Source organism: Xenorhabdus bharatensis (assembly GCF_037996705.1).
In the GTDB taxonomy this organism is placed as follows: Bacteria; Pseudomonadota; Gammaproteobacteria; order Enterobacterales; family Enterobacteriaceae; genus Xenorhabdus; species Xenorhabdus bharatensis.
The window spans coordinates 1-57,671 of sequence record NZ_JBBMXG010000020.1 but is presented as its reverse complement, the minus strand read 5'-3'; the positions used below and the strand labels follow the sequence as shown (position 1 = coordinate 57,671).

Sequence of the window (57,671 nt, the reverse complement as noted above, 5' to 3'; positions counted from 1 at the left end):
GTGGATAAAATTCAGATGCTTCTCATAATGGTCGAGAATATCACTGATAATCTGCTCTTTTGTATACCCCATCAAATCATTGCCCTGAGTTCCTTCTATCAGGAAAGTTTCCAACCGGAAATAATAAGATTTGCCTAATCTTGCACGGTAAGTAAACCCGGGAACAGAATAACGCTGAGGCCAAATCTGATAGATAAAATTCTGTTCATCTCCCAGATCGACAATCAACTCAATTGGAGTAAGCCGTTTATCTTCTTCTGACGGCAACATAGTAAACTGCACTTTTGCACCACGTAACTCCAGCTCTTTTGCAACTTCCTGCATCGCAGGGCGACACACCATATCCAGCATACGCTGAGTACTTTTCGTGCCCGGAAAATGCATCATACGGCTCAGGCGCTGTTTCCAGTTCAGCGAACCATTATCATGCACCAATGTCGGAGATGTATTCTGTAATGCGCTGGCTTTACGAAAATCCTCAACCCGCAACGATTTATACAATCCTGCCATGATAAAAAAGATCACAAAACTAAAAGGTAACCCCATAATTACCGTCATATTCTGTAACGCTGAGATGCCGTCAGTCATCAAAATACCCAGCGTCAGTACACCAATCGCCACAGACCAGAATATCCGCAGCCAATTCGGCGCATCGTTATTAATATCACTGAGATTAGACGTAAAATTACCTAAAACCAATGAGCCAGAATCTGCCGATGTCACATAAAACAGCAGCCCTGTAATTGTGGCAACAGAAGCACTCAATGTGAAAGCCGGATAAAGTGCCAGCAAGTTATAAAACCCCCGCTCAGGATGAACTAACACCGTTTCCGCTAATTCGTGGTTACCGTGAAGAATTTCGTATAACGCACTATTACCAAAAACAGACAGCCAAATCAGGGTAAACACAAATGGAATAATCAGTGTGCCCATCACAAACTGTCGGATTGTTCGGCCTCGGGAAATACGGGCAAGAAATAATCCGACAAATGGTGACCAAGCAACCCACCACGCCCAAAAGAACAACGTCCAACTATTCATCCATTCCGTCGGGCGTTCAAATGCAAAACTATTGAGAGTCATGCCCATAAAACGGCTGATATAATCACCCACATTCTGTACCAGCCCATTAAGCAGAAACTCTGTATCTCCCACAAACAGAATAAACAGCACTAATCCTAACGCTAACAATACATTCAACTCAGACAGAAACCGAATACCTTTGTTCACACCAGAGGTGACAGACACTGTTGCCACGATAACCGACAGCAATATCAGCCCCCCCTGAACCCCCAACCCCTGCGGCAACCCAAACAGTACTTTTAGCCCGTAGTTTAACTGTACGACCCCGATCCCAAGTGTTGTCGCGATGCCGAAAATCGTCCCTATCACTGCGGCAATATCCACGGTATGACCAATCGGCCCTTTGATACGATTCCCGAAAATAGGGTAAAGCGCCGAGCGAATCGTTAATGGCAGATTGTAACGATAACTGAAATAGCCCAGCGCAATCCCCATCAAAGCATACATAGACCAGCCCGTCAGGCCATAGTGAAACAGTGTCCACACCATCGCCTGACGAGCTGCTTCAATTGTTTCCCCTTCGCCCGTTGGCGGGCGCATATACTGAGTAATCGGCTCAGCCACGGAGAAAAACATCAAATCAATGCCTATGCCAGCCGCAAACAACATTGCCGCCCAACTGAGCAGACTGAATTCAGGTTTGGATTGTTCCGGCCCCAGCTTGATAGCGCCAAAGCGAGAAGCAGCCACAAAAATGACAAAGACGATGTAAAGCGTGGCTGCCAGCAGATAATACCAACCAAATGTTTTCGACACCCAGTTCAGGGTATTTTTTATCCAGATGCTTGTTGCATCCGTAAAGAAGAGCGTGAAAAGCGAAAAGAGAATAATTAATGCGGCTGAGGTAAAAAAAACGACAGAGTTTAGTGAATCCTTCTGAGTATTTTTTGGACTGTCTCCGGTATTCATAGGCAGTTCCTGAAGTAAGTTAAAAGGAAAAAATAAAAAAGAGCAATATTCATAATATTTTGAATAACAGGGAAAAAATTAAAACATCTTCTATAACCCCAACTAATTTTTGTAAAAATATTGTAATAAAACATATTTAATTTTGATTGAACATTCAATCAAAAAAAAGTTTAATAGCCATCGAATCATTGATTGCTGAGCGTAAAGTCATGCCCAAAGTTGGAATACAGTCAATAAGAAAACAGCAACTTATTGATGCTACATTAGCTGTCATCAATGAAGTTGGAATGCAGGAAGCAAGTATTGCGCAAATAGCCAAAAAAGCGGGTGTTTCTAACGGTATCATCAGCCATTACTTCAAAGATAAGAACAAGTTACTTGAAGCTGCCATGCGGCACTTATTGCATCAACTCCAGATGGCGGTGGCGCGACGGTTAAGGCTGCTCGACAATGCAACCCCTCTTCAGAGGCTGAAAGCCATCATTGAAGGAAATTTTGACACCAGTCAGATCAATAGTGCAGCTATGAAAACCTGGCTGGCTTTTTGGGCAAGCAGTATGCATCAACCCAGTTTATACCGCTTACAGCAAGTCAACAAACGTCGGCTATATTCCAATATCTGTGTCGAATTCAGCAGGGCTTTGCCCAGAAGAGAAGCACAGCTTGCAGCGCAGGGGCTGGCAGCGCTGATTGACGGCATCTGGCTGAGAAGTGCCTTAAGCAGCAAACCTTTTGACGTAGAAAGCGCATTCATTATTACTTTCGATTACATCGAACAGAAACTCAGATGACCCCCTTCCTGAATTCTGGCCTAAGGAGAACCCATGACCCGTTTTGGTTTACAAAAACTTTATATCCACGGTGCATATGTTGACAGTACCCATCCTGATAAAAATATTTTTGATGCTGTCAATCCGGCTAATGGTGAAATCATTGCACAATTACAGTCTGCGACTGAACAGGATGTTCAACGGGCAGTGGAGAGCGCGCAAAAAGGGCAGAAAATCTGGGCGGCAATGACGGCGACAGAACGCTCCCGGATCTTGCTGAAAGCCGTTGATATTCTGCGTGAACGCAATAATGAACTGGCTGAACTGGAAACGCTGGATACCGGTAAACCCCTCTCTGAAACCCAACAGGTTGATATCGTTACCGGTGCCGATGTTCTGGAATATTATGCGGGCCTGATCCCGGCACTCGAAGGCCAGCAAATTCCATTGCGTGAATCCTCTTTTGTTTATACACGGCGAGAACCGCTGGGTATCGTGGCAGGTATCGGGGCATGGAACTACCCAATCCAGATTGCACTGTGGAAATCAGCGCCCGCTCTGGCAGCCGGTAATGCCATGATTTTCAAACCCAGTGAAGTGACATCCCTCACCGCCCTGAAACTTGCTGAAATTTATACCGAAGCGGGTCTGCCGGATGGTGTATTTAACGTACTGACAGGTATGGGACATGAAGCGGGCCATTATCTGGCTGTCCATCCGAAAATTGCCAAAATGTCTTTTACCGGCGGAATTACTACCGGTAAAAAAGTGATGGCCAATGCATCCGGTTCAACACTGAAAGAAGTGACAATGGAACTGGGTGGAAAATCTCCGCTGATTATTTTTGATGATGCCAATCTGGATCGGGCTGCCGATATTGCCATGATGGCTAACTATTTCAGCTCTGGTCAGGTCTGTACTAACGGCACACGTGTTTTTATCCCGAAAGCACTGCTTCCTGATTTTGAAAATAAAATAATGGAGCGCGTTAAACGGATCCGCGTGGGTTCCCCTCTCGATCTGAATACCAATTTCGGCCCTCTGGTGAGTTTCCCCCATATGGAATCAGTTCTGCGCTATATAGAGAGCGGAAAAAATGCGGGCGCTCGGTTGCTGTATGGTGGTCAACGCCTGATGGACGGTGAACTGTCGAAAGGGGCATTTGTTGCACCAACCGTCTTCACAAACTGCACAGATGACATGCTTATTGCACGGGAAGAAATTTTCGGCCCGGTGATGTCTATTCTGGCCTATGAAACAGAAGATGAAGTCATTGCCCGTGCTAACAACACGGATTACGGCCTCGCCGCCGGAGTGGTGACAAACGATCTCTCCCGTGCCCATCGAGTAATCCACCAGCTGGAAGCAGGGATTTGCTGGATCAACACTTGGGGGGAATCTCCGGCTGTGATGCCTGTCGGCGGCTATAAACATTCCGGTGTCGGTCGTGAAAACGGATTAGTCACACTGCAACATTACACACAGACTAAATCTGTGCAGGTTGAACTGGGTGATTTTGAATCACTATTTTAAATAATGACTGAAACAGAGGAGATAACAATGGTATTTGACTACATTATTATCGGTGCTGGTTCAGCGGGTAATGTGCTTGCAACTCGTTTAACGGAAGATCCGAATATCACTGTCCTGCTGCTGGAAGCCGGCGGACCTGATTATCGATTTGACTTTCGCACTCAAATGCCGGCGGCGCTGGCATATCCCTTGCAGGGAACCCGTTATAACTGGGCGTATGAAACCGATCCTGAACCCTATATGAATAACCGCCGTATGGAATGCGGGCGAGGCAAAGGGTTAGGAGGCTCATCACTGATCAACGGCATGTGTTATATCCGTGGCAACGCGCTGGATTTTGACCACTGGGCAAAACAGCCGGGTCTGGAAGACTGGTCGTACCTTGATTGCCTGCCTTATTTCCGCAAAGCGGAATCACGGGATATCGGTCAGAACGATTATCATGGCGCAGATGGCCCCGTCAGCGTGACAACGCCAAAAGCCGGCAATAATGAGCTTTTCCATGCAATGGTGAAAGCGGGTATTCAGGCGGGTTATCCGGCTACTGATGATCTGAACGGTTACCAGCAGGAAGGCTTTGGCCCAATGGATCGCACTGTTACTCCCAAAGGCCGTCGTGCCAGCACTGCCCGCGGTTATCTGGATCAGGCCAGACAGAGGGCTAACCTGACCATTATCACCCACGCCTTAACGGATACGATCACATTTAAAGATAAAACCGCAGTTGGAGTGACTTTCTATCAGGGTAATAATTCCGCATTAACGCAGGCCACCGCCCAAAAAGAAGTGTTACTTTGTGCCGGCGCAATAGCTTCTCCACAGATTTTACAACGTTCAGGGATTGGCCCTGAGGACGTTCTGCAAGAACTATCAATTCCTGCGGTACATATTCTGCCGGGAGTCGGGCAAAATCTTCAGGATCATCTTGAGATGTATCTGCAATATGAGTGCCTCAAACCTGTTTCTCTTTACCCTTCTCTCAAATGGTACAACCAGCCCATGATTGGCGCAGAATGGTTATTTAAGGGGACAGGAGTGGGTGCCAGCAATCAGTTTGAAGCCGGTGGCTTTATCCGTACCAGTGAAAAATTTGACTGGCCCAATATTCAGTTTCATTTTCTTCCGGTAGCCATTAACTACAACGGCAGCAACGCAGTCAACGAGCATGGTTTTCAGGCTCATGTTGGCTCGATGCGTTCCCCAAGTCGCGGTCACGTAAAAATCAAATCCCGTGATCCACGCCAGCATCCCAGTATTCTGTTTAACTACATGTCTACCGAACAGGACTGGCAAGAGTTCCGCGATGCTATCCGCATCACGCGGGAAATTATGGCACAACCTGCTCTCGCCCCCTATTGTGGTCGGGAAATAAGCCCCGGTGTTGATATTCAGACAGATGATCAACTGGATGCTTTTATTCGTGAACGTGCTGAAACCGCTTTTCATCCATCCTGTAGCTGCAAAATGGGGCTTGATGAGATGGCGGTGGTTGATGGTCAGGGGCGTGTACATGGCGTTGAGAATTTACGGGTCATTGACGCTTCTATTATGCCGGAAATCATTACCGGTAATCTGAACGCCACAACGATTATGATGGCAGAGAAAATTGCGGATAACATTCGGGGAAATACGCCTCTGCCCCGCAGTCAGGCAAAATACTATGTCGCTAATGGTGCTCCCGCCCGAAAGTCAGAACTAAGCCGTTCATCGACAAATTAATGCTTATTGAAAGATCGATTATTAATACAGGAAAGTAGTTATTTATTCGCTACTTCCCTGTATTACATATGCTGGTTACAACAAATCTAATTCCATAAAAATATGCTCTGCTCCGTCTTCCATGTAAATTTCACCTTTGGTTTGATAACCAAGGCTTTCATAAAATGGCTGAGCATGACATTGTGAGGATAAACTCATCGTTGCCACCCCATTTTTGCGGGCATAACTCTCAATATATTCCATTACCAGACGGCCAATTCCCTGACCCCGATAGTCTTTCAAAACAGCAACACGCCCCACTTTGAGTATATTGTTGTGCTGTGGAACGGCTCTTAAAACGGCTATAGGATTTTCAGCATCAAATACCACAACATGCAGGGCAACATCATCATATTCATCAATATCAATTTCATCAGCAAACCCTTGCTCATCCGTGAAAACGTACTTGCGGACATTGAAAGCATGCTGAATTAATTCAGGGTCTTGTCTTCCTAAACTGTGTTTTATTTTCATTGTTATATCCTAAAAAATAATGACGAACAGAAGAATGGAATAGTAAAAATAGTGGCGAAAATGTTAAAAAACAAGAGCACTCTTTGCCGGAGTGCCCTTTCTGATCTCAACTAACAAACTATATTCAATGGATTCCAAGAAGCAATCCGAAAGAAGAAAGGCATTAACCTTCTTCTTTCTTACCCTCATCACCCTTAAGTTTATTAATTAAATCATCCGTTTTTTTATCTGTCTCGGACTTTATTTCTTTCGATTTCGATTTTGCATCATCTGTAAGCTGATTAATTTTATCCGTCGCCTGCTGCTGTATTTCCCCTGTTTTATTTTTCAGCTGATCAGCTGCGTCATTAACAGATTTCGTGATGTCATTCTTTAAATCTTCCGTTTTGGATGGCAGTTGACTTATGATTTTCTCAGTCGAACTCCCCGTGCTACTCTGGACGTCCTTCGAATTATCTACCGCTTTCTGGTCTTCATGATTAGCATCGTCTTGCGTTCCCTGTGGCTTTTCCTTTGTATCCAAGTTGTGTTGCTCTGAATCCGTCTTCATTTGTGTTGCACTATCTTCAACCGGTTTAGTTGAATCTTCCGCTTTTTTAGCTGCATCATCACAGCCCGCAATGAATGCCACAATTCCAACCAGAAACAGAGCACTAAGAATCTTTTTCATTGACTAACCCCTTGCACTTACGGAAATAACCTTGCAAATGAGTGTACTGGCTTTCTATGCCATAACATCCATAAGCTCTTTGTCGTAAACCTTGCCGATAAAAATAATTCTCATTTTTATCTGCCCGATTTGCTCTCTTAGGTGACTTATAGCAATGCAATATTTCATACAGACATATTTCGGGAAATTTATGGCAAATAATAGTCAAAATTTAGGAAAACGCCCAATCGCAACTTTTATCCGAAAAATTTTAAACGGAACATTTTCTGGCACTCTGGTGCTGGGAACCGCATTTTCCGGCTCAGTTTCGGCGACTGAAAATCCTTCTGACCAAAAGCCAGAAAAGAAAAATGAGGTGATGCAGTTATCAACACTTTCTGTTGTGGGAAGCACTCGTAACAGTACCAGTGCGGGTAGTTCAGCGCTCAAAAAGGAAGATATTGACCGTACTCAGGCGGATAATATTGCTGAGCTGCTCGGGCAGCTCCCCGGCGTTTCGATGTCCGGTTCAGTACGCCCCGGAGGACAGACATTAAATATCTGGGGAATGGGGGAGCAAGAAGATGTCAAAGTGACACTGGATGATGCCCCAAAAGGATTTGAGAAATATCGTCAGGGATCTATCTTCATTGAGCCGGAGTTAATCAAACGCATTGATGTGGATAAAGGGCCACACAATATATTGAACGGCAATGGTGGATTTGGTGGCTCGATTAAAGTTGTAACCAAAGATGCCAGCGATTTATTGCGCCCTGATGAGGATTGGGGTGGTTTTATTAAGCAAAGCTTCCATACCAATGACAGACAATGGATCAATAGTGCTGCTTTATATGGCAGAGATCCGTATGGCTACGCGGATGGCTTGCTGTATTTCAGTAAACGTGATGGCCATAATATCAAGCGCCCCGATGGGACACGTTTTGAGTTTTCACAAAACAACCAAACTTCCTATTTATTGAAAACCAATTTCTATCCTAATGATTCAAATACTATTAGTTTATCGGCTATGCGTACCGAGTCGGATGGTTGGAAACCATGGGCGGCGAAGCGGGATAAAATGAATGTTCCGTCAGAATGGGAAGTAGAAAAATATGGCTGGGATGGTGCATGGCAAAGAAAACTGGTCTTTCGTGATCAGACAGATCAAAATTATAGCGTCAAATGGAATATTGCACCGGAAGAAAACCTTTGGCTGAATCTGACGCTAACTAACACCTATTCGAAGACTAAACAAAATGATCGCCGTCCGGCAGATGTCTCCGGTAATTATGCCTCTTCTATGGGACAGAAAAGCTGGGTTGATTACACAGATATTCTCTCTGATATCAATAATAAAAGCATATTCTCAACCGGAAATATTGAACATGAGCTAATGATTGGAGCCAAATGGCATAAAAATCAACGCAACGTGTTAATGTTCAATAAAAGCAAAAGTAAAAATATACAAGAAAATGCTGAATATAATTACGGCTATTATCAGCCGTACTATATGCCAGCAGGTACTCAGCATACCTACAGCCTGTATATGCAAGACTCTCTGAAACTGGGGGACATCACAGTGACACCGGGGGTGCGCTACGATCATGTGAAAAATACAGGCGAAGAGAATAAGGCTCCACGTTTTAACAATAAATCCCCTGAAGCCAACCATGACTACAGCAGTGTCACTTATGCTGGCTGGACACCTCATCTGGGCTTAATGTGGAAAACCAATCAGAATCTCTCACTGTTTGCAGATATCAGCCACACATGGAGAGCACCACTAGTAGATGAGCAGTATGAAGTTCAATCAAATGACTCCAGCGTCCCTGGTTCCAGCCGCAACCTAGATACTGAAAAAATGACCGGGATACGACTTGGGGCCATACTTGATTACGATAATCTGATGCTTGAGAATGACAGCTTACAAATCCGTACTACGCTATTCCGTAATCGGGGAAAAGATGAAATTTTCAAAAGACGTGGAATTTATTGTGAAGAACACGGCAAAAATGGTTTACGTGATACATGTGGAAAGCCATTAGCGAATCATCGCAATCTACCCGGCTATACCATAGAAGGACTAGAAATAGAAACTTTCTACGATAGCCAGACCCTGTTTGGTAAATTATCTTACTCCACTATGCGTGGACAGCGCGATACTTCACCGCGCGACCCATGGATAGGACATAAAACATGGTGGGATCAAATACCTCCAACTTCATTGCGCTCTACGCTCGGGTTTAAAATACCACTCTTACAAATGAAGATGGGCTGGAAAGGCGACTTCATCCGCAAACAAGACCGTTCACCTGCAGATGGCGATCCAAAAGCGAAAGAGTGGTCACTGGCAAAAACCGCAGGTTATGCCCTACACGGCTTGTTTGCCAGCTGGCAGCCACATTTCATACAAGGTTTTGAAGCGCGCATTACTGTCGATAATCTGTTCAACCGTGATTACCGCTCGTACTTAGGAGAAGCTGGTGCAGGTATTGGCCGCAACTATAAACTCAGTATTTCACAGCAGTTCTGACTAGTATTAAACCCTCATGCAATATACCCTCTTAATTTTTAAGAGGGTTATTAATACAATCTGCTATTGACTTCCATCAATAAATAAAAATAATAATCATTATCAAATTTATTCATTCAGGCAATATCACATGGCTGTGCAAAAAAGCACATTCGGACACAATGAACTAGCCCGTCAGCTTTATAACGAATATCACGAATGGCTGTTGAGCTGGATCAAACAGAACTGTGCCAGTCTCAACCATGCAGAAGATCTCACCCATGATGTTTTTATCAAATTGATGCAATATCCGGATATGGCTGAGATCCGTTATCCCAAAGCGTTTTTAATTACCATCGCCCGCAGAACTATCGCTAATTATTACCGCCGGAAAAAGCTCGAAGAGAATTATTTGGACTATATCAGTACCGTGCCGAAAAACACCTCCTATCCAACAGAACACCAGCTTGTACTGCTGGAGCAATTAGAAAGGATAGACAGCACGCTTGATAAGCTACCAATAAAAGTCAGGCAGGCATTTCTGCTGACTCAGTTGCAAGGGATGCACTATAAAGAAGTAGCAAAAGATCTTGGGATCTCCATGAGTTCGGTAAAAAGTTACTTACAGCAGGCTCATAAACGGTGTCACCCTCTTAATACACTATAAAAAAATAAAACCCGCTGCTTTTTCTGGCAGCGGGCTATTTCAAATTACTTCAAATTCCATTTCTCAATTAATTTGAAAAACGAAAGTACATCAAAGAATGCGGTTTTTCTCTAACTGAGCAAGGCGAGCAGCTTCTCTTGCTTCGCGCTTTTTACGGGCATCACAGGGTTCAGGGCAATCACAAACTTTCTCAACACCAATGCTTCCCAAACCGCCGCAACTCCCCTGAATGCTTTTGCGTTTAAAAATATAACCTAACGCCATTCCCGCAAAGGCCAGCAGGAAAAAGATAAAGGCTGCGATAAAGACTTCCATAACCTTCCCTCTTATTTCTTCTGTTGTAAATCGTCTTTCTGTTGTAAATAGCGCTTAAAAGCCGGGCTATAACGCTCTTCAAAACCATCTTTAGTTTTGACAATCATAAAGACCGGAATGTTCAGCTTCTCAGCCATTTCCATTCCCTTTTCCGGTCCCAGTACATCTATTCCGGTAGAAAAACCATCGGCACTCATACAGCTCGGAGCAATAACCGTGATTGAAACCAGATTGTGTGCAATAGGTCGGCCTGTTTTAGGGTTAATCGTGTGAGAATAACGTACGCCATTCTGTTCAAAATAGTTACGATAATCACCTGATGTTGCTACAGCCATATTCCCCGGCGCAATAATTTCCTGAGCACTTTGCGTCATGCCGCTATCGGAGGGTTTTTCAATTGCAATCCGCCAAGGTGTCCCTTTTCCATTATTACCGGATGTGCGGACTTCACCACCAATATCAACCATGTAATTACCGATATTCTGAGAAGCCAGATATTCTGCCACGACATCAACGCCATAGCCTTTGGCAATGGAAGAAAGATCAACATACAACTCAGGAATGGATTTAATCAGATTATTACCTTCAACAGATAGCTTATCGATACCTATCCATGCACGACGTGTTGCCAGCTCATCCTCTGTTGGTGCCTTCGTTACGCGCCCTTCCGGCCCGAAACCCCACAGATTCACTAATGGCCCGACAGTGACATCCAGCGCACCATCCGTCAGCTTATTAATGCGGATAGCTTCTTTAACAACCTTGGCAGTGGCTGCCGATACCGGAAAAGGCGTATTTACCTCACGGCTTTGATTAAAACGACTCAATTCAGAATTTGGCCGGTAAGTGGACATCTGGTCGTTTACTTCTTCCAGTAAACGATCAATCTCTTTTTGCATGTTTTCCGGAGAGGGAACTGATGAATCAGCAACATATTTGACGGAGTAATAAGTCCCCATCGTTTGCCCACTCAGATTCTGCTGTTCAGGGCCACCACATGCTGACAACAACACAGCCATCAGCAGCATTACACCCCAGTTGATAATTTTTTTATTCAACATAACTTACTCTTTCTGAATCGTCAGCGCCCACAAAATGTGGGCGCTTATCGTTAAATCAAAGTGTTATATACCCGCACAATTTACTGCCATTGTGGGGATATATATCATGGCCTGATTCAAATCATCAGCCACCGAAATCATCCAGCAGGATGTTTTCATCTTCTACACCAAGATCTTTCAGCATCTTAATGACTGCTGCGTTCATCACCGGAGGCCCACACATATAGAATTCACAATCTTCCGGTGCTGGATGGTCTTTCAGATAGTTTTCATACAGGACATTGTGGATAAAGCCTGTGTAACCATCCCAGTTATCTTCCGGCAGCGCATCAGACAATGCCACGTGCCATGTGAAGTTCTCATTCTCTGCCGCTAACTGGTCAAAATCTTCGGTATAGAACATTTCGCGCTTAGAACGAGCACCATACCAGAAAGTGATCTTACGCTTGGAGCTCAGTCTTCTCAGCTGATCAAAGATATGCGAACGCATAGGTGCCATACCTGCACCACCACCGATAAAGACCATCTCTGCATCAGTATCTTTCGCGAAGAATTCACCGAATGGGCCGGAAATCGTGACTTTATCACCCGCTTTCAGTGACCAGATATAGGAAGACATGATACCCGGTACTACATCAGGGTTTCTTGGTGGTGGCGTTGCGATACGCACGTTCAGCATAATGACGCCGTGTTCTTCCGGATAGTTCGCCATAGAATAGGCACGAACAGTTGGTTCAGTCACTTCAGAAACATAGCGGAACAGGTTAAATTTATCCCAGTCTTCGCGGTACTCATCCGGTACATCAAAATCAGAATAGCGGGCAACATGTGGAGGACATTCTATCTGAATGTAACCACCCGCACGGAATGGTACAACTTCCCCATCAGGAATTTTCAGTTTCAATTCCTTAATGAAAGTCGCTTTATTATCGTTAGAGATAACTTCACATTCCCATTTTTTAACGCCGAATATTTCTTCCGGCAATTCAATTTTCAGGTCTTGCTTAACATTAACCTGACATGCCAGACGGCAGCCTTCTTTCGCTTCGCGCTTGTTAATGTGAGACAGTTCGGTAGGCAGGATGTCACCGCCACCGTCCTTGATTTTTACACGGCACTGACCACAAGAGCCGCCGCCACCACAAGCGGAGGAAACGAAAATCCCCTGATTAGCCAGCATACCCAATAACTTGTCACCGGCAGGAGCAGTAAAGCTTTTATCCTCATCGCCGTTGACTTCAACTTTAATATCCCCGGTGTTCACCAGCTTCGATTTTGCAAACAAAATCATTGCTGTCAGTGCCAACACAATCAGGGTAAACATTACTACGCCTAGAATGATTATATCCATGAATTCTTCCCGCCTTTAGAGCTGCACGCCGGAGAAGGACATAAAGCCCAATGCCATCAGCCCGGTGGTAATAAAGGTGATCCCCAGTCCTTTCAAACCTGCCGGAACATCCGCATATTTCATTTTTTCACGGATTGCGGCCATCAGGACAATCGCCAGCATCCAGCCCATACCTGAACCGAAACCATATACGATGGATTCGCTGAAGTTATAGTCGCGCTGGGCCATGAAAGAAACACCACCAAAAATCGCACAGTTTACCGTAATCAACGGCAGGAAAATCCCTAATGCGTTGTAAAGGGCAGGAACGTAGCGGTCGAGGATCATTTCCAGTATCTGTACCAGTGCGGCAATCACACCGATAAAGGTAATGAAATTCAGGAAACTCAGGTCAACGCCATCAATCAGCGCACCATCACGAAGTACCAGATTGTAAACAAGGTTGTTGGCAGGAACCGAAATCCCCAGAACAACCGTGACGGCAACGCCCAAACCAAACGCGGTTTTTACGTTTTTGGATACCGCCAGAAAAGTACACATACCGAGAAAGAAGGATAACGCCATATTCTCGATAAAGACGGCACGGACAAACAAACTAATATAATGTTCCATGTTGCCTGTTACTCCTTATCAACCTGCTCAGGCTTCAGAGTCCGCAGACCCCAAATCAGCATACCAATGATGAAGAATGCACTTGGTGCCAGCAGGAACAAGCCATTAGGCTGATACCAACCGCCATTCTTGATGGATTCCATCACTGTAATGCCCAACAGCTTTCCTGAGCCAAACAGCTCGCGCAAAAAACCCACCAGCAACAGAATGACACCGTAGCCCAAACCGTTACCGATACCATCCATAAAACTTTCCACCGGTGGTGCTTTCATGGCATAGGCTTCTGCGCGGCCCATTACGATACAGTTAGTGATGATAAGGCCAACAAACACAGATAACTGTTTTGAGATTTCATAGGCATACGCCTGTAAAATCTGGTCTACCACAATAACCAGCGAGGCGATGATCGCCATCTGTACGATGATTCGCACACTGCCCGGAATGTAGTTACGAATCAATGAAATAAAGAAGTTAGAGAATGCTGTTACCAGTGTTACAGCAATCGTCATTACCAGCGCAGTTTCCAGCTTGGTTGTTACAGCCAATGCTGAACATACCCCCAAAACCTGCAATGCTATCGGGTTATTATCAAACAACGGCCCAAGCAGGACGCGTTTTATCTCTTTGCTATCAGCCATCTTTCAGGGCTCCCTCGCGTACTTTTTTCAGGAACGGACCAAAACCGTTATCACCCAACCAGAAATCAAACATATGCTGAACACCGTTGGAAGTCAGAGTCGCTCCGGACAAACCATCTACACCGTAAGGATTATTACCGGCTCCACCACGAACGATTTTAATCGCCGGAGCACCTTCCGGGTTATACAGTTTTTTACCAACCCATTGCTTACGCCATTGTGGATTATCAACTTCACCACCCAGACCCGGCGTTTCGCCGTGAGAATAGTAAGTAATACCGCGAGATGTTACGCCATCCACATCAATAGAAATAAACGCATACATCATTGACCACAAACCTGAACCGTAGATTGGCAATACCAGCTCAGTGGTTTTACCCTGCTCATCTTTGACCAGATAGATTTCGGCCATATCAGCGCGACGGCGGATTTTTGCCAAATCCTGTTTCGATGATAAAGCGATACTGGTTTCATCACTGCGCAAAGCATTATTCAGGTCAAACTTACCATCACTTTTTTCAAGTGTTGCCGTTTTCAGATTAAGCAATTCAGGTTGAATACGGCTGTCATACACTTCTTTAATTGCTGCTGTTGTCATGTCTGGCTTCAGCAAACCGGCAACATCCAGAATATTGCGCTGCTTATCCAGCAGTTTCTGCTCCTGCTGCTGCGCTTTCAAACCTACGGCTGAACCAGCAACGACAATCGAACATACAAGGCACAGCACAAAAACAACGAGAAACGTTCTGCCGATGCTGTCATTATTTTTTGGTTTATCATTAGCCACGGGCTTTTCTCCGCTTAATATTGGCCTGCACGACCAGATAATCGAACAGTGGCGCGAACAGGTTAGCGAACAGAATCGCCAACATCATCCCTTCTGGGTAAGCTGGGTTCACAACTCGGATCAGAATACACATGACCCCGATCAGAATGCCGTATGCCCATTTACCTTTATCCGTAAATGCAGCGGATACCGGGTCTGTAGCCATAAAGATCATGCCAAATGCGAAACCACCCAGAACCATGTGCCAGTACCATGGCATAGCAAACATCGGGTTAGTATCTGAACCAATCGCATTGAACAGATAAGACATGGCAATCATACCTAGCATAACACCGGCAACAATGCGCCATGAAGCGATGCGGGCAAACAGAATGATGGCACCACCGATGAAAATCATCAGAGTGGAAACTTCACCCACTGAGCCCGGGATGTTACCAAGGAAAGCATCCATCCATGTTACAGGCTGGCCTGAAATGGTGTTCATCAGAGCGTGCTGGCCTGCATTCGCCCACTGAGACAGCGGAGTTGCACCGGAAAAACCATCAGCCGCAGTCCAGACCAGATCACCCGAAATTTGCGCAGGATACGCAAAGAACAGGAAAGCACGGCCTGCCAGTGCCGGGTTAAGGAAGTTACGCCCGGTTCCGCCAAAAATTTCTTTTGCGACAACAACACCAAACGTAATACCCAGTGCCGCCTGCCATAATGGCAGCGTTGGCGGAACAATCAGAGCGAACAGAATAGAGCTGACAAAAAAGCCTTCGTTGATTTCATGTTTGCGGATAATGGCAAATAAAACTTCCCAAAAACCACCAACAATAAAAACAACCGCATAAATTGGCAGGAAATAGGTTGCGCCCAACAGCATTTTGCTGCCCCACCCTGCATCCGGTGTCAGTGATGCACCAAGATACTGAGCCAGCATATAATGCCAGTCTGAAGCCAGAACCTGCTGTAATGCCTCTCCGCTGTATAGATGAGTCAGGGCTGGTATCGCCTGATTTCCGACGTTATACATACCCCAGAACATCGCCGGAAAAACAGACATCCATACCAGAATCATCATACGCTTGAGATCGATGGCATCACGAACGTGAGTTTTCCCTTTTGTCACTGTGCCCGGCGTGTAAAAGACGGTGCTCACTGCCTCATAGAGAGGATAATATTTTTCCAGCTTGCCACCGGCCTCAAAGTGATGTTCTACTTTTTCAAAATAATTTTTCAGGCCCATGAATTACCCTTCCTGCTCAATCTTAGTCAGCACTTCACGCAGTACCGGACCATACTCATATTTACCCGGGCAAACATAAGTACACAGTGCCAAATCTTCTTCATCTAACTCCAGACAACCCAGAGCCTGAGAACCGTCAGTGTCCCCAGCCAGCAGATCACGAAGCAAGTGAGTAGCCATGATATCCAATGGCATTACCCGCTCGTAGTTGCCGATTGGCACCATGGAACGGTCTCCGCCATTTGTGGAAGTTGAGAAAGCAAACCGTTTCTTTTTCAGGAAATGACCGATAGTGGTACGGGTAATGGAGAATTTATTCGTACCGGGAGCGATCCAGCCAAACAACTCTTTCTCACGGCCTTCAGACAGAACAGATACCAGAGTGTGGAAACGACCCAGATAATGATGAGCTTCATCTGATTTAGCGCCACACAGTACTGAACCTGAAATAATACGGTTTTCACCCTCTTTCAGCTGCCCGTGAGTCAGTTCCAGCAAGTCAACCCCCAGACGGGAACGCACCAGACGCGGTGTTTTAACCTGAGGCCCTGCCAGAGAAATGACGCGATCAGTGTACAGTTCACCGGTGGTGAATAGCTTACCGATAGCAATAACATCCTGATACCCGAGATGCCATACTGCTTTTTGAGCACTGACCGGTTCAATAAAATGAATATGTGTGCCAACCAATCCGGCCGGATGCGGCCCGACAAACTGGCTGTAAGTAATTTGAGGGTTGTTCCCCGATGCCGGAATTTTCCCCGCGCCGTGGCAAACGTGGATTTTTCCTTCTGTCAGTTTTGACAGAACATTCAGACCATCAACAAAAGCCTCTTCTTGTGTTGCAATAACAACAGACGGGTCAGCCGCCAGTGGCTGAGTATCAATTGCCGTCACAAAGATTGCCTTTGGTGTGGAGCCTGGGACAGGAGAACGACTGAAAGGACGTGTACGTAATGCCGTCCACATTCCTGATGAAAGCAGGTTTTTTTCTACCTGTTCACGAGTCAGCCCTGCAAGTTCTGTACGCTCATAACGATCAAACGTTATTTGTTCGTCACCATTCACCTCAATCACAACAGATTGCAGTACACGGCGCTCTCCACGTCCGATGGTGACAACTTTCCCACTTGCGGGACTGGTAAATACTACCCCTGGATTCTTTTTATCTTCAAAAAGAATTTGCCCTTTTTTAACATGCTCACCTTCCTTAACCAGCATAGAAGGACGCATTCCAACATATTCTTCGCCTAATAAAGCGACATGGCGAATTGTCGGACCATCTTCTATAACTTGGGCAGGCGCTCCTGCTATCGGGAGGTCGAGTCCTTTTTTAATTTTAATCATAAGATTTGCACAAGTTTATCAGTTAAATCATATGCTACACCTCACCCTGTGGTATTCCCGCGGGGTGATGCAGCGACTTCAGTAATAAAAAACAGCTTGAGCGGCATATATCTCAAGTTATTCATGCCGATAATCGTTACAATATTCTCTTAAGTTTCGCCAGCAACGATTCTAACATTTCCCCCAAACGCTGTCTGACTAATCGAGTGATTTAGCTCAAGCAAATAAGAATAATTTCTCTGCTGAACCGTTAACTACTCGATAAAGCCGAGCACAATCATCACTTTTCCCTACTACGGAGGGCTTTTTAACCAGACTGTTCTTTTATGGGTGTAAAATATCGTTGTTATATTTACTCAGCATATTGCCACGACATGATAACCTCAATCGCAGGATGTCATTAAGTTATTACCTTCTTAGGTGGTTATATTATGAAAAAAAATATTCTTTATTTTTCGCTTAGCTGGCTTCTCGTTAGTGTACCAGCATTTACGCAGGCTCAGGACTTGTTATTAGGCAGTAAACAATTAAGTGAAAAATCATCATTAAAACAGCTCGGCTCTGATATCTTCATTCAAATATTCAAAGAAGAAAAAGTACTTGAACTCTACACCAAAAACAGCACAGGCCATTATCAATTAACCCGGCAATATCCTATCTGTAATTACTCCGGAGGGCTTGGCCCTAAGACCCTGAAAGGGGACTTAAAAAGCCCGGAAGGTTTTTACCATGTCAGCCTGAAACAGTTAAAACCCGACAGCAGCTACTACCGAGCCATTAATATAGGGTTTCCCAATCAATTTGATAAATACCGGGGTTATTCCGGCAAGAATTTAATGATCCATGGTGCATGTAAATCTATTGGCTGCTATGCCATGACCAATCTTTATATGGATGAAATATACCGATATGCAGAGAGTGCGCTTCATCGTGGACAACGAGAAATTAAAGTTGACATTTACCCCTTCAGGATGACGTCATCAAATATGAGACGCCATCACAATAACGTCAACTACCCATTTTGGGAACAGTTGCAGCCTGCTTATGAATATTTCGTTCAACATAGCACACCTGCAACTGTTAAAGTCATCAGAGGACAATATGTTTTAAATCAGGTAACTCAACCTACCAGCCCAACTCCATCAGACTATGCGTTCACCAAGGTGAAATAATGCATAACTTCCCGGTTCAATTTTATGCCAGTCTTCGTTATGCGTTAAAGGCAAAGTTGCAATCACGGATACCACATCATCAGGTTGCGTATGTTCCTGAAAATCAATTTCAATATCCTGATCAAGCAATTTCGCTTTACCAAAAGGTGAACGACGGGTAATCCAGTGTAATTGTGTCGAGCAATAAGCCAGCATAAATCGCCCGTCAGAGAGCAGCATATTGAAAACGCCTTTTTCCCGAAGCTCATCTGCCAGTGATGCGATGAAACGGAATACCGCTGGCCAGTTAGAAGGCCGTTTAGGATATTTCACCGACAACTGATGCAGTATCCAGCAAAATGCCCATTCACTGTCAGTTTCACCAACCGGACGATAATTTCCCGTTTTCAGGTTACGATGCCCTTTCAATTGGCCATTATGAGCATAAGTCCAGTATCTTCCCCATAATTCGCGGGTAAACGGATGAGTATTCACAAGGGATACATTGCCACGGTTAGCCTGACGAATATGGGCAATAATAGCCTCTGATTTAATCGGATAGCCCTGAATAAAACGGGCAACAGGAGAATGATAACAGGGCTGGTGATCTTTGAAGGCTCGATATCCAAGACCTTCATAGAAAGTAATTCCCCAGCCGTCCCTGTGAGGGCCTGTATTCCCGCCTCGCTGGATCAGACCACTCAAACTGAAAATGATATCCGTTGGCACATTGGCACTCATGCCAAGTAATTCACACATTGCCTACCTCTAAACCGAACCTGACTCCTGTTAACGCTGATTTCTGTTAACACTGTGTAATCAAGCTTTTTCCATCTCTTTTTCAATTAACTGAATCAAAATATGGATAACTTTGATATGAATTTCCTGAATACGATCCGCGTAACCAAAATGAGGCACACGAATTTCAACATCCGCTGTTCCTGCCATTTTGCCGCCATCTTTACCGGTCAGGGTGATCACTTTCATCCCTTTCGCACGAGCAGCTTCAATTGCCTTAATAATATTACCGGAATTACCTGAGGTTGAAATTCCGAGCAGCACATCACCTTGCTGACCAACAGCTTCAAGATAGCGGGAAAACACATAATCATAGCCAAAATCATTACTCACACAGGAGAGATGGCTGGGATCAGAAATAGCGATACCAGGGTATCCCGGGCGGTTTTCACGATAACGGCCTGTCAACTCTTCCGCAAAATGCATGGCATCACAATGTGAACCGCCATTGCCGCAAGAAAGTACTTTTCCTCCCGCCTTAAATGAATCTGCCAACAAAACCGCCGCTTTTTGAATGGCATCAATATTGGCATTATCGTTGAGGAAGTTGGTCAGTGTCTCTACGGCTTCAGATAATTCACTGCGGATCAGATCTTGATACATGGGGCTCATACTCCTGAAAGGAAAGGTCTTCGGGATTAACAACAACAGTTATTGAGTGTAACGGATTCCCCCTCCTGAAAGAAGATGTCATTACATTCCGATGAAACTATCACAGCAAAAACGGCAATCACTTTGTGAGCTAGATTGTAATTAAGATGTAAATATATTGATAAAAGTCTTTTCCTCATCTAAAAAAGAAGAACATCACAACAGGTCAGACCTCTGACAACTCAACCTGAGATTTACAGGAGTTTTACTATGACCGTCCTCAGTATCATCTTATTTTTAGCCTTGATTGGCGGGCTTTGTTACCGCAAAGTCAGCCTGACTGTTAGCAGCCTGCTGCTTATTGCCTATACATTCATTATGGGTGTTACCGGCTTATGGAGCTACTGGCTACTGCTACCACTCGCTATTATCCTGTTCCCTCTTGTTTTCACCCCGACCCGAATCTCTTTATTCTCCGCTCCCGGCCTGAAAGCATTCCGTAAAGTTATGCCAAGCATGTCCAGAACAGAGAAAGAAGCCATTGATGCAGGTACAACATGGTGGGAAGGTGATTTGTTCCGTGGCAATCCTGACTGGAAAAAATTGCACAATTACCCGAAACCCCAACTCACTGCTGAAGAACAGGCATTCATTGATGGCCCTGTGGAAGAAGCCTGCCGTATGGCAAATGATTTCCAAATCAGCCACGAATTAGCTGACTTGCCTCCAGAACTTTGGGCTTACCTGAAAGAACATCGCTTCTTTGCGATGATCATCAAGAAAGAGTATGGCGGTCTGGAATTCTCAGCCTACGCCCAATCACAAGTGCTACAAAAACTGTCTGGTGTCTCCGGTATTCTGGCGATCACTGTCGGCGTACCTAACTCCTTAGGCCCGGGTGAATTATTACAGCACTATGGTACCGATGAGCAGAAAAAACATTACCTGCCCGGTCTTGCCCGTGGTGAAGAAATCCCCTGTTTTGCTCTGACCAGCCCGGAAGCGGGTTCTGATGCCGGTGCAATTCCGGATACCGGTGTCGTCTGTATGGGCGAATGGCAGGGTGAACAAGTTCTTGGTATGCGCCTGAACTGGAATAAACGCTACATCACTCTTGCACCTATCGCGACTGTACTGGGGCTGGCATTCAAATTGTATGACCCGGACCATTTACTGGGTGAGACTGAATCTCTGGGCATTACCTGTGCTCTTATCCCAACCAATACCCCGGGTGTTGAAATCGGTCATCGCCACTTCCCACTGAATATCCCATTCCAGAATGGACCGACCCGTGGTCAGGATATTTTCGTTCCTATCGATTATATTATTGGTGGGCCGAAAATGGCGGGGCAAGGTTGGCGTATGCTGGTTGAGTGCCTGTCAGTTGGCCGTGGTATCACTCTGCCATCTAACGCAACTGGCGGTCTGAAAAGTATAGCTATGGCTACCGGAGCTTACTCCTATATTCGCCGTCAGTTCAAACTGCCTATCGGTAAAATGGAAGGTATTGAAGAGCCACTGGCCCGCATTGCCGGTAACGCTTATCTGATGGATGCAGCCGCAACGATGATCACAAGTGGCATTATGCTGGGCGAGAAACCTGCTGTTCTGTCAGCCATCGTGAAATACCACTGTACCCACAGAGGTCAGCGTGCAGTCATTGATGCTATGGATATTGCTGGTGGTAAAGGTATCTGTCTTGGCCCATCTAACTTTTTAGCCCGTGCTTATCAGGGCGCACCTATCGCCATTACCGTCGAAGGTGCGAATATCCTGACCCGTAGCATGATTATCTTTGGTCAGGGCGCAATTCGTTGCCATCCTTATGTACTGGCTGAAATAGCTGCGGCTGAAAAAAATGATGTCAAAGCATTTGATAAAGCGTTGTTTGGTCACCTCGGGCATGTTGCCAGCAATACCCTGCGCAGCCTCTGGTTAGGTATCACTAATGGCAGAACAAGCAGCACACCTGTTAATGATGCGACCCGCCGTTACTATCAGCTCATCAATCGTCTGAGTGCCAACCTTGCTCTGATGTCTGATGTTTCCATGGGTGTATTGGGTGGCAGCCTGAAACGCCGTGAGCGTATCTCAGCCCGTCTGGGCGATATTCTGAGCCAAATCTTCCTGGCTAGTGCGACGTTAAAACGCTATGAAGATGAGGGACGCCAGAAAGAAGACTTACCACTGGTACAATGGGCGGTAGAAGATGCTCTGTATCAGGCGGAACTGGCTCTAAATGATCTGCTGCGCAATTTCCCTAACCGTCTGGTAGCGGGTTTAATGCGAGGCATTGTCTTCCCACTGGGTCGTTCACGCACTGCTCCAACGGATAAACTGGATCACAAACTGGCTCAGATATTACAAACACCTTCTGCAACCCGTGATCGGATTGGTCGTGGCCAGTATCTGACACCAAGCGAGCACAATCCTCATGGATTACTGGAAGAAGCTCTGCATGACATCATTGCCGCAGAGCCTATTCATGCTCGCCTGAGCCGCGAAGCAGGCAAAAACCTGAGCTTTACACGTCTGGATCAGTTAGCTGAAAAAGCATTATCTGATAATAAGATCACCAAAGAAGAAGCTGATATTCTGAAGCGAGCGGAAACCAGCAGACTGCGTTCAATCAATGTTGATGAATTTGAAGCAGACGCATTCTCTATACCTCATGCAACAATAAAAGCGGACAAACAAACCAAAGCAGCCTAATGCTGATACAGTCAATTAAGTAATAAGAACAAAGCGGGGCACATCACAGCCCCGTTTTTTTTTACACTTCTTCCAGTGATAACAATTCCTGTATTGTCTGTCGCCGACGAATTAAACGAGGTTGCCCCTCAACAAACAGTACTTCCGGGATCAAAGGCCGGCTATTATAGTTTGAAGACATAGATGCACCATAAGCACCGGTATCATGAAAAATCAGATAATCACCGACTGAAATATCAGGTAGCATGCGCGGGATGACTTCCCCTCCTTCCAGCTGGGTAAAAACATCTCCTGATTCACATAATGGCCCTGCTACCAATGTTTCTTTCAAGCAAGAACGACTGCTGTTTTCCCCAATATCACTGTGGGTTCCGTCACAGCTCTCAGATAAAACAGAAATATGGTGATAACTGCCGTACATCGCCGGGCGCATCAAATCATTAAAACCGGCATCAGCCAACACATAATGACGGCTTCCCATTGACTTTACTGCTCTCACTTCTGCCATCAAAATCCCGGCTTCAGCAACCAAAAAACGACCGGGTTCAATCTCCAGCTTAATATGGTGCCCCAAGTGCTGTTCAATACGCTGACGGGCTTCATGCCATAAATTGTAATAATGGCAAGTATCCACGGCTTCCTCACCGTTTTTATAGGGAATGGACAACCCTCCGCCTGCTGAAATTGCCTGAATATCGACTCCACACGATACAACCTGTTCCACCATCGCATTACAAACATTCGCAAGATGCTGGTAGTCAACGCCGGAACCAATATGCATATGCAGACCGACCAGATTCAGGTTGTATTGATGAATTTTCTCAAGAGCTAAAGGCAAATCCTGAAACCAGATCCCATGTTTGCTATTTTCACCGCCAGTATTTGTCTTCTGGCTATGACCATGCCCGAATCCGGGGTTAATTCTCAGCCAAACCGGATGTGCAGGCTGACGCTGACCAATCTGTTCCAGCATATCCATGGAACCGGCATTGACAGGAATATCTAGTTCAATGACACGCTCCAGCGTCTCTTCATCAATAAGATCGGCGGTGAACACAATTTCAGATTTATCACGTCCGGGCTGAAACCCGGCATGAAGAGCGCGTTCAATTTCGCCCAGTGATACCGAATCCACTTTAATACCCTGCTCTCTCATCAAGCGCAGAATATGCGTATTAGAACAGGCTTTCTGTGCAAACCGGATTACATCAAACTGCTTTAACTTCCCAATTTGTCTGATAATGATATCACTGTCATAAACCCACAATGGTGTTCCGTAATTTGCGGGCAAAGCAAGCAGGTTTTCTGGCGTCAACTTATTGCCTGAAGTGGCAGTACCTGAATTAACAGCCATAGCGGGTATTGTCATTGAAGCGTTCTCACTAAATCAGCAGATACTTCATTATTGACAGCAAAAAGGCAGGAAGAAAAATATCTATTTTGCTAAAGGCTATTCATTTTTGATATCGTTTTGCTTTATTTTTAAACATGTCGTTATATATTATCCAACATCAGGCATTTTTCCGTGAAACAGCCGCAACGTTAAGTCAAATAAAGGAGAAGCACTATGCACACCTGTTCATGGCGACATATAGAAATTTTTCATGCCGTAATGACCACAAGGAACCTGACTGACGCTGCGGTTTTACTGAAAACCTCACAACCAACAGTAAGCCGTGAACTGGCGCGTCTGGAGCAGTTGTTAAAATTCAAATTGTTTGATCGGATTAAAGGGCGTTTATTCCCGACTGTGCAAGGGCTGAGGTTATTTGAAGAAGTTCAGCGATCCTATTATGGGCTGGAAAGGATACTCAATGCAGCGGACAGTATTCGCCAATTTGAGTATGCACAGTTATCTATCGCCTGTTTGCCGGTATTTTCACAATCTTTATTGCCCACAGTCTGCCGCAGTTTCATTCAATCTTATCCTGATGCACAACTGACAATCATTCCACAGGAATCTCCACTACTGGAAGAATGGCTTTCGGCACAACGCCACGATATCGGTTTAACTGAACATATGCAGACACCTGCCGGGACCGCACGTGAAACGTTGCTGACATTGAATGAAGTCTGCGTTATGCCGGACAATCACCCGCTTGCACAAAAATCACAACTGACACCAGAAGATTTTCATGATCAGCCATTTATCAGCCTTTCTATCACTGACAGCTACAGAAAGCTTATTGATGCGATATTTAACGAACATCAGATTTCACGCAGGATGATCATGGAGACCCACAGTGCATCATCAGTATGTGCCATGGTTAGTGAAGGTATCGGAGTATCGATTGTCAATCCTCTGACCGCTCTCGACTACCTGAATAAAAAAGCACAACATAAAAATACGGGGTTCTGTATACGGCCGTTCAGTATAGAAATTCCTTTTATCATTAGTTTAATTAAGCCGCTCCATCGCCCATCTTCTGAGCCGGTTGAAATATTCATTAGCCATTTAAAACAACAGGCTAAACTATTTCCTCAGAAATTAGCATCAGCTTTTCAGCGTTAATTGCTGCCAGTGAGAAGACGAATCAAACCACTCCACCAGAAAATCCAATAAGGCCCGTAAGGTAGCGGGCATATTTTGACGGCTGACATAAATACCATAAATCCCCATCGCCTGAGGCTGATAATCAGGCAATAATTCGATTAATTGACCGGACTTTAAATAGGGTGAAACGGAATAATAGGGCTGCATAGAAATACCAGCTCCTTGTAAAGCCGCTTCCATCAGTACCGTTGATTCATCAGCACTTAACGTACCGCTGACAGGAACTGAATATTGTTCATGCTGTTTTTCAAATAACCATAAATTTTTTTCAAACAGGTTATAAGTCAGGCAATTATGTATAGACAAATCATCGGGTTTCTGGGGAAGTCTTTTTCCGACTAAGTAAGAAGGAGCGGCACAAATAACAGAATGGCAAGTTGATAACGGACGAGCGATTAAATTCAGTCCCAGATTATTGGTAATGCGAATGGCTAAATCAATACGTTCTTCAACCAACTTAGTCGCTTTATTACTGATTTGCAGACTCACCGCAATTTGCGGATACTTGCGCATAAATTCAGGGATAGCCACCGATAATGCACTAATTGCCAGTGCCTGAGAACAGCTTACTCTCAGCTCTCCTTTCAGAGTTTTAGCGCCTGCCGATTGTTGAACCGGCATCGCTTCCGCCAGTTCTATCAACTTAAGGCTTCGCTGATAAGCCTGTTCTCCCGCTGATGTCAGACTGATTTGGCGGGTTGTACGGTGTAAAAGACGAACCTCTGACCATCTTTCCATTTCAGACAAATAACGTGACACCATTGCCCGTGACATATCAAGCCTTTCTGCCGCTGCACTCAAACTACCCTGTTCAACAATTGTGACAAAAACCTGTGCTGCTGTGATCCTGTCCATCTATGTTTCTGTATCCCCATGCTGATTCGATTGATTTATGCAACAAACAGTTGCCAATTATGGGATTTTTCAATCGGTGTATGCAATCTATTATATGCGCCATTCAAGCAGATAAGCATTTAGGAATTCAATGATGGCTAACAAGACTACAGTACATAAAACAATATTAAATACCGCTCTGGCCACAGCGCTCTCATTAGGGATGGGAACATTAGCTCAGGCCGCTGAACTTAAAATGGATATTTATAATCCGGGTGAAGAAAGCATTTTTCCGGTCTCTTCTGAGGTGATCAGTGGTGAACATGAAGTTGTGCTGATTGATGCTCAATTCAGAAAAAGCGATGCTCAGGAACTGGTCAAAATGATCCGGAAGACAGGGAAAAAACTGACGACGATCTACATCAGCCAATCTGATCCAGATTATTACTTTGGTCTTGATGTGATCACTGAAGCCTTCCCTGAAGCTAAAGTGATCGCGTCACCAGAAACAATTAAAGCGATCAATGAAACCAAAGACGGTAAACTGGCATATTGGGGTGGCGTTCTGCAAGATCAGGCTCCGAAAAAAATTATTGTCCCTGAGCCATTGAAAGGAAATACTTTCACTGTAGACGGTGAGAAATTGATTGTTGAAGGTTTAGATGGCCCAGCAGCAGATCGTACTTTCGTATGGGTTCCTAAATTAAAAGCAGTTGTTGGTGGTGTTACTGTATCTGAGAATATTCATGTATGGATTGCTGACACTCAGACTACATCCTCCCGTCAGAACTGGATGCAAACATTAGATCAAATTAAAAACCTGAAACCTGAAACTGTGGTACCAGGTCATTATGTCGGTCATACAGCCATGACATTAGAGTCAGTGAATTTTACTCAAAATTATCTGGCTACATTGGAAAAAGAATTACCAAAAGCAAAAGATTCCGCAGCATTAATCTCAGTGATGAAAAAACATTATCCAAACCTTGCGGAAGAATCCAGCCTTGAATTAAGTGCAAAAGTTCTGAAAGGCGAAATGACGTGGCCTCAATAAATTAAAATTATCATGGGTGTTACGAATAGTAGCACCCGTATTTTATTAAAATTATCATTTCCCGACAAAAACATTATAACAAAAAATGAAATTATCATTTCCAAAATCCCTTTAATACTTTATATTTAAATACGAACAAAATTTATAATAAAAATATAAAAACACAAACCCACCAATTAAACACAAATTACTCTCAAATTAAGTGATATTTGTCATTTTTTTATTTTTATAACTAAGTTATAAACTGAAGTTGTGACCAATGAGCCATACTGCAATAAATCCACTTGAATAAAAAACCCGCTTTATTTAGATTTGGTTCCAACGGAGAGATAAGCAAACCAACCTAAGATAATTAGATGCTTCTAACGTCTAGGTTATGTAAGGTAGGCAGCTTAAAGCTAACTAGATGCTTCCAACGTCTAGCGCAAGCAGGATGAACAGCCTAAACCAGCTAGATGCTTCCAACGTCTAGCGTATACAGGAGCTACCCAGCCTACTAGATGCTTTTAACATCTATTGTATGCAGAAAGTAGCCCGATACATTAGATGCTTTTAACATCTACCATGTAATTAATGTGTACTATAGGCTCTAATCCTGCTCTCTCCATACTTTTCAATTCTCACATTTATTTCCCAATCAACTTTAACCCAATTCAATCGATTGCCCAGTAGAAAGATTCTTTGCATTCGGCAACCATAACCTTCCCCACCGACCACTACAGTGGCAAGCATAAATATGCTGTATATTTTCTTTTTTAATATATTGCCTGATACTCAATAGTTTAAAAGGAGAAGCATAACGTAAATGTAAGCCACCAATAATGGCATAGACTTTATTGATACCCGTTATAGATTTGCAAAACTCAACCATATCAATAACACCCCGATGACCACAGCCAATAAAAATAATTAATCCGTGTCGAGATTTATAAATTAAAGCGCCTTCATCCTTGACAAAATCAGGAGAATAACTCTCACCTGCAATCACACCATAACTTTTATTTTCTTCTTTTTTAATTTCACCTGAATAAACAAACCTATCATTAATGTGAGTTTCATCTTTTGAAAAAAAGGTGTCGAAATTATCATAATTAACCTGTCTGGATAACATTTTAAATTTCAGAGCATTATTTTTCGTTATTAACCACCCATAATATCTTTCATTTTTCACCTCTGGGTGACAAATCACTTTAGCATTCGTCGAAAAAAAAGGTAGACCGCCACAGTGATCAAAGTGACCGTGAGAAACAATAACTGTAGAAACATTCGATAAATCTATATTTAACTTCTTTGCGTTATCGATAAAACTACCATCTGGTCCGGTATCAAAAAGAATTGTATTTTCCTGATCCTGAATTAATAAACTTAATCCCTGTTTATTGATTAAGCTTCCTTTATAAGGTGCAAAAATCTGATTTTCCAATAATGCTGTTATTTTTAGCGTCATAGTGCACTCTTTTAGGCTGTGATATTTCTATCGTTTTCTGGCTATATCCGATACGTTGAATTACCTAAACTTGAACAAGCTCAATAATATTAATCCCGAATCGATAAAAAAACATCAAAAGTATGGCAGAAAAACAAAGATAAGGCCCAAAAGCAATAAATTCCGGATAACTTTTCCTTTTCAACCAAATAATCACAAATCCCAACAGTCCGGAGATTGAAGACAGAAGCATCAGCACAGGGATCATCTCCATTCCAATCCATGCTCCTATTGCAGCAGCCAGCTTTAGATCACCGTAGCCAACCCCCTCTTTCTTAAAAGTACACCGACATAACCAATATAATACCCACAAAAATAAATACCCTGATATGGCGCCATATATCGCACTCTTGATCGGAATTAAATTATCACCGCTATTAAATGCCAATCCAAACCATAATAAAGGCTGAGTGAAAAGATCCGGTAACTGATAAGTTTTTATATCAATAATGGCTAAAAAAACTAAAGTAATGCAAAAAAATGAAATTATTATATCATTCAGATTAACTGGATTATTGAACCACTGACTTTTTCCATCCATGAAAATGTTCAATACAGCTTCCATAAATAACATCCCTGTAATGATATCCCTTATTTATTTTCTGACGTTAATCAGAACACGGTGAATATTAAATTTTCCTACAGGTCATTAGCAATGAAAAATCCATTAAAACTGCCATTATGAAATAAATATGCGAGCCGGCTCGCAAGGTCTTTTCGCCGGATAGACAACTTGATTAGGCTACCAGCGCTCCTTTATCATGGCAGCATATGCCATACCGGGGTTATCCGGAGAAAAAAGGAAAGAAAAATATGCGAATTCCCCGCATCTATCACCCTACTCCCCTCACTGTAGGAGCTGAAATTAACCTTAGTGATGATGCCGCCAACCATGTTGGCCGTGTACTTAGAATGAGTAACGGGCAACGGTTGCAGCTCTTTGATGGAAGCAATCAGGTTTTTAGTGCAGAAATTACAGAAGCCAGTAAAAAAACAGTCAAAGTATATATCCATGCAGGGGAGTTGGCTGATCACGAATCACCATTAGATCTGCATCTGGGGCAGGTTATGTCCCGGGGTGAAAAAATGGAATTCACCATCCAAAAATCGGTTGAGCTGGGCGTTAACACGATCACACCATTACTTTCTGAACGTTGTGGTGTAAAGCTGGATGCGGAAAGGCTGGAAAAAAAGCTGCAACAATGGAAAAAAATAGCAATTTCTGCCTGTGAACAATGCGGGCGTAACCAGATCCCTGAGATCCGACCGGTTATGTCACTTGAAGCATGGTGTGCAGAAAACGATAACAGCCTAAAATTAAATCTGCACCCTCGTGCCAGCCAAAGTATCAATACACTCCCGTTGCCAGTGGAAAAAGTGCGCTTACTGATTGGCCCGGAAGGGGGATTATCCGCCGAAGAAATAGAAATGACGGCAAATCACCAATTTACTGATATCCTGTTAGGCCCTCGTGTCCTGCGGACAGAAACTACGGCACTCACTGCAATTACAGCACTACAAGTTCGTTTTGGTGATCTGGGTTAAGGAGAAAGAATGATCAAGCTCGGTATAGTGATGGATCCAATTTCATCCATCAATATTAAGAAAGATACTAGTTTTGCCATGCTGCTGGAAGCACAGAAACGCGGATGGGAAATCCATTACATGGAGATGAATGATCTCTATCTGCATCAGGGGGAAGGCCGTGCGCGCACCCGTTTGCTGACTGTGGAAGAAAACCCTCAGCAGTGGTATCAGTTTGGTAGTGAACAGGATATTGCCCTTGATACACTGAATGTTATCCTGATGCGCAAAGACCCTCCTTTTGATACTGAATTCATCTACGTCACTTATATTCTGGAGCGGGCTGAAGTTAAAGGAAGCCTGATCGTTAACAAGCCACAAAGCCTGCGTGACTGTAATGAAAAACTGTTTACTGCATGGTTCCCTGAACTGACGCCGGATACGCTGGTAACACGCAACGCCAGCACACTGCGTGAATTCCATCAAAAACATGGCGATGTTATTTTTAAACCATTAGATGGCATGGGTGGCGCTTCTATTTTCCGTCTGAAACAGGATGACCCAAATATTGGTGTAATTATTGAAACACTGACGGAGCATGGCAGCCGTTTCTGCATGGCACAAAACTTCCTGCCAGCGATTAAGGACGGAGATAAGCGAGTACTGGTTGTGGACGGTGAACCTGTCCCTTACTGCCTCGCCCGTATTCCGGCACAAGGTGAGACGCGAGGTAACCTCGCAGCAGGCGGACGTGGTGAAGCCCGGCCTCTGTCAGAAAGTGACTGGGCAATTGCTCGTGCTATCGCACCTGTACTGAAAGAAAAAGGATTAATTTTTGTCGGGCTTGATATCATTGGCGATCGTCTGACTGAAATCAACGTTACTAGCCCAACGTGTGCACGTGAAATAGAAGCGGCCTTCCCTGAGGTCTCCGTTACGGGTATGCTCATGGATGCAATTGAAAAACGATTGGGTAAACAAACGGTATAATAGGCTAAACAGCTTCCATTTCCTGGTAGCATTTGCCATTTATTATATAGGCTCACATACTGTGTGGGCCACTTTATTCATTTATCGTAAAAATCATCATCAAAAAACATGAATTTACAGCACCATTTCCTTATTGCTATGCCTTCGCTCACTGATCCTTATTTCAACCGTTCTGTCGTTTACATCTGCGAACATGATCAAAACGGTGCGATGGGGTTAATTATCAATAAGCCAATAGCTCAGGTTTCTATTCAGGGTATCCTGAAGAAATTAGAAATTTCCCCCGAAGACCGAGACGATAACATCAATCTGAACAGTCCGGTTATGGCAGGCGGGCCGTTATCTGAAGAACATGGTTTTATTTTACATACACCACTGTCTGGATTTAGCTCGAGTATACAAATCTCTGATGAGACGATGGTGACGACTTCCAAAGATATGCTCGAAGCATTAGGCACTCCACGTCAGCCGGAAAATATTTTAATGACACTGGGGTATGCCGGCTGGGAAAAGGGCCAACTGGAAAAAGAAGTTATGGAAAATAGCTGGCTTACCGTCAGTGCTGAACCCTCAATTATTTTCAATACCCCCGTTGCCGACCGCTGGCGTGAAGCTGCATCCTTATTGGGAATTAATATCCACAATCTCGCATTACAAGCAGGGCATGCCTGATGAAAAACCGCACAGTGATCGCATTCGATTTCGGCACCCGCAGTATTGGTGCTGCTATCGGACAAGAAATAACCGGCACAGCCAGAGCACTAGATTCTTTCAAAGCCAAAGAGGGTTCTCCTAATTGGGATATGATTGAGAAGCTCCTCAAAGAATGGCAGCCAGATTTAGTCATTGTTGGTCTGCCACTCAATATGGATGGCACAGAACAGCCAGTCACTGCACAGGCTAAAAAATTTGCTAATCGTATACATGGCCGCTTTGGTGTTCAGGTTGAACTGCACGATGAACGATTAACAACGGTAGAAGCCCGCTCTCATTTATTTGCTCATGGCGGATATCGCGCTCTTGATAAAGGCAAAGTTGATTCCACTTCTGCTGTCGTCATTTTGGAAAGCTGGTTTGAGCAACATTATTAATAATTGATACGTTATAATCGTAAGCCAACAATACAGTGAAGTGATAATCACAGGTATTTGTTTCACTATTTTGTTTGCCAGTTATTCCGCCAGCAACCCCGATAATCTGCGCTGTTGGCGGCTCTGCTCGTAAGTTTGCATTCCACAGGCGGCGCCGGTTTGCATTAACGTCGCTATCTGGTGGTTTTTCCCTTCCCTGACCAAATGGCTGACAGCCTGATTGACGACTAAAATTTCATAAATAGCGACCCTCCCTCCATCTTTAGCAGGAAGCAATTGCTGGGCAATAACGGCCTTTAAGCTGCCTGCCAGTTGAGCGCATATCCACCCTTTTTCATCTGCGGGAAACACATCCACCAGACGGTCTATTGCCTGAATGGCTCCACGGGTATGTAGTGTTGATAAAACTAAATGACCCGTTTCGGCGGCTGTCAGTGCCAACCGGATCGTCTCTTTATCACGCAACTCTCCCAGCAGAATGACATCAGGATCCTGCCTTAACGCCCCTTTCAGTGCAGTCTGATAGTCCGGCACATTTTCCCCGATTTGCCTTTGTTGTATCAGGCAATTCCGGCTTAGGTGAACAAACTCTATCGGGTCTTCCAATGTAATGATATGTTTTCTTACGTGATTATTAAGTGTATTAATCATTGCTGATAACGTTGTTGATTTACCACTTCCGGTTGCACCTGTTACTAATATCAACCCATTTTCTGCCAGTCCCTTTCCTTCCGGTAAAACAAGGCGCTGAATAATTTCTGGTGCATATAGCTGCTCCAAGGTCGGGCACTTGTCAGAAATTAACCGTAATACCAATGAAAGGTGCTCCTGCTGATAGAATAAATTCCCTCTGAGCCGTCTTTTATTCGGCATTTCTACCACAAAATCAACATGTCCTGTGATCCTCAATTGCCGCTGTTGTTCTTCAGATAATATGCCTTTGCTCCATGTATTGATGAAATCATCATCAATCTCTGCCAGATGCGTCTGCGGATATAACACATCATTGATCCGCAAAATTGGTACTTTCCCGACACAAAGATGCAGATCGGAGGCATTATGCTTTACACTAAGGGCCACTAACTTTTCCATATTCATTTTTTAATCTCCTGAGTTTCTTATGCACAATATCGAACAAAATCTTCACGATGTCAGGAACAACATCGCCCTTGCAGCTCAGAAATGCGGGCGCTCTCCAGAAGAAATTACGCTACTTGCAGTCAGTAAAACCAAACCTGCGGAAGCCATCGCAAAAGCGATAACTACAGGCCAGAGGGAATTTGGTGAGAATTACGTCCAGGAAGGGATTGAAAAAATTCAACTGTTCGCTAACCACAACGATTTGGTGTGGCACTTTATCGGCCCTTTACAGTCTAATAAAAGCCGTTTGGTAGCTGAACATTTCGACTGGTGCCATACTATCGACCGATTGAAAATCGCCCAGCGTCTAAGTGAACAACGCCCTGAGAGCATGGCTCCGCTCAATGTCCTTATTCAAATTAATATCAGTGGAGAAAACAGTAAGTCAGGTATTCTTCTGGAGGAACTTGAGGAACTGGCTGCAACAGTTGATTTACTACCTAATCTGGTATTGCGTGGCCTGATGGCCATCCCCGCACCAGAAGAAGATTATGAACGGCAAACCGCTATTTTTCGTCGGATGGAGCAGGCTTTTATTAAATTAAAGGCACAATACCCACGGATAGATACACTTTCTATGGGGATGACTGACGATATGGAAGCCGCTATTGCCTGTGGTTCAACCTTAGTTCGCATAGGAACCGCCATTTTTGGTGCCCGCGAGTATGGGTCTACAGCAAGTTAATTAACATCTCAACATTAACTCATTAATATTAGAGACGATTTCTTCATGGAAAATAGAAAAATCACCTTTATCGGTGCGGGAAATATGGCGCATGCCATCATCGCCGGGCTAATCAAAAAAGGCTATCCTGCCAAACTGATAACTGTCTGCTCGCCCAATACCATTCGCCGTGATGTTCTGGCAGAAAAATATGGCATCAACAGTCAGAGTGACAATATTCACTCTGCCCGGGAAGCTGATGTTATTGTTTTGGCTGTTAAGCCTCAAATGATGGAAGAAGTTTGTGGTTCCTTGCATTCGCAGGTCAATTTCGAGCAAAAACTTGTGCTTTCGATTGCCGCCGGTATTCCTCTTTCCCGTTTTTACTCATTTTTGCAGGAAAATCTTAATATTATCCGCATCATGCCAAATACTCCCTCGCTTATCGGGCTAGGGGTCAGCGGCATGTTCGCACCTGAGCAGGTCAATCAATCTGATCGCCAGTTTGCTGAAATATTAATGAACAGTGTCGGCAAAGTCTGCTGGGTAAACGATGAAAATGGTATTAATGATATTATTGCCGTTGCCGGCAGTGCTCCGGCTTATTTTTTCCTGTTTATGGAATCGATGCAACAGGAAGCAGAACGTCTGGGCTTCGACAGTCAAACAGCCAGAGAACTGGTTCTGCAAACGGCTATGGGTTCAGCTAAACTTGCTGAATCACAGGCAGAACTTCCTTTTTCTATCCTGCGTGAACAGGTAACATCTAAAGGTGGTACAACTGCCGAAGCATTACGTGTTTTTTATGAAAACCATCTGCCGGAAGTTGTATCCCAAGCTATGCAGGGAGCAATACGCCGGGCACAGGAAATGGAAAAATTATTTTAAACAACCAATATAATTTGATCAGGGCTGCTACATGCAATTCTTAAACTTTCTCTTTTTTACAGTTCTGGATTTATATACCGCAGTTTTACTGCTTCGAGTCTGGATGCAGTGGGTACGTTGCGATTTTTACAATCCGTTCTCACAATTTATCGTTAAAATCACTCAACCCGTGGTACGCCCATTACGTAGGGTTCTTCCCTCTATCGGCCCTATTGATACAGCATCGGTTGTTTTTGCTTACATTCTCGTCATGCTCAAACTGATGCTGCCTTACTGGTTAGCAACAGGGCAATTTCTTGTTCAGCTATTTCCTCTTGGAATAATTGAACTGCTGACTGCCGCAGGCAAACTGGTATTCTGGCTTGTGATTGCACGTGCATTATTGAGCTGGATCAGTCAGGGACGTAACCCCGTGGATTACGTTCTGCTCCAATTAACAGAACCACTGATGGCACCTATCCGTCGTATTATCCCTTCAATGGGAGGCTTGGATTTTTCAGCTATGGTTGTGATTCTGATCCTGTATGCGCTAAATGCTCTCCGTGCCGATGTTTTAGCGTGGTTAATTCCGAGCTTAATTGGTTAATAAATAATAAGTTAATTGGATAGAAACAATGCAGAAAGTTGTTCTTGCCACAGGAAATGCTGGCAAAGTCCGGGAGCTGGCTGATTTACTGGCTGGCTTTGGTTTAGATATCGTCGCTCAGACTGAATTAGGGGTGGATTCTGCTGATGAAACCGGTCTGACCTTTATTGAGAATGCCATCATTAAAGCCCGTCATGCTGCGGCAGTCACCGGTTTACCCGCGATTGCTGACGATTCAGGGCTATCAGTCAATGCTCTCGGTGGTGCTCCCGGTATTTATTCGGCTCGTTATGCGGGAGCCGATGCCTCCGATCAGGATAATCTGGAAAAACTACTGGAAGCCATGAGCGATGTGCCTGATGACCAACGTCAGGCACAATTCAATTGTGTTCTGGTTTATTTACGTCATGCAGAAGATCCGACTCCTCTGGTCTTCCACGGACGTTGGGCTGGTTTCATTACTCGTAAACCCGCGGGTAATGGCGGTTTTGGTTATGATCCGGTTTTCTTCGCACCGGAGTTTGACTGTACAGCAGCAGAATTAAGTCGTGAACAAAAAAGTGCTGTTTCACATCGTGGGCAAGCCTTAAAAATGCTGTTGGAAGCCATGCGTAATGCTTAAATTACCACCATTAAGTCTTTATATTCATATTCCCTGGTGTGTGCAGAAGTGCCCTTATTGTGATTTCAATTCACATGCATTAAAGGGAGATGTACCACATCAGGAGTATGTCGAACACCTACTGACAGATTTACGCCATGATTTGCCAATGGTTGAGGGGCGGGAAGTCTCCACTATCTTTATCGGTGGAGGTACGCCCAGTTTACTCAGTGCGGAAGGAATGCAACGGCTGCTTGATGGTGTCAGGGAGTTACTACCGCTCTCCCCGCAGGCAGAAATTACTATGGAAGCGAATCCGGGAACGGTTGAAGCTGACCGTTTCAGTGCCTATCAACAGGCTGGTATTAACCGGATTTCAATCGGTGTACAAAGTTTTGGCTCCGATAAACTTATCCGCTTAGGGCGCATCCACGGCCCGGAAGAAGCGAAACGAGCTGCACGTCTGGCGGATGGTCTTGGTCTGCGTAGTTTCAACCTTGATTTGATGCATGGCCTGCCTAACCAGACACTGGCTGAAGCTCTGAACGATTTACGTCAGGCTATTGAACTCTCACCACCTCATTTGTCGTGGTATCAGCTGACGATTGAACCCAATACCAGTTTTGGCTCACGCCCGCCAGTTCTGCCGGATGATGATGCGCTGTGGGATATTTTCTCTCAAGGGCATAAGTTATTGACAGAAGCTGGCTATCAACAGTATGAAACCTCAGCATACGCCAAACAGGATTATCAATGTCAGCATAATCTGAACTACTGGCGGTTTGGTGATTATCTGGGAATTGGCTGCGGTGCACACGGAAAAATATCGTTTGAAGACGGGCGTATTCTGCGCACAGTAAAAACCAAGCATCCGCGTGGTTATATGCAAGGGCGTTATCTGGATAAGCAACATCACGTGGAGCATGATGATCGCCCATTTGAATTTTTCATGAACCGTTTTCGTTTGCTGGAAGCGATGCCTCGGCAGGATTTCAGTCATTTTACCGGGTTACCGGAAAGCGCTATTCGACAACAAATCGACGCGGCGCTGGCAAAAGGTTATATCACTGAAAGTGATACACACTGGCAGATCACGAAACACGGAAAATTATTCCTGAATTCGTTATTAGAAATGTTTTTGTAGAGCCGTTTTTATAGGACTACTTCTGTAAAAATAGCTCCTGTAAAAATAGCTTCTGCCAAAATAAGGCAGCGCCTGAAACTCAAGGCGCTGCCTTATTTTATGAACACATTTAATCAGTGTGATTACAGAGCATCAGCGATTGCATTCACCTGATGCGTCAGGCTCTCTATCCCGCCACCAGACAAATACCATAAATCAGGTTGCAGATAGACTATCTTGCCATTTTTATACGCGTTGGTTGATTTCACCTGAACGGTTTCAAACTGAGCTTTTGTCAATTCCCCTGCTCCAATCGCTTTACTGCGATCAATAATAAAGATGACATCAGGATTTGCCTGAGCAATCATTTCCGCAGTGACAAGGCGGCTCTTATCGTTATCTGATTTGGGTGGTAATTCAGCACGCTGCGCTTTCACCACATTGTAAACAACGGTTTGATTATTCGGGTATAACTCGCCGGCATTATGTAATAAAACCAGCACCTTATTATTTGCAGATTTTGCTTTTTCCTGCGCAGTCGCTATCGTTTTTTCTAAACCAGCCTGCTGTGCTTTTACTGCATCTTGTTTATCAAACAGTTCACCTAATAACTTCAGATTATTTTCAACAGATGGCAGGTAGTTTTTATTATCCGTACTTAAATCCACTGTAGGTGCAATTTGGGATAAACGATCATAAAAATCATCCTGACGCCCGGTGATCACAATTAAATCCGGTTTGATTTCAGCCAGTTTTTCTAAATCCGGTGATTTCATCCCACCGGCATCATGCATCTTTTCAGATACGTGACTACGCGCATATTCAGGCAAACTTTCTTTCGGCAATGCAATAACACGCTCAGATAGCCCTAATTTGGCCATTGAATCGTAAGTACCGAAGTCAAATAAAACCACTCGCTCAGGATTTTTCTTAACCTTAGTTTCTCCGGAATGATGTTTTACCGTGAGATAATCCCCAGACTGTGTGATGACTGAATTTGGCGTAAATGTTGTCGATTGCTGGCTGAATGCTGAGTGGCTAGTAACAGAAAATATTGAGGCTAAAATAATCGGCAGGACTTTTTTCATTAGGGCACCTGAAGTAATCATGTGTATAAAAAGTGATTTGCATTCTAGATGCCCAATGTAGGATGTCAATCAAATAAGAATCAATTTCATCATGATTCTTATTTGATCTGAAATACTGTGATTTAGTTAATGGAATTCAAAAAGCTGGTGCGCAACTGTTCCAGTTTATTGGCTTTATCGCACACTTCTCCTTTAAAGCGTTTCAGCTCTTTTTCCTGCTTTTTCCATTCTGCCTCAAAGCCATTCTGCATACCTCCCAGCCCGCCGAGAAGAGACATTAACATCTGTTTGCCGTCACCATTTTGATTGCTTGTTTTACGGCTCATTTCGTTAATACTGTCCTGTAATATCCCACCCAAACTCTGTTGGATGAGCCCCTTCCCTTCCGTTTCTATCTGTTTGATTGCCTGATAATGGAAAAAAATACCATCAGGACGGGTTTCCAATACTTTATCAATTTGCTTATTCAGGCCAGATTCCAACTGGGTCAAACGAACACGAATATTGCTATCCTTTCCCATCGTTTCAGCAACAACTTTATCCAACGCCTGACGGGCATCAGTAAGATGGTTTAAAGCCTCTTTTTTCACCCATGGTAAATCCTGTCGGGTAAGTTGCTGAAACTGTTTTGCTTTGCTGCGTTGTTCAGCATCCAGCGATAGTGCTTTACCATTACGAAAGACAGAGCCATCAGGCAGAATTTTCAGGCTCCTGTTTTCCCCAATCATCTGCACTGAGTCGGCCGTAACAATAATGTCATCTTTGAGTGTCGTCCGGCACTCTGAACCAGCCTGTGCCTGAACAGCAAATACCAGTGATGCCGCAACCACAATTTTTCGTAACATACCTTCTCCTGTTCTCCTCAGCGTTGCACTCCTCTATCTTCTATTCAGAGCTACTGCAATTAGCTGCTAATGTTCCAAGTTAAAAAATAGAGCGTCCGATACGGGCAGCCAATTTTTCCAGTGCTGCACAACCGGCCAGAGAGTTACCCGCACGATCCAGTTCCGGCGACCATACTGTCACAGTAAACTCTCCCGGAACAACACAGACAATTCCCCCACCGACACCTGATTTCCCGGGCATCCCGATCCTGAAAGCAAATTCTCCTGAACCATCATACATGCCACACGTCAACATTAGCGCATTAATCTGCCGGGTTTGCCGTAGGCTTAAAATTTGCTGACCGGAATCGATCATCCGCCCTTTATTCGCCAGATAAATAAAGCATTGAGATAATTCAACACAATTCATTTTCAGCGCACAATACTGAAAATAAGTTTGCAATACTGTGAGCACATCATTTTCAAAATTGCCAAATGACTTCATTAGGTAAGCAATGGCTGCATTGCGGCTGGAGTGTTCCATTTCTGAACGGGCAACAACCTCATCATAACCAATATCTTTTTGCCCTGTGAGACTACGCACAAACTCCAGCATTCTATGCTTCGGCGCACTCAGGCGTGATTGCAACATATCACAGATAACCAATGCTCCGGCATTAATAAAAGGATTACGGGGAATCCCTTTTTCCAGCTCCAACTGTACCAGTGAGTTAAATGGTTGCCCCGAAGGCTCTGTGCCTACTCGCTGCCAGATATCCTCTTCTTTATAGCGTGTCATTGCCAGTGTCAGGCTCAGTACCTTAGAAACAGACTGAATGGAGAAACGTTTTTCCGCATCTCCCGCTTTAAAGACCTGACCATCCACCGTACAGATAGCCATTGCCAGATTATTTATCGGAACTTCCGCCAGAGCAGGAATGTAATCTGCTACTTTTCCTTGGCCAATCAAAGGGCGTACTTCATCTAAGATATCTGCCAACAACGCATTAGAGAACCTTACTTTCACCACTTTTTCTCCAGACAAAAAAGGGCTCTCAATGAGCCCTGTATAATTCTTAATTCAACTACGAATCAATCCCACCACATATCAAATAATTCAGATGTGGCAACTTCTTCCATACCGCGATCTTTCAGCCATTTATCAATCAGTTGGCGGTGTTCTTCAGTGCATTTACCGATTTTCTGTAAACAGACAAGACCTTCCCACTGCAAATAACCGCTGGCATCCAGTGCCAGACCATTTGGCTCGATTAATTCCTCAATCAGCGCATCAACCGTGCTGTCTACGACTTCGACGGATGTATCAGCCGGAAAGTTCCACTTGACGGAAAAACCTAATTCCTGAAACTCATCAATACGCAATTTTTTACGCAGACGGCGACTACGGTTTTTAGCCATTATTTTACCCTCTCAAACATTAGATCCCATACGCCATGCCCCAAACGATGACCGCGCATCTCAAACTTTGTGACAGGACGTGAATCAGGACGTGGTACGTAATCATTGCTTTCTGAAATGTTGCGATACCCTTCAGCTTCGCTCATCACTTCCAACATATGTTCAGCATATGGCTGCCAGTCGGTTGCCATATGGAATACACCACCGATTTTCAGTTTATTTCTGATCATCTGGGCAAAAGCAGGCTGTACAATACGGCGCTTATTATGCCGCGCTTTATGCCACGGATCAGGGAAGAATAACTGAACCATTTCCAGCCCCTGTTCAGGGATCATATTTTCCAGTACTTCAATCGCATCGTGGCACATTACACGCAGATTGCTGATATTTTCATCTTCCGCGGAAGCCAGACATGCACCCACTCCCGGAGCATGAACTTCAATTCCGAAAAAATTCTTCTCCGGATTCTGGCTTGCCATCGTGACCAGAGATGCCCCCATGCCAAAACCAATTTCCAGCACAACAGGTGCGTCACGGCCAAACAATTGTGCCATATCTTGCAGCTCAGGCTGATAATCCACACCCATATTTGGCCACACATTATCAAGTGCATGCTGCTGACGAGCCGTTAATCGCCCCTGCCGACGCACAAAACTGCGGACACGGCGCAAAGCCCTGCCATTTTCATCATATTCCGGTGAAATTACGTTATTTATCATGGTACTGTCTATTGGTACTTTCTATCAGTTTTAAAGGCTTTTGCTCCGGCTTCCGGGACGTTATGTGCCACAGGATTGCCTAAAGAGAGCGCAATTATGCAAAGATGGCTGAGTTTATCAAGTTCAGTGCTCATAAGCACAACTTTAATGTTAAATTGTGTGGTGCTTCGAAACAAAGTTCGGGTTTACACTGAGGTTACACTATGTTGCAATCCTGTTCACGAAACGATTATCAGATATAAAGACAATTATTCTAATGATGGAAGCCGAGCAATTTTCACAGGCGGTACTTGAGTGGTATCACCGTTATGGTCGCAAAACCCTGCCGTGGCAGCTGGAAAAAACATCCTATCACGTCTGGCTTTCAGAAGTGATGCTGCAACAGACGCAGGTTGCGACAGTCATACCTTATTTCCAGAAGTTTCTTTCACGTTTTCCTGATGTCGCCTCACTGGCGGCGGCTCCATTGGATGAAGTTCTTCATCTGTGGACTGGTCTGGGCTATTACGCACGTGCCCGTAATTTACATAAAGCCGCTCAGCAGGTGGTTGAATTACATCGCGGAAAATTCCCGACCACCTTTGATGAAGTCGTCGCATTACCCGGTGTAGGCCGCTCTACCGCAGGCGCTATTCTTTCTCTCTCTCAGGGCAAGCATTTCCCAATCCTTGATGGTAATGTGAAACGTGTTCTGGCTCGCTGCTATGCTATTGATGGCTGGCCGGGTAAAAAAGATGTAGAAAATCGGCTATGGGACATCAGTACCCGCGTTACACCTGCGCTGGGTGTTGAATATTTTAACCAGGCGATGATGGATTTGGGTGCAATGGTATGTACCCGCAGCAAACCAAAATGTGAGATTTGTCCCCTTAATGCAGGCTGTATAGCCTATGCTAACCACAGCTGGGCCAATTATCCGGGTAAAAAACCGAAACAGACCATCCCTGAAAAAACAGCATATTTTTTATTGATGCAGCATGACGATACTGTCTGGTTGGAACAACGCCCGCTTTCCGGTATCTGGGGCGGATTATTTGCATTCCCGCAATTTACTGATGAAAACTCGCTCAAGCAGTGGCTGGAGGATTCAGGGATCTCGCACAGTCAACCTGAGCAACTCACTGCATTTCGCCACACATTCAGTCATTTTCATCTGGATATTGTACCCATTAAAATCAATATATTATCTTTTGATTCCTGCATGGATGAAAGTAAGGGACTTTGGTATAACTTACGCCAGCCAGCAACAATTGGACTGGCAGCTCCCGTTGAGTATCTTTTGCAGCAGTTGGGATAAACTTAACCCATATTTTGTGCGCCATTATTTTTTGCTCCATAACGACATTTGAGGATTTATCATGAGCAGAACTATTTTTTGTACTTTTTTGCAACAAGAAGCCGAAGGCCAGGATTTTCAGTTCTATCCGGGAGAATTAGGTAAGCGTATTTTCAATGAAATTTCCAAAGAAGCCTGGCAGAAATGGATGAGCAAACAGACTATGCTGATTAACGAAAAGAAACTGAATACGATGAATCCGGAAGATCGCAAATTGCTCGAACAGGAAATGGTGAAATTCTTGTTTGAAGGGAAAGATATTAAAATCGACGGTTATACCCCACCAGAAAAATAACTTTTAATATCTGCTATTTATTGGGTGAATCAGGATATTTAAAAATCACCCAATAAATGGGAATTTATCCTAATATCCAACGGCATCGTACAATGAAAAAACTGCTGGCACTGCTCCTGCTCACCCCACTTCTGATTTCCTGCTCAAGTAAACAAGACATTGAATATAAAGAAGAATACATAAAAGACACGAATGGATTTGATATCTTAATGGGGCAATTCGCTCATGATATTGAAAATATCTGGGGATTACATGAAGTTTTAATTGCAGGCCCTAAAGATTACGTAAAATACACAGATCAATATAAAACCCGCAGCCATATTAATTTCGAAGCCGGAACCATTACTGTTGAAACAATATCACCCATTGAGCCAAATGAGCATTTACGCAAAGCCATTGTCACCACCTTATTAATGGGGGATGATCCGGGGTCTGTCGACCTTTACTCTGACGCAAATAATATTCAGATCAGCAAAGAACCCTTTCTTTACGGACAGGTTCTGGATAATACCGGTGAGCCAATTCGCTGGGAATGGCGCGCAAACCATTTTGCCGATTACCTGCTCCAGAATAAATTACAACGCCGTCAGTCAGGACTGCATGTGATTTGGTCTGTCACGATGACATTAGTTCCTAATCATCTGGATAAACGCGCTCATAAATATCTGCCTATTGTCCGCAAAGCTGCGGTTAAATATGGTATTGATGAATCGCTGATCCTTGCCATTATGCAGACAGAATCCAGCTTTAACCCTTACGCCGTCAGTCGTTCCGATGCACTGGGGCTAATGCAGGTAATACAGCATACTGCGGGGCGGGATGTATTCAAGATGCAGGGTAAATCGGGCCAGCCAGACCGTAACTATCTTTTTGATCCTGAAAACAACATTGATGCAGGTACGGCTTATCTAGCGATTTTACAGAATATTTATTTAGGTGAAATCCAAAACGCCACTTCTCGTCGCTATGCGGTTATTACCGCATACAATGGTGGCGCAGGTAGTGTATTAAGGATATTTTCCAGCGATAAGAAAAAAGCTGCTCAAATTATCAACACAATGGCACCGGGTGATGTTTATGAAATGCTGACCAATAAACACCCATCAGCTGAATCACGCCGTTATTTGATGAAAGTGAATAACGCACAAAAAAGTTATCGCCGATAAATAATCGTTAAAATAAGCGATGGAGAGGCGTTTCCCTCTCCATTTTTGTTTATATTTACAACCAATTGTGCAAATTAAAAGCGCCTGAATGAATTTATAAAGAAAGTCGTTGACGGATTGGAGTGAATACTGTTTAATGCGTCCCCGTTAGCCCGGATAGCTCAGTCGGTAGAGCAGGGGATTGAAAATCCCCGTGTCGGTGGTTCGATTCCGCCTCCGGGCACCACTTCAACTTCCAGTGAAGTCCAGCCCAGTAAAACAATTCCTGCTAAATCCAGCAAAATCAACATCCATTCTTATTTTTAGATCTAGTTTCGTCTGTTGCAATCAAGATGCAGCGAAGGGCATAATTCGGGGCATTTACCGTTCGATTAAAGGAATGCCCTTAATAATGAAACTAAACGCACGACAAATCGAAACTGCAAAGCCCAAAGAAAAAACTACAAACTCGCCGATGGCGGGGGCCTTTATTTAGAAGTCTCGTCACGCGGCTCGAAATACTAGCGGATGAAGTATTACCGCCCGACCGATAAGAAAGAAGACCGTCTGGCATTCGGTGTCTATCCGGCAGTATCGTTAGCCGATGCCCGCGCCAGACGGGATGAAGCCAAAAAGCTGATGGCACAGGGCATCGATCCCAAAGCCGAGAAAAAAGGCACTGCCTCGCCATCGAAAATCACACATACCTTTGAACACATCGCCCGTGAATGGCACGCCAGTAACAAACGCTGGAGTGACAGACATAGCCAAACAGTGCTGCGCAGCCTTGAACAGTACATTTTCCCGCAGATTGGCAAGCTCAACATTACCACGCTAAGAACCAGCCAGCTTTTAGCCCCCATCAAAATGATTGATGATGCAGGTAAACACAATATCGCCCAGCGGTTGCGTCAGCGTGTTACCGCCATCATGCGCTATGCCGTCCAGAATGATATTCTCGAATCCAGCTCTGCCAGTGATATGGCTGGCGCACTTTCCACCGTAAAATCACGCCATCACCCTGCCCTGCCTCATGAAGATTTACCGGATTTCCTGAACCGATTGTCTGTTTATCGCGGGCGCATGCTGACCAAGATTGCGGTAGAACTGGCACTGCTGACGTTTGTCCGTTCCAGTGAGTTGAGATTTGCCCGCTGGCAGGAAATCGACCTTGATAATGCGGTGTGGAAAATTCCCGCCACAAGGCAACCCATCAAAGGAGTTCGCTTTTCTGAGCGCGGCATGAAAATGAAAACGGATCACCTTGTCCCGTTGAGTCGTCAGGCTGTCCGGCTTATCAACGCGTTACAGTGTAGTGTTCAAAAAAAATTAATTGCAAATTGATCGCCATAACCGTCCAATAAAGTATTTTGCTCATACTCCATTGTAGCCTCCTCTGGCACCCGTTCCTCGCGTACGGATGCCCAGTGTGGGTGATTCAAAGCAAGTTCTTGCAATGTAATTAGTTCAGGCTCAGAAAGTGTTATCTGTGATTTCATAAAAACAGGCGAAAAATCGGGTTATCCATTATAGTAACAATGAAAATAGTTTATCTAATTAATTTAACTCAAAAAATTATACTCTCATTGACTTATAGAGATTATTTTTAGTTTAAATCAATATATTGGGTGCTGAAAAATAACCTCCATAAATTTCATTGGGAAATAAAAATAAAATAGAAAAATCAATTTAATTCCTACCTTATGTTTTATAATGAATTATTTAGATATATCTAATAATGAATTGAAAATTTGGAAAATAACATCAGATATATGCCATGATATATCCCCCTCGTTTCTTTGTAAGATAAGAATTTATTTCCACCAAAATAATTAACAGTTAAATACTTTAACTAAATAATAATTTAGGTACTTTAATACCATGGGGAAATGGAGAGTAATTATGCTTAAAAAATTGGACAAAATGTTTTCAATGTACAAAGGTTTACCAAGAGATATTTATTTCATTGCTATCGCCAAATTTATTTTGGGGTTGGGGAATTTTATTATCCCTTTTATGGTACTTCTTTTAACACAAAAGCAAGATTACTCGACTTCAGTTGCAGGCACTATCGTGATGATAATCACCGGCGCTTATATGCTAGGAAGCCTCATAGGGGGAAAATTGTCAGATGCCTATGGACATAAAAATATTATGATCATAGGAGAACTGCTTGGGGCTGTTGTTATCATTACGTGTGGTTTTTTTGCTGAAAATCACTTCATTTCTCCGGCACTGCTATGTATAGGATATTTTTTCATCGGTGTAGCGTTACCAGCAAGTAATGCACTCGTTGCCGACCATTCCAATCCTCAAAATCGCGATGCTGTTATGTCGTTAAGCTACCTAGCCTACAATCTTGGCTCAGGTGTGGGTCCCGTTATTGCTGGTTATTTATTTTGGAATTACACAGAATGGGTTTACTGGGGAGAGGGTCTTGCACTATTGACAGGAATACTTTTAGTCGCATTTTATGTCAGAGACAATGCTATAAATACTGACTGTCAAGAAAATGTTTCTGAGCTTGAAAAAAATACCAACGGTAATGTCTGGTCAATATTTAAAGAACGACCACGCCTGATCGTTTTTGGACTATTATGCACTATACTTTGGTTTATTTTGAACCAAATGACTATGACCAGTCCACTCTACTACAGCCATATATTTGATAAGTCAGGTGCTATTTTGTTTGGTCAGTTAATGACTTTTGCTAGTCTTATCGTAGTGTTTATCACCCCACTTCTAATGAAGGTGACATCCAGTCATAGTGAACTGAGTAGTCTGTCAATTGCAGGTGCACTATTCGTTGTGGGTTACACCCTAGTGGTTTCATGCTCCAGTATTCCTATGCAGTTTTTCGCATGGTTCTTCCTATCTGCAGCAGAAGTTTTGCTCATAACAAAAGAAGGAATATATATAGCTAACCAATCCCCAGCCAGCCATCGTGGGCGAATAAGCAGTATATTGCTAACAATTAGAAATATTGGCCTTATGCCAACGTATGTAATCATGGGTTCTTTTATTCAGAGTTTTGGGTATCAGAAAGCTTGGCTTCTGGTCATTATTACTGCAATACTGGCAACTATATCTTTCTGGGCACTTTACATCCAACAAAAAAGACACTTTATGGTGATGTGAGCGACGCTCTTTTATTTCCAATAAAAACATAGTCACGTTTATCTGTGTTAGTGACAGGGTAGCTGCAATAACCGCTAATCTTAGAAAGAGAGCCTTATCGCGCTTAAACGCGATAAGGCTCTCTAATTAATCTTGCTTAAAATAGAATCAATCTATCTCGTGAGTTATATCAAAATAAACCACTTCTGATAATGAACACTCTTCTACCGATATAATCGATGATGCAATAAAAACCGCTGGTTTTTTATTCTAGAATGTTTTCCGATTATCAAGGTGCGAGCATACTTTGATTGATCTTTATCTAACTTGAGTTCTTAATTAATCAGTTAAAGGAAGTGTTCCCACACATTTTCTAACGCATTGCGCTTAATTGCACCAATGCCCCCAAAGAAAATATACTTGTTAATATTGATACGACTTAATTCTGCGTCTTTGCATAAAGCAACATGTGTTGTAACTGAATGCCCTTTCCTGAGCATCCAGCCGATTTAAGAAAATTAATCCAATGAGAATGCTTATAAAGGAAGTGCTGTTTCATGCAGATGACGCCATATCACCTGATTATCCTCCCCCAACTCGAACACCACAGTCGAAAAGCGTAGCGTTGCGTGCTGGCCTGGCAGTTGCTGCCGCTCCTGATAAGTCACGGTAGCTCCTGTAGTACTCTCTGCAATCAATTGCATATTGTCGATTTCAATCTCCAGCCCTGATTTTGTGCCGCATTGCGTACGGAAAAACGAAGTTAGCGACGTGTAATCAAGCTGGCCGCCGTCTGGCGTCACCATGGAATAGGCCGGGCTAAAACGTGCCAACAAATCTTCACACACCTTGGCAGGGCTGCTGGCATCGCCGAGCCAACGGCGGATCAATACGTGAGCATCTAAGACTTCCTGAAAGTAGGGATTCATCATTTCTCCTGATTAAGCATAAGAATGACTCTGCTATTAGCTATCCGTAAGCAGAGTAAGACGGGGATAACAGCACTGATGGCCGCCAGTGCAAAGCACAGATGATAAGCCTGAGTTTGCTGAATACCTGACATATTGAGTAACACGTTCAGTAATAAGCTGATTAACGTCACGCCTAAACAAAAACTGAGCTGACGGTTGATGTTCCACAGTGCGCTGGCATCCGCCAGCTCGGCATCGTGTACCTGAATAAACGCCGAACTCTGCGCGGTGCTGCTGCACAGGCTGCCCCCGAATCCCATCAGCGCATAAGCGACAGCCGCCAAAAACACGTCATCGGCACTGCCAATCAGAGGTAATAATCCAATACCGATCCCCTGCACCAGACAACCAATGATAAACAGCGGACGCGGCCCGACCTTATTAAACTTTTTGCCAGTGAGGGAGATAGCGGTAAATGAGGCTATTGCCCAGGGAAACATCATCGCGCCCACTAGGGTGGCATGCATCCCCAGCTGATCCTGCAAATACAGCATCGCAATCAGGCTGACGCCGGTAAAAATGCCCGGAATAAGCTGATAGATCAGCATCGCGGTTTGCAGCATCGGCTTCTGGATTAGACGCAGGTTGAGCAACGGTTGCGTTTTACGTAACGAAGTGCGTACATACCAGCACATCAGCGCAATAGCAGAGCCCAGTAACGCCGCCCCCAAGCTCAGGCGACCGGATTCGCCCATGTAAGTCAGGCCTAGCAGAATCAGAGTCAGCGCCAGACAGCCCGAGATGAGACCGCTGAAATCCAGCCGTTCGGCACTGGTGGCACGCACATCACTCTTCAGCCAACAAACAGCAAGAATCAATGCGACGAACGCCAGAGGCAAACTGGCTAAAAATACCCAGCGCCAGCTGACGTTGTCCACTAGCACGCCGCCGATGGCCGGAGAGAGCGCCGGCGCTATTAAGGCGACCAGCATAACGACCGAAGAGAGTTTTGCCCGTTCATGACTGCGATAAAGGGCATAAGTCATTGTCTGACCAACAGGGATCAGCAATCCCCCGCCCAACCCCTGCACCACACGCCAGGCAATGAGTGGCTCAATCTGGGAAGCGCTGGACACACCGCAGGTGCCGATGATGAAAATAATCAGTGAGAGGATAAACAGGCGCTTTGAACCCATGCGTTTTGCCAGCCAACTACTCAGGGGAATAACCAACGTTAATCCCAGAATATAGCCATTACTCACCCACGCCAGCTGACTAACCGGCACATTAAGCTGCCGGCCAATATCAGGATAGGCGACGTTGGCAATAAACATGTTGACCAGATCGATGAAAAAACCCAGCAGATAGACGCTGGCGACACGTACCCGATAACTCATAAATTTCTCATGAAAAACAGCATAATGGGCGCAGTATACCGTTAGAAAAAAAAAGATAAATCGACGTTTTGCAGTTACACTGTCTAAATTATTTTGACAATAATCTAAGCTCATAAGGAAGATCCATGCTGAATATGCAACGTCTGGAGATATTTGTGGCGGTAGTGGAAGCCGGCAGTTTTACCGGCGCGGCGCATACGCTGGGGCTGACCAAAGCAGTAGTGAGTTTTAACATCAAGCAGCTTGAGGAAGAATTAGGCGTTTCCCTGCTTACCCGCAGTACCCGGCAGATGGCTGTCACCGATACAGGCGAACGCTTTTATCTACACTGTCTGCAGTTGTTGCAAGATGTGGAAAAAATCCTGAACGATGTCCGCAGCGATCATATCGGCCTAAGAGGTCTGTTGCGCATCACCACCACGCCGGAATATGGAGCCAGAGTCGTGGTTCCCGTGATCTCGGCATTTGCCGCCCTACATCCGCAACTACGCATCCAGCACGTTTCTTCATCAAAAAATGATGATCTGATCTCCGGGCGTTTTGATGTGGCGATACGTCTTGGCCAACTGGCGGACTCCACTCATCATGCGAAGCTGATCGATTGGTTCGATATTCTACCTGTCGCTTCAAAAGAATATTTAACGATGCATCATGACAATCCCATCACTGACTTGAAACAACTGCAAAGCGCACGCTGGATTGCACATAGCCGCCTTGCTACACCATTAAACTGGCAGGTTCTGACGCCTACAGGCGACAATGTGTTATTCAGGGCAGATACTTTGCCCATGATCATGACTGACAGTGCGGCTTCACTGCTGGCATTTACCCGCAGCGGCGCGGGCGTGGCCTTACTGCCCGCTTGGTTGGTGCAAGAAGATATTGCCAACGGATGTTTAACCCCATTACTGCCTGACCACCGCTTTCCCAGACAAGGTATCTACGCACTCTATCCCAATACCCGCCATATCTCCGAGAACGTACGGACATTTATCGATTTCTTACAAAGCCAGATCGAAATGTAGCGGTCAAGAACTTTTGGACACTTTGGTAAAGACCAAAAACTGATCCTTATCTATAATTTTTTATCTCAGTGAAAGAAATAAACTACTTCTCATCAAAAACTTTAGTTTTAAAGTAAGAATATCATTTTGATATAAATTAATTTAATGAGGATGTATCAATGAAAAAGCCGCTAGTCGTAATAACGGGAGCAAGTTCAGGAATCGGTCAGGCAACAGCAAAATTGCTTTCTTCATATGGCTATCCACTACTTTTAATCGCTCGCCGAATAGAACGAATGGAAAGTCTAAATTTGCCAAATACATTATGTATGGCAGTTGACGTTACAGATAAAAAATCATTTTCCAAAGCAATAGAACAAGCAGAGCAAAAGTTTGGTCCCGTTGATGCTCTAATTAACAATGCAGGAGTCATGCTGTTAGGAAGCATGGAATTACAAGATCCTAACGAATGGGAACAAATGTTAAATGTTAAATGTTAATGTGAAAGGAATGATGAATGGTATTAGTGCTGTAACGAAAGGGATGATAAACAGAAAAAACGGAACCATAATAAATATCAGCTCAGTAGCCGGACGTAAAACTTTTCCTAACCATACCGTTTATGTTGGTACAAAATTTGCTGTACATGGAATGAGTGAGAATTTAAGAGAGGAACTTTCAAAGTACAATATAAGAGTCACAATAATTGCTCCGGGTGCAGTCGAAACTGAGCTATTAAGCCACACATCCGATAAAAAAATAAAAGAAAAATATCAAGACTGGAAAAAAAGTATGGGTGGTGAGGTTCTAACCGCAGAAGATGTAGCTAAGGCTATAAATTATGCCTACAGCCAACCTCAAAATATCTGTATCAGAGAAATTGTTCTTGCGTCCACTAAGCAAGAAGCTTAAAACCAAATTAAATGGGCACTGTTGCAAAATTTGATTTCTATAAAAAATGACGCTCCATTTTCACAACAGATTGCGTTTGTAGTAATAGAAATCAAAATGGGTACTCGTTTGTTCGAATGTCAACGAATGCTTATATTTGTATGCCAGTATTCTCTTTCGAAAATCCAGACTGTAGCCCATCTCACTTTCTCCTTTGTCAGTTGAAGCCAGATATTATGTCATATTAATATGATTCTGCTATATATCGCGCTTATAAGGATTATTGTGGCTGAACCTTTAGTAAATGTGTACTTTGTAAAACAGTTGTTTGATAATCCGCATACCTTCGAACTAAACAAGGGAAAACGGTAAAAAATGAAACACCACCCAGAACGTAACCAAATACGACTTGAACATGTACTTACCGCGTTAGGCAACCCAATGCGAATGACCGTTGTTCGTGTGTTAGCCGACGGAAAGGAACATACCTGTGGTTCGATACTTAAAGGTGTATCCAAATCTACACTAACTCATCATTGGCGAGTCCTTCGTGATAGTGGTGTTATTTGGCAAAAACCCTCTGGCAGAGAAAATTTGTTATCTCTTCGCACAGAAGACCTCAATATCCGTTTTCCCGGACTGCTTGACTCATTTATTACAGCCACACAAGAAGATGAACTGACGGGTTCGACTATTAAGCAATATAATCCTGATGCCTGACAGGACAGTTGATTTTTTTGCCTCTATACTTATCTGGCTACATAGGATTGTTTCGCAGTCGGTTTCAATTTACCACTGACTTAAGCCGTTCCATATTATTACAATCCAGCTATTCTATTGCGGAATAACTTCTCCGGCCATTATTGACCGGAGAACGGATTATTTATCTATCAGTTCAGAAACGGGAACAACCCGTGCTTTTCTTCCCGGCAAGGTAAATGCCATGAGTAACGCGAGTACCATACCGACCGCCGCGTACAGGAATGCATACCCTGTACTTGCTGCCAGCAAGGCGATTTCATTTTCTGGGGCATCATGCTGTGCCATACCTGTAGTCAGGGCAATTAGAACTGCCAGACCAATAGCATTCCCAACATTAAGCGTTGTTGATGCCATACCTGATGCAATTCCTTGTTCACTATGATCAACACCGGTTGCAGCAGCGATCCACATGGCTGTCCAGACAATTCCCTGACCCAAACCCGAAATAACCAAGCCAATCAGAATAGATTTATAAGAAGCTGAGATTGATGCGCCGGGTAGCATTAATAATGTACCAACAATACCAATAATGCAGCCTGCAATAATGGCATTTTTCGTTCCGATGGAATTCGCAAGGCGCGCGCCAGCCTGAGTCCCTATAAAAATGGATACGGAGGGAACGATAAATGCAAGACCGGTCTCAAGTGCATTATAATGCATAACATTCTGGAACAGGACAGTTTCGAAATAAGGCAATGCACCAAATGTCCCCATATAAATAAACGTCACGGTAACGCCAGCAACCAGATTCTTATTGTAAAAAAGGCGCAATGGCATCAACGGGTCACGAGATTTTGACTCAATGATGATGAACATCATAAAACTGATCAGAGACAGAAACAGTGCGTATTTAATAACAGGAACTTCCCAACCATATTCAGGTCCCTGCACAAGTGAAAAGACCAGAAGAGTAGATGCAGCCGTAATTGTTAATGCCCCGGGAAGGTCAAAACTGCGCTTCTCATGCCTGATTGGGTCTGCCGGAATAACGATGAAAGCAGCAATAATTGCTATCCCGGCCAACAGAACATTCACATAAAATACGGATGACCAGCCCAAATAATTTGTCAGAAGACCACCAGTCAGGGAACCCAGAGTTAAACCACTCGCACCAGCTCCTCCCCATGCTGCCAACGCTCTGTTTCGTTCCAGGCCTTCACGGAATAATCGGTTAATGAGAGAAAGCGTGGCAGGGAAAAGAAAGGCCCCACCTATTCCTTGCACAGCACGGGCAGTAATAATTACTTCAGGACGCCAGGCCATTCCTCCAATTAGGGAAGAAATCGCATAAAGCCACAAAGCACCAATAAACATTCGGCGCTGGCCGAGTAAGTCTGCTGCCCTCCCACCAAAAAGCATGAAGCCACCACAAAAAACGGTATAAGCACTGACAACCCACTGAAGCGTCTGTCCAGAAAAACCCAACCCTTTTCCTATTTCAGGAAGCGCAACAAAAACGATATTGATATCCAAAGAAATTATCAATTGAGCAAATGCCAGTAAGGCCAAACTTAGCCCCAGTCGATACTGATGGTCACCTTGATGCTTAGACATAAAATCCCTCATTGTTTTATTGTTCGCGTATATACGTACAATTAAAATATAGGCATTTTACCTAACCTGTTGCAAGATTTATTTATGCTCTTCCCGTATCGGCTTCAATGGAGGTTATCGTTAGCTACATTAAAAACGTCACTTGGTGCAGCTAAATCTGTTAATAAGCAATCCAGAATAATAACCATAACTTTTTGTTTTTTTTCATAAAGTAATTGTATTTACTTCTAGAATGTCTGTTTAGACAACTTAAGGTCAATTACGGGCAAAATTAATGGGTTATAATGTAAGCCTATCATTAAAACTCCCAGTCCGTGTGAATGTGAATTTATTGAATTCGTAGCACGTATCTGCCCCATTATGTGTTGATACCGACGGCTGAATTATATCGGAAACCTATTTTTATAACACATACATCATGGCCTAAACTAAAATAGTTATAGTATTCATTACATGAAACAGTAACATTAATTATTGTTGCCAATATATTTGGATACTTATTAAAAAATTAGAACCTTCTTGAACTTCAGAAGATAAATAGAAAGCAATAAGAAACACCTTATAATTATGAAAAGTTTTATAATCGTCATATAATTTTTATTTTACTCACTTAAAGGATGACTTAAGATTAAATATAACGCCCATTTAATCACCTTTAAAATATAACTACTTATTATTGTAAGTATATTGATCTATTTTTAATTTAAAGATAACCTTCCTTTGCAAATTTCAATCAATAATATCCTTCTGAAAAAGTAGCTTTAATTTCATCCCTAAATAGTGAAATGAAAGTCTTAATTATCTATTTTTGTTATTTTTACAGCACAAACAAAATAGCTTAAAATATTATCAATAAAACATAATTTTCAGCAAAAAATAAGTAAAATTCTTTTAGCGGATAATATAATAACTATAAACCCAGTCTTCTTTTTGAAAATTAAATGTAAAATATTTATGGCTTGAGCATGACCTTATTTTCTAGACAGTATGAACTCAGTGAATCCAGCTTGGATATTATCAGAGGGAAATTAAATTACTTTATTGTTTGATAAATGAATTAACGTAAATATATTTTCATTAATAATATAGAAACTAAATTCCAAATTTTCAATTGGAATAACATAGTGTTTTTATATTTTGTCTATCCAGTAGAGAAATACACCAAATTGACACTGTTTACGATTATGAAAAAACGTAGGAGGTACTATGTACAACTATTGTCCACCGGGCATGACCCCGGGTATGTTTAACTGTTGTCCGCCGGGGATGAACCCAGGGTGGATTATCGATTATATCCAGTCGGTGATTAACCAGAAGATTATCTGCAATGAACTACAGTCAGGCCTACTCAACTGTCAGGGCAATGTGCTGGCGCCGGCAACCCGCATCGTGCGTTGTGAGGACTTAGATGCATTAGTTAAAGAGGCCATTCAATCAGGACAGATATCCATACCGGGCATTGACGCGCTGACCTTTGACGGTACAGATATCCGGTTGGTGGATCAGGCGGGCGTAACACATAATATTAATCTGGCCTCTATTGCGCCGCAGAGTCTGACCAGCAGTGCCCTCAGCGTATCGTTGACGATGAAAGACGGTACTGTGCATACGGTGGATCTGACCGTGGCGGTGACAGATGCGATAGCAAAAAAGACCCTAACCAATGCGGTGCTCACCAAAGACAATACTCTGGTGTTGACGCTCGGGGATGGCAGCCAGGTCAATGTAGCCCTGAAAACCCTCCTAATGGACGGCCAATTGGTCAGCGGCAGTGTCAACAGTGCCGGGGACATTGAGCTGGTACGCGGAGACGGCACGACGGTGACAATCGACGCCAATGCACTGCGTAAGGTGAAGATTGACCGCGACAGCCCTTTTACCGGGAACGGTGATGATGTACCGCTCAATATGGATTTTAGCCGGGTATGCTGGAAAGTCATTGACAGTATCACGATGGACAGCAGTGGGCTGCACATAAAGATTGATAACCAGTGCGATGCAGTGACGCTGCCGATGTCCGCTATCCAGCAGGCACTTGCCGATAAAATCAGCGTCTGTGTGGGGGGGAGTGGCTTTATCACCGGCAACGGCCAGAGTGGGTCATGTCTGGATCTAGACCTGCAAAAAATCATAAATGCGTTGGTAGCGAACGCCAATGTGATGAACACGCTGATCAACAGCCTGAACAATAAGATTGCAGTCAGTACCAACGGCACGTTAAGCGGCAACGGTACGACAGCCAGTCCGCTTAGTGTCGTTGTGTCATCGGATGTGGGCAACCTGCTTACTCTACGTCCAGACGGGCTGTATTACGGACAACAAGCGTCGAAGGATGTGTCCGAGCTGTACGTCGATTCCGTAGCTGGTGATGATAAAAATCCGGGTTCGCAGAAGCAGCCGTTAAAAACTCTGCAGGAGGCATTAAAAAAAGTACGGGACGATCAGAGTAACAATATACATTTGCGCTGTGGGGGCGAGTATCTCTGGCCCAGTTTTGCCGTGTCGAACGGAGCAACAAGAACTATTCAGGCGTATGGTGACCCCTACATTGATGGACATAAAAAGCCTCAAGTGACTCCGGAGCGGCGCTCCTACATTTGGTGGCTACGGGATGCGGTTATCCGGCCCAAGATTTATGTGCAGGTGGGCTATAACCCACAGCTTCAGGTGTATTCCAATGCAACGGCCTTGCCAATAAATGGAGGATTATTGGAATGCTTCGGGCTAGAATTTATTTGTGAGGGGGTTAATGACCCTGGAACACCAGGCGCGCCAGCGAATTTTGATCCGAAAACATGGGCACGCTGGAATACTTACATGGTGTACGGTAACAGTTCGGGCAAAGTCAATTTTTACGGTTGTAAATTTCAGGGCAACTATGCCCCCAAAGCGGCAAAAATCGAGCCGGACAATGTGGATGAAGACTGGTGGGGAATTGTGGGCAAAGACAGTTTGGGGGAGGGAGCACAACCCAAATTCACGTCTTGCTCTAACACCAATTTGGTAACCATGCCGGGACAGGAAAAATACCCGAATATTATTGATGTCAGTTCCGGCATGGCGCAGCTGGATATTAGGCCCAAATATGATAGTTTTAGTGACCTGCCGGGATATGAATATCTGGTATGGAATATGGATCACGCGGTGCAGCTCACTAATGTGTTAACAGGTATCGTGTGGGATAAACTCGGCGAACCCCGTAATCTGACCTCGAATATTGTTATTGATGAGAAGAAGTGATGTCGGAACGGCATTGTTGCAAGTAGCCTATACGCAATTAACTTGAAGATGCAGGAATTAAAGTCTGGAAATTATCGGTCAGCCGGGTAGCTAATTCCTGTCCTTTTTCGGGTCAGGTGACATGAAAAAAATGATGAAGGGTGTCACGGAACGTTTTGGTATCCGGGAAATAGACATTGTTTCGTACCTGCTCATTCGCGTACTTCCATAATCGCTCAATCGGGTTGAGGTTAGGGCTGTAAGGCGGCAGATAATGCAACCTGATATTCAGGACTTCGGCAAAAAATCGTACTATTTCAGCACGGTGGTAACCCGCTCCATCCAGAATAATATGAATTCTTTGTGAAAGCGGATACGTTTCCCGGATGGCACCGAAAAACAGGACGACATTTTTCGCGTTAATCGTCGGATAGTCACGGATCACCGTCGCTTCAATCCGTTGCAAATTGAGGGCGCCCATAATGTTGAGGCGGGTGCGGCTGCCG

General features: G+C 44.0%; 54 protein-coding genes, 1 tRNA gene and 3 pseudogenes (1 of these 58 running past the window's edge). 29 read left to right on the top strand and 29 right to left on the bottom strand.

Translation table 11 applies throughout. From position 1 onward, the window contains the following. Positions 1 to 1,992: the 5' portion of a choline transporter gene (locus AAC855_RS17130; RefSeq protein WP_340611205.1), read on the bottom strand. Its footprint begins 51 nt before the window's first position; the window shows 1,992 of its 2,043 coding nt (coding positions 1–1,992); the start codon lies at positions 1,990 to 1,992; its stop codon lies off the left edge, out of view. Positions 1,993 to 2,201: 209 nt separating this feature from the next. Between AAC855_RS17130 and betI the strand changes: the two genes are divergently transcribed. From betI to betA, 3 genes are read left to right on the top strand one after another with little or no spacing between them, the layout of a single operon-like run. Next, on the top strand, positions 2,202 to 2,783 hold the full coding sequence (betI, locus tag AAC855_RS17125) for a transcriptional regulator BetI (RefSeq protein ID WP_340611203.1): 582 nt from the start codon (positions 2,202 to 2,204) through the stop codon (positions 2,781 to 2,783). A 33-nt stretch (positions 2,784 to 2,816) separates the two neighbouring features. Then, positions 2,817 to 4,295, top strand: a complete 1,479-nt coding sequence (gene betB, locus AAC855_RS17120; RefSeq protein WP_340611201.1) for a betaine-aldehyde dehydrogenase — start codon at positions 2,817 to 2,819, stop codon at positions 4,293 to 4,295. A gap of 27 nt (positions 4,296 to 4,322) precedes the next feature. Next, entirely contained in the window at positions 4,323 to 6,014 is a 1,692-nt protein-coding gene (gene betA, locus AAC855_RS17115; RefSeq protein WP_340611200.1) for a choline dehydrogenase, read from the top strand. A gap of 75 nt (positions 6,015 to 6,089) precedes the next feature. Here the strand turns inward: betA and AAC855_RS17110 are convergent, their stop codons facing one another. Together AAC855_RS17110 and AAC855_RS17105 are read right to left on the bottom strand one after the other, a co-directional pair. Further along, positions 6,090 to 6,527 carry a GNAT family N-acetyltransferase gene (locus AAC855_RS17110; protein WP_340611199.1) on the bottom strand — a complete coding sequence of 146 codons (438 nt, stop codon included), beginning with the start codon at positions 6,525 to 6,527 and terminating at the stop codon, positions 6,090 to 6,092. A 163-nt stretch (positions 6,528 to 6,690) separates the two neighbouring features. Next, positions 6,691 to 7,197 carry a YtxH domain-containing protein gene (locus AAC855_RS17105; RefSeq protein WP_340611198.1) on the bottom strand — a complete coding sequence of 169 codons (507 nt, stop codon included), beginning with the start codon at positions 7,195 to 7,197 and terminating at the stop codon, positions 6,691 to 6,693. 190 nt (positions 7,198 to 7,387) lie between these two features. Here AAC855_RS17105 and AAC855_RS17100 point away from each other — a divergent pair, with 190 nt between their 5' ends. Both AAC855_RS17100 and AAC855_RS17095 read left to right on the top strand, forming a co-directional pair. Further along, complete coding sequence (locus AAC855_RS17100; protein WP_340611197.1) at positions 7,388 to 9,709, top strand: TonB-dependent hemoglobin/transferrin/lactoferrin family receptor; 2,322 nt, start codon at positions 7,388 to 7,390, stop codon at positions 9,707 to 9,709. 130 nt (positions 9,710 to 9,839) lie between these two features. Further along, positions 9,840 to 10,355, top strand: a complete 516-nt coding sequence (locus AAC855_RS17095) for a sigma-70 family RNA polymerase sigma factor (protein WP_340611196.1) — start codon at positions 9,840 to 9,842, stop codon at positions 10,353 to 10,355. 90 nt (positions 10,356 to 10,445) lie between these two features. Here AAC855_RS17095 and nqrM read toward each other — a convergent pair whose 3' ends face one another. The 8 genes from nqrM to AAC855_RS17055 all read right to left on the bottom strand — a co-directional run bounded on the left by nqrM (position 10,446) and on the right by AAC855_RS17055 (position 17,697). Continuing rightward, on the bottom strand, positions 10,446 to 10,670 hold the full coding sequence (gene nqrM, locus AAC855_RS17090) for a (Na+)-NQR maturation NqrM (RefSeq protein WP_099110771.1): 225 nt from the start codon (positions 10,668 to 10,670) through the stop codon (positions 10,446 to 10,448). An 11-nt stretch (positions 10,671 to 10,681) separates the two neighbouring features. Further along, complete coding sequence (locus AAC855_RS17085) at positions 10,682 to 11,731, bottom strand: FAD:protein FMN transferase (protein ID WP_340611195.1); 1,050 nt, start codon at positions 11,729 to 11,731, stop codon at positions 10,682 to 10,684. A 124-nt stretch (positions 11,732 to 11,855) separates the two neighbouring features. Continuing rightward, positions 11,856 to 13,082, bottom strand: coding sequence for an NADH:ubiquinone reductase (Na(+)-transporting) subunit F (gene nqrF, locus AAC855_RS17080; RefSeq protein ID WP_340611194.1), 1,227 nt, complete (start codon positions 13,080 to 13,082; stop codon positions 11,856 to 11,858). A gap of 15 nt (positions 13,083 to 13,097) precedes the next feature. Next, positions 13,098 to 13,694 carry an NADH:ubiquinone reductase (Na(+)-transporting) subunit E gene (nqrE, locus tag AAC855_RS17075; RefSeq protein WP_099110774.1) on the bottom strand — a complete coding sequence of 199 codons (597 nt, stop codon included), beginning with the start codon at positions 13,692 to 13,694 and terminating at the stop codon, positions 13,098 to 13,100. Between the two features lie 8 nt (positions 13,695 to 13,702). Beyond that, positions 13,703 to 14,332 carry an NADH:ubiquinone reductase (Na(+)-transporting) subunit D gene (locus tag AAC855_RS17070; RefSeq protein ID WP_099110775.1) on the bottom strand — a complete coding sequence of 210 codons (630 nt, stop codon included), beginning with the start codon at positions 14,330 to 14,332 and terminating at the stop codon, positions 13,703 to 13,705. Then, on the bottom strand, positions 14,325 to 15,119 hold the full coding sequence (locus AAC855_RS17065; RefSeq protein ID WP_340611193.1) for a Na(+)-translocating NADH-quinone reductase subunit C: 795 nt from the start codon (positions 15,117 to 15,119) through the stop codon (positions 14,325 to 14,327). Before AAC855_RS17065 ends, AAC855_RS17070 begins: the two co-directional genes overlap by 8 nt. Next, positions 15,112 to 16,350, bottom strand: coding sequence for an NADH:ubiquinone reductase (Na(+)-transporting) subunit B (locus AAC855_RS17060; RefSeq protein ID WP_340611192.1), 1,239 nt, complete (start codon positions 16,348 to 16,350; stop codon positions 15,112 to 15,114). The genes AAC855_RS17065 and AAC855_RS17060 overlap by 8 nt, the downstream gene beginning before the upstream one ends. 3 nt (positions 16,351 to 16,353) lie before the next feature. Beyond that, a complete protein-coding gene (locus tag AAC855_RS17055) occupies positions 16,354 to 17,697 on the bottom strand; it encodes a Na(+)-translocating NADH-quinone reductase subunit A (RefSeq protein ID WP_340611191.1) in 1,344 nt (447 codons plus the stop codon). A 431-nt stretch (positions 17,698 to 18,128) separates the two neighbouring features. Between AAC855_RS17055 and AAC855_RS17050 the strand changes: the two genes are divergently transcribed. Further along, a complete protein-coding gene (locus AAC855_RS17050; RefSeq protein WP_340611190.1) occupies positions 18,129 to 18,869 on the top strand; it encodes a L,D-transpeptidase family protein in 741 nt (246 codons plus the stop codon). On the opposite strand, the gene AAC855_RS17045 is transcribed toward AAC855_RS17050, so the two are convergent. Then, a complete protein-coding gene (locus AAC855_RS17045; RefSeq protein ID WP_340611189.1) occupies positions 18,840 to 19,607 on the bottom strand; it encodes a class II glutamine amidotransferase in 768 nt (255 codons plus the stop codon). The genes AAC855_RS17050 and AAC855_RS17045 overlap by 30 nt on opposite strands. Before the next feature lie 60 nt (positions 19,608 to 19,667). After that, positions 19,668 to 20,249, bottom strand: a complete 582-nt coding sequence (gene lpcA / locus AAC855_RS17040; RefSeq protein WP_340611188.1) for a D-sedoheptulose 7-phosphate isomerase — start codon at positions 20,247 to 20,249, stop codon at positions 19,668 to 19,670. 258 nt (positions 20,250 to 20,507) lie between these two features. On the opposite strand from lpcA, the gene fadE reads away from it, so the two are divergent. Beyond that, the gene (gene fadE, locus AAC855_RS17035) at positions 20,508 to 22,949 is read left to right on the top strand and encodes an acyl-CoA dehydrogenase FadE (RefSeq protein ID WP_340611187.1); all 2,442 of its coding nucleotides are present in this window, start codon (positions 20,508 to 20,510) and stop codon (positions 22,947 to 22,949) included. A gap of 61 nt (positions 22,950 to 23,010) precedes the next feature. Here the strand turns inward: fadE and lysA are convergent, their stop codons facing one another. Then, on the bottom strand, positions 23,011 to 24,318 hold the full coding sequence (gene lysA / locus AAC855_RS17030) for a diaminopimelate decarboxylase (protein ID WP_422824399.1): 1,308 nt from the start codon (positions 24,316 to 24,318) through the stop codon (positions 23,011 to 23,013). A 198-nt stretch (positions 24,319 to 24,516) separates the two neighbouring features. On the opposite strand from lysA, the gene AAC855_RS17025 reads away from it, so the two are divergent. Beyond that, a complete protein-coding gene (locus tag AAC855_RS17025) occupies positions 24,517 to 25,461 on the top strand; it encodes a LysR family transcriptional regulator (RefSeq protein ID WP_340611186.1) in 945 nt (314 codons plus the stop codon). On the opposite strand, the gene AAC855_RS17020 is transcribed toward AAC855_RS17025, so the two are convergent. Then, positions 25,444 to 26,358, bottom strand: coding sequence for a LysR family transcriptional regulator (locus AAC855_RS17020; protein WP_340611184.1), 915 nt, complete (start codon positions 26,356 to 26,358; stop codon positions 25,444 to 25,446). The two genes, AAC855_RS17025 and AAC855_RS17020, sit on opposite strands and share 18 nt — an antisense overlap. 133 nt (positions 26,359 to 26,491) lie before the next feature. On the opposite strand from AAC855_RS17020, the gene AAC855_RS17015 reads away from it, so the two are divergent. After that, complete coding sequence (locus AAC855_RS17015; protein ID WP_422824401.1) at positions 26,492 to 27,391, top strand: MBL fold metallo-hydrolase; 900 nt, start codon at positions 26,492 to 26,494, stop codon at positions 27,389 to 27,391. A gap of 643 nt (positions 27,392 to 28,034) precedes the next feature. Here the strand turns inward: AAC855_RS17015 and AAC855_RS17010 are convergent. Together AAC855_RS17010 and AAC855_RS17005 are read right to left on the bottom strand one after the other, a co-directional pair. Then, positions 28,035 to 28,838, bottom strand: coding sequence for an MBL fold metallo-hydrolase (locus tag AAC855_RS17010; RefSeq protein ID WP_340611182.1), 804 nt, complete (start codon positions 28,836 to 28,838; stop codon positions 28,035 to 28,037). A gap of 64 nt (positions 28,839 to 28,902) precedes the next feature. After that, entirely contained in the window at positions 28,903 to 29,442 is a 540-nt protein-coding gene (locus tag AAC855_RS17005; protein ID WP_340611181.1) for a prepilin peptidase, read from the bottom strand. A 248-nt stretch (positions 29,443 to 29,690) separates the two neighbouring features. On the opposite strand from AAC855_RS17005, the gene rsmE reads away from it, so the two are divergent. From rsmE to ruvX, 4 genes are all read left to right on the top strand, one after another. Beyond that, positions 29,691 to 30,422: a 16S rRNA (uracil(1498)-N(3))-methyltransferase gene (gene rsmE, locus AAC855_RS17000; RefSeq protein WP_340611180.1), complete on the top strand. Its 732-nt coding sequence runs from the start codon at positions 29,691 to 29,693 to the stop codon at positions 30,420 to 30,422. A gap of 9 nt (positions 30,423 to 30,431) precedes the next feature. Continuing rightward, on the top strand, positions 30,432 to 31,391 hold the full coding sequence (gene gshB, locus AAC855_RS16995) for a glutathione synthase (RefSeq protein ID WP_340611178.1): 960 nt from the start codon (positions 30,432 to 30,434) through the stop codon (positions 31,389 to 31,391). A 108-nt stretch (positions 31,392 to 31,499) separates the two neighbouring features. Further along, entirely contained in the window at positions 31,500 to 32,063 is a 564-nt protein-coding gene (locus tag AAC855_RS16990) for a YqgE/AlgH family protein (RefSeq protein WP_340611177.1), read from the top strand. Then, entirely contained in the window at positions 32,063 to 32,482 is a 420-nt protein-coding gene (ruvX, locus tag AAC855_RS16985; protein ID WP_340611176.1) for a Holliday junction resolvase RuvX, read from the top strand. The genes AAC855_RS16990 and ruvX overlap by 1 nt, the downstream gene beginning before the upstream one ends. An 81-nt stretch (positions 32,483 to 32,563) precedes the next feature. Here the strand turns inward: ruvX and AAC855_RS16980 are convergent, their stop codons facing one another. Continuing rightward, positions 32,564 to 33,580 carry a type IV pilus twitching motility protein PilT gene (locus AAC855_RS16980; RefSeq protein WP_340611175.1) on the bottom strand — a complete coding sequence of 339 codons (1,017 nt, stop codon included), beginning with the start codon at positions 33,578 to 33,580 and terminating at the stop codon, positions 32,564 to 32,566. 22 nt (positions 33,581 to 33,602) lie between these two features. Between AAC855_RS16980 and AAC855_RS16975 the strand changes: the two genes are divergently transcribed. The 5 genes from AAC855_RS16975 to hemW are packed head-to-tail and all read left to right on the top strand — an operon-like array spanning position 33,603 to position 37,505. Then, positions 33,603 to 34,307, top strand: a complete 705-nt coding sequence (locus AAC855_RS16975; protein WP_340611174.1) for a YggS family pyridoxal phosphate-dependent enzyme — start codon at positions 33,603 to 33,605, stop codon at positions 34,305 to 34,307. Positions 34,308 to 34,352: 45 nt separating this feature from the next. Continuing rightward, the gene (proC, locus tag AAC855_RS16970; RefSeq protein ID WP_340611173.1) at positions 34,353 to 35,174 is read left to right on the top strand and encodes a pyrroline-5-carboxylate reductase; all 822 of its coding nucleotides are present in this window, start codon (positions 34,353 to 34,355) and stop codon (positions 35,172 to 35,174) included. Positions 35,175 to 35,205: 31 nt separating this feature from the next. Continuing rightward, positions 35,206 to 35,760 (top strand): YggT family protein, encoded by a 555-nt coding sequence (locus AAC855_RS16965; RefSeq protein ID WP_340611172.1) that lies wholly within the window; start codon positions 35,206 to 35,208, stop codon positions 35,758 to 35,760. Positions 35,761 to 35,788: 28 nt separating this feature from the next. After that, complete coding sequence (locus tag AAC855_RS16960) at positions 35,789 to 36,382, top strand: XTP/dITP diphosphatase (protein WP_340611171.1); 594 nt, start codon at positions 35,789 to 35,791, stop codon at positions 36,380 to 36,382. Beyond that, on the top strand, positions 36,375 to 37,505 hold the full coding sequence (gene hemW, locus AAC855_RS16955) for a radical SAM family heme chaperone HemW (RefSeq protein ID WP_340611170.1): 1,131 nt from the start codon (positions 36,375 to 36,377) through the stop codon (positions 37,503 to 37,505). Before AAC855_RS16960 ends, hemW begins: the two co-directional genes overlap by 8 nt. Before the next feature lie 122 nt (positions 37,506 to 37,627). On the opposite strand, the gene AAC855_RS16950 is transcribed toward hemW, so the two are convergent. From AAC855_RS16950 to AAC855_RS16925, 6 genes are all read right to left on the bottom strand, one after another. After that, a complete protein-coding gene (locus AAC855_RS16950) occupies positions 37,628 to 38,572 on the bottom strand; it encodes a siderophore ABC transporter substrate-binding protein (RefSeq protein WP_340611169.1) in 945 nt (314 codons plus the stop codon). Between the two features lie 122 nt (positions 38,573 to 38,694). Further along, positions 38,695 to 39,417 carry a DUF2884 family protein gene (locus AAC855_RS16945; protein ID WP_340611167.1) on the bottom strand — a complete coding sequence of 241 codons (723 nt, stop codon included), beginning with the start codon at positions 39,415 to 39,417 and terminating at the stop codon, positions 38,695 to 38,697. Positions 39,418 to 39,496: 79 nt separating this feature from the next. Beyond that, positions 39,497 to 40,423, bottom strand: coding sequence for a glutaminase B (gene glsB / locus AAC855_RS16940; protein WP_099110808.1), 927 nt, complete (start codon positions 40,421 to 40,423; stop codon positions 39,497 to 39,499). A gap of 65 nt (positions 40,424 to 40,488) precedes the next feature. Continuing rightward, entirely contained in the window at positions 40,489 to 40,815 is a 327-nt protein-coding gene (locus AAC855_RS16935; protein WP_099110798.1) for a YggL family protein, read from the bottom strand. Next, positions 40,815 to 41,534, bottom strand: coding sequence for a tRNA (guanosine(46)-N7)-methyltransferase TrmB (trmB, locus tag AAC855_RS16930; protein ID WP_340611166.1), 720 nt, complete (start codon positions 41,532 to 41,534; stop codon positions 40,815 to 40,817). Before trmB ends, AAC855_RS16935 begins: the two co-directional genes overlap by 1 nt. Before the next feature lie 8 nt (positions 41,535 to 41,542). Then, positions 41,543 to 41,668, bottom strand: a complete 126-nt coding sequence (locus tag AAC855_RS16925; protein WP_340611165.1) for a hypothetical protein — start codon at positions 41,666 to 41,668, stop codon at positions 41,543 to 41,545. Between the two features lie 122 nt (positions 41,669 to 41,790). On the opposite strand from AAC855_RS16925, the gene mutY reads away from it, so the two are divergent. From mutY to AAC855_RS16895, 6 genes and pseudogenes are all read left to right on the top strand, one after another. Beyond that, positions 41,791 to 42,831: an A/G-specific adenine glycosylase gene (gene mutY / locus AAC855_RS16920; RefSeq protein WP_340611164.1), complete on the top strand. Its 1,041-nt coding sequence runs from the start codon at positions 41,791 to 41,793 to the stop codon at positions 42,829 to 42,831. Positions 42,832 to 42,892: 61 nt separating this feature from the next. After that, positions 42,893 to 43,165 (top strand): oxidative damage protection protein, encoded by a 273-nt coding sequence (locus tag AAC855_RS16915; protein ID WP_099119861.1) that lies wholly within the window; start codon positions 42,893 to 42,895, stop codon positions 43,163 to 43,165. Positions 43,166 to 43,257: 92 nt separating this feature from the next. Further along, positions 43,258 to 44,331, top strand: a complete 1,074-nt coding sequence (mltC, locus tag AAC855_RS16910) for a membrane-bound lytic murein transglycosylase MltC (protein ID WP_340611163.1) — start codon at positions 43,258 to 43,260, stop codon at positions 44,329 to 44,331. A gap of 150 nt (positions 44,332 to 44,481) precedes the next feature. Next, positions 44,482 to 44,557 (top strand) — tRNA-Phe (locus tag AAC855_RS16905). Positions 44,558 to 44,722: 165 nt separating this feature from the next. Beyond that, positions 44,723 to 45,621: pseudogene (locus tag AAC855_RS16900) on the top strand (tyrosine-type recombinase/integrase); the annotation flags it as partial. Between the two features lie 591 nt (positions 45,622 to 46,212). Then, a complete protein-coding gene (locus AAC855_RS16895) occupies positions 46,213 to 47,448 on the top strand; it encodes an MFS transporter (RefSeq protein ID WP_340611162.1) in 1,236 nt (411 codons plus the stop codon). 515 nt (positions 47,449 to 47,963) lie between these two features. On the opposite strand, the gene AAC855_RS16890 is transcribed toward AAC855_RS16895, so the two are convergent. Then, on the bottom strand, positions 47,964 to 48,356 hold the full coding sequence (locus tag AAC855_RS16890) for a DUF4440 domain-containing protein (protein WP_340611223.1): 393 nt from the start codon (positions 48,354 to 48,356) through the stop codon (positions 47,964 to 47,966). After that, complete coding sequence (locus AAC855_RS16885; RefSeq protein WP_340611161.1) at positions 48,356 to 49,735, bottom strand: MFS transporter; 1,380 nt, start codon at positions 49,733 to 49,735, stop codon at positions 48,356 to 48,358. The genes AAC855_RS16890 and AAC855_RS16885 overlap by 1 nt, the downstream gene beginning before the upstream one ends. A 125-nt stretch (positions 49,736 to 49,860) precedes the next feature. Here AAC855_RS16885 and AAC855_RS16880 point away from each other — a divergent pair, with 125 nt between their 5' ends. The 3 genes from AAC855_RS16880 (at position 49,861) to AAC855_RS16870 (ending at position 51,651) form a co-directional block, all read left to right on the top strand. Continuing rightward, entirely contained in the window at positions 49,861 to 50,760 is a 900-nt protein-coding gene (locus AAC855_RS16880) for a LysR family transcriptional regulator (protein WP_340611160.1), read from the top strand. A gap of 158 nt (positions 50,761 to 50,918) precedes the next feature. After that, the gene (locus tag AAC855_RS16875; RefSeq protein WP_340611158.1) at positions 50,919 to 51,239 is read left to right on the top strand and encodes an SDR family oxidoreductase; all 321 of its coding nucleotides are present in this window, start codon (positions 50,919 to 50,921) and stop codon (positions 51,237 to 51,239) included. Continuing rightward, positions 51,226 to 51,651, top strand: a complete 426-nt coding sequence (locus AAC855_RS16870; RefSeq protein ID WP_340611157.1) for an SDR family oxidoreductase — start codon at positions 51,226 to 51,228, stop codon at positions 51,649 to 51,651. The genes AAC855_RS16875 and AAC855_RS16870 overlap by 14 nt, the downstream gene beginning before the upstream one ends. A 90-nt stretch (positions 51,652 to 51,741) precedes the next feature. Here the strand turns inward: AAC855_RS16870 and AAC855_RS16865 are convergent. Further along, positions 51,742 to 51,831 (bottom strand): annotated as a pseudogene (locus AAC855_RS16865) (IS630 transposase-related protein); the annotation flags it as partial. Positions 51,832 to 52,005: 174 nt separating this feature from the next. Here AAC855_RS16865 and AAC855_RS16860 point away from each other — a divergent pair. Then, entirely contained in the window at positions 52,006 to 52,350 is a 345-nt protein-coding gene (locus tag AAC855_RS16860) for an ArsR/SmtB family transcription factor (RefSeq protein ID WP_099123190.1), read from the top strand. Between the two features lie 159 nt (positions 52,351 to 52,509). Here the strand turns inward: AAC855_RS16860 and AAC855_RS16855 are convergent, their stop codons facing one another. After that, positions 52,510 to 53,946, bottom strand: a complete 1,437-nt coding sequence (locus tag AAC855_RS16855) for an MFS transporter (protein ID WP_340611156.1) — start codon at positions 53,944 to 53,946, stop codon at positions 52,510 to 52,512. Positions 53,947 to 55,152: 1,206 nt separating this feature from the next. Between AAC855_RS16855 and AAC855_RS16850 the strand changes: the two genes are divergently transcribed. After that, positions 55,153 to 57,186, top strand: a complete 2,034-nt coding sequence (locus AAC855_RS16850) for a hypothetical protein (RefSeq protein WP_340611155.1) — start codon at positions 55,153 to 55,155, stop codon at positions 57,184 to 57,186. A gap of 37 nt (positions 57,187 to 57,223) precedes the next feature. Here AAC855_RS16850 and AAC855_RS16845 read toward each other — a convergent pair. Further along, positions 57,224 to 57,671, bottom strand: a pseudogene (locus tag AAC855_RS16845) (IS630 family transposase); the annotation flags it as partial.

Bases quoted from the DNA above. Each gene is read 5' to 3' on its own strand.
- betI (WP_340611203.1), top strand. From the start codon at position 2,202: ATGCCCAAAGTTGGAATACAGTCAATAAGAAAACAGCAACTTATTGAT.
- betB (WP_340611201.1), top strand. From the start codon at position 2,817: ATGACCCGTTTTGGTTTACAAAAACTTTATATCCACGGTGCATATGTT.
- betA (WP_340611200.1), top strand. From the start codon at position 4,323: ATGGTATTTGACTACATTATTATCGGTGCTGGTTCAGCGGGTAATGTG.
- AAC855_RS17110 (WP_340611199.1), bottom strand. From the start codon at position 6,527: ATGAAAATAAAACACAGTTTAGGAAGACAAGACCCTGAATTAATTCAG.
- AAC855_RS17105 (WP_340611198.1), bottom strand. From the start codon at position 7,197: ATGAAAAAGATTCTTAGTGCTCTGTTTCTGGTTGGAATTGTGGCATTC.
- AAC855_RS17100 (WP_340611197.1), top strand. From the start codon at position 7,388: ATGGCAAATAATAGTCAAAATTTAGGAAAACGCCCAATCGCAACTTTT.
- AAC855_RS17095 (WP_340611196.1), top strand. From the start codon at position 9,840: ATGGCTGTGCAAAAAAGCACATTCGGACACAATGAACTAGCCCGTCAG.
- nqrM (WP_099110771.1), bottom strand. From the start codon at position 10,670: ATGGAAGTCTTTATCGCAGCCTTTATCTTTTTCCTGCTGGCCTTTGCG.
- AAC855_RS17085 (WP_340611195.1), bottom strand. From the start codon at position 11,731: ATGTTGAATAAAAAAATTATCAACTGGGGTGTAATGCTGCTGATGGCT.
- nqrF (WP_340611194.1), bottom strand. From the start codon at position 13,082: ATGGATATAATCATTCTAGGCGTAGTAATGTTTACCCTGATTGTGTTG.
- nqrE (WP_099110774.1), bottom strand. From the start codon at position 13,694: ATGGAACATTATATTAGTTTGTTTGTCCGTGCCGTCTTTATCGAGAAT.
- AAC855_RS17070 (WP_099110775.1), bottom strand. From the start codon at position 14,332: ATGGCTGATAGCAAAGAGATAAAACGCGTCCTGCTTGGGCCGTTGTTT.
- AAC855_RS17060 (WP_340611192.1), bottom strand. From the start codon at position 16,350: ATGGGCCTGAAAAATTATTTTGAAAAAGTAGAACATCACTTTGAGGCC.
- AAC855_RS17055 (WP_340611191.1), bottom strand. From the start codon at position 17,697: ATGATTAAAATTAAAAAAGGACTCGACCTCCCGATAGCAGGAGCGCCT.
- AAC855_RS17050 (WP_340611190.1), top strand. From the start codon at position 18,129: ATGAAAAAAAATATTCTTTATTTTTCGCTTAGCTGGCTTCTCGTTAGT.
- AAC855_RS17045 (WP_340611189.1), bottom strand. From the start codon at position 19,607: ATGTGTGAATTACTTGGCATGAGTGCCAATGTGCCAACGGATATCATT.
- lpcA (WP_340611188.1), bottom strand. From the start codon at position 20,249: ATGTATCAAGATCTGATCCGCAGTGAATTATCTGAAGCCGTAGAGACA.
- fadE (WP_340611187.1), top strand. From the start codon at position 20,508: ATGACCGTCCTCAGTATCATCTTATTTTTAGCCTTGATTGGCGGGCTT.
- lysA (WP_422824399.1), bottom strand. From the start codon at position 24,318: ATGACAATACCCGCTATGGCTGTTAATTCAGGTACTGCCACTTCAGGC.
- AAC855_RS17025 (WP_340611186.1), top strand. From the start codon at position 24,517: ATGCACACCTGTTCATGGCGACATATAGAAATTTTTCATGCCGTAATG.
- AAC855_RS17020 (WP_340611184.1), bottom strand. From the start codon at position 26,358: ATGGACAGGATCACAGCAGCACAGGTTTTTGTCACAATTGTTGAACAG.
- AAC855_RS17015 (WP_422824401.1), top strand. From the start codon at position 26,492: ATGGCTAACAAGACTACAGTACATAAAACAATATTAAATACCGCTCTG.
- AAC855_RS17010 (WP_340611182.1), bottom strand. From the start codon at position 28,838: ATGACGCTAAAAATAACAGCATTATTGGAAAATCAGATTTTTGCACCT.
- AAC855_RS17005 (WP_340611181.1), bottom strand. From the start codon at position 29,442: ATGGAAGCTGTATTGAACATTTTCATGGATGGAAAAAGTCAGTGGTTC.
- rsmE (WP_340611180.1), top strand. From the start codon at position 29,691: ATGCGAATTCCCCGCATCTATCACCCTACTCCCCTCACTGTAGGAGCT.
- gshB (WP_340611178.1), top strand. From the start codon at position 30,432: ATGATCAAGCTCGGTATAGTGATGGATCCAATTTCATCCATCAATATT.
- AAC855_RS16990 (WP_340611177.1), top strand. From the start codon at position 31,500: ATGAATTTACAGCACCATTTCCTTATTGCTATGCCTTCGCTCACTGAT.
- ruvX (WP_340611176.1), top strand. From the start codon at position 32,063: ATGAAAAACCGCACAGTGATCGCATTCGATTTCGGCACCCGCAGTATT.
- AAC855_RS16980 (WP_340611175.1), bottom strand. From the start codon at position 33,580: ATGAATATGGAAAAGTTAGTGGCCCTTAGTGTAAAGCATAATGCCTCC.
- AAC855_RS16975 (WP_340611174.1), top strand. From the start codon at position 33,603: ATGCACAATATCGAACAAAATCTTCACGATGTCAGGAACAACATCGCC.
- proC (WP_340611173.1), top strand. From the start codon at position 34,353: ATGGAAAATAGAAAAATCACCTTTATCGGTGCGGGAAATATGGCGCAT.
- AAC855_RS16965 (WP_340611172.1), top strand. From the start codon at position 35,206: ATGCAATTCTTAAACTTTCTCTTTTTTACAGTTCTGGATTTATATACC.
- AAC855_RS16960 (WP_340611171.1), top strand. From the start codon at position 35,789: ATGCAGAAAGTTGTTCTTGCCACAGGAAATGCTGGCAAAGTCCGGGAG.
- hemW (WP_340611170.1), top strand. From the start codon at position 36,375: ATGCTTAAATTACCACCATTAAGTCTTTATATTCATATTCCCTGGTGT.
- AAC855_RS16950 (WP_340611169.1), bottom strand. From the start codon at position 38,572: ATGAAAAAAGTCCTGCCGATTATTTTAGCCTCAATATTTTCTGTTACT.
- AAC855_RS16945 (WP_340611167.1), bottom strand. From the start codon at position 39,417: ATGTTACGAAAAATTGTGGTTGCGGCATCACTGGTATTTGCTGTTCAG.
- AAC855_RS16935 (WP_099110798.1), bottom strand. From the start codon at position 40,815: ATGGCTAAAAACCGTAGTCGCCGTCTGCGTAAAAAATTGCGTATTGAT.
- trmB (WP_340611166.1), bottom strand. From the start codon at position 41,534: ATGATAAATAACGTAATTTCACCGGAATATGATGAAAATGGCAGGGCT.
- AAC855_RS16925 (WP_340611165.1), bottom strand. From the start codon at position 41,668: ATGAGCACTGAACTTGATAAACTCAGCCATCTTTGCATAATTGCGCTC.
- mutY (WP_340611164.1), top strand. From the start codon at position 41,791: ATGATGGAAGCCGAGCAATTTTCACAGGCGGTACTTGAGTGGTATCAC.
- AAC855_RS16915 (WP_099119861.1), top strand. From the start codon at position 42,893: ATGAGCAGAACTATTTTTTGTACTTTTTTGCAACAAGAAGCCGAAGGC.
- mltC (WP_340611163.1), top strand. From the start codon at position 43,258: ATGAAAAAACTGCTGGCACTGCTCCTGCTCACCCCACTTCTGATTTCC.
- AAC855_RS16895 (WP_340611162.1), top strand. From the start codon at position 46,213: ATGCTTAAAAAATTGGACAAAATGTTTTCAATGTACAAAGGTTTACCA.
- AAC855_RS16890 (WP_340611223.1), bottom strand. From the start codon at position 48,356: ATGAATCCCTACTTTCAGGAAGTCTTAGATGCTCACGTATTGATCCGC.
- AAC855_RS16885 (WP_340611161.1), bottom strand. From the start codon at position 49,735: ATGAGTTATCGGGTACGTGTCGCCAGCGTCTATCTGCTGGGTTTTTTC.
- AAC855_RS16880 (WP_340611160.1), top strand. From the start codon at position 49,861: ATGCTGAATATGCAACGTCTGGAGATATTTGTGGCGGTAGTGGAAGCC.
- AAC855_RS16875 (WP_340611158.1), top strand. From the start codon at position 50,919: ATGAAAAAGCCGCTAGTCGTAATAACGGGAGCAAGTTCAGGAATCGGT.
- AAC855_RS16870 (WP_340611157.1), top strand. From the start codon at position 51,226: ATGTTAAATGTTAATGTGAAAGGAATGATGAATGGTATTAGTGCTGTA.
- AAC855_RS16860 (WP_099123190.1), top strand. From the start codon at position 52,006: ATGAAACACCACCCAGAACGTAACCAAATACGACTTGAACATGTACTT.
- AAC855_RS16855 (WP_340611156.1), bottom strand. From the start codon at position 53,946: ATGTCTAAGCATCAAGGTGACCATCAGTATCGACTGGGGCTAAGTTTG.
- AAC855_RS16850 (WP_340611155.1), top strand. From the start codon at position 55,153: ATGTACAACTATTGTCCACCGGGCATGACCCCGGGTATGTTTAACTGT.